Annotated in this window: 45 protein-coding genes and 5 riboswitches (1 of these 50 only partly in view); of the genes, 6 read left to right on the top strand and 39 right to left on the bottom strand. The window is 30.9% G+C overall.

The genetic code is table 11. The annotated features are described in order from the left end of the window. A protein-coding gene (gene cls, locus IMX26_RS01350; RefSeq protein WP_195159931.1) for a cardiolipin synthase crosses the window boundary here: on the bottom strand, positions 1–1,360 show its 5' portion. Its footprint begins 194 nt before the window's first position; 1,360 of the gene's 1,554 nt are visible here — the first part of the coding sequence; it begins with the start codon at positions 1,358–1,360; its stop codon lies off the left edge, out of view. A 349-nt stretch (positions 1,361–1,709) separates the two neighbouring features. On the opposite strand from cls, the gene IMX26_RS18245 reads away from it, so the two are divergent. After that, a complete protein-coding gene (locus IMX26_RS18245) occupies positions 1,710–2,051 on the top strand; it encodes a transposase (protein ID WP_347707883.1) in 342 nt (113 codons plus the stop codon). Then, positions 2,048–3,457, top strand: coding sequence for a transposase (locus IMX26_RS01345; RefSeq protein WP_347707882.1), 1,410 nt, complete (start codon positions 2,048–2,050; stop codon positions 3,455–3,457). The genes IMX26_RS18245 and IMX26_RS01345 overlap by 4 nt, the downstream gene beginning before the upstream one ends. Positions 3,458–3,802: 345 nt before the next feature. Here IMX26_RS01345 and IMX26_RS01340 read toward each other — a convergent pair whose 3' ends face one another. Further along, positions 3,803–4,099, bottom strand: coding sequence for a DUF2325 domain-containing protein (locus IMX26_RS01340; protein ID WP_195159930.1), 297 nt, complete (start codon positions 4,097–4,099; stop codon positions 3,803–3,805). A 55-nt stretch (positions 4,100–4,154) separates the two neighbouring features. Then, a complete protein-coding gene (locus tag IMX26_RS01335; RefSeq protein WP_195159929.1) occupies positions 4,155–4,535 on the bottom strand; it encodes a metal-dependent transcriptional regulator in 381 nt (126 codons plus the stop codon). 225 nt (positions 4,536–4,760) lie between these two features. Between IMX26_RS01335 and typA the strand changes: the two genes are divergently transcribed. Beyond that, the gene (gene typA, locus IMX26_RS01330; RefSeq protein WP_195159928.1) at positions 4,761–6,578 is read left to right on the top strand and encodes a translational GTPase TypA; all 1,818 of its coding nucleotides are present in this window, start codon (positions 4,761–4,763) and stop codon (positions 6,576–6,578) included. Positions 6,579–7,260: 682 nt separating this feature from the next. On the opposite strand, the gene IMX26_RS01325 is transcribed toward typA, so the two are convergent. The 11 genes from IMX26_RS01325 to IMX26_RS01275 form a co-directional block, all read right to left on the bottom strand. Then, positions 7,261–7,404 carry a FeoB-associated Cys-rich membrane protein gene (locus IMX26_RS01325; RefSeq protein WP_195159927.1) on the bottom strand — a complete coding sequence of 48 codons (144 nt, stop codon included), beginning with the start codon at positions 7,402–7,404 and terminating at the stop codon, positions 7,261–7,263. Further along, entirely contained in the window at positions 7,404–9,353 is a 1,950-nt protein-coding gene (locus IMX26_RS01320) for a ferrous iron transporter B (RefSeq protein ID WP_195159926.1), read from the bottom strand. Before IMX26_RS01320 ends, IMX26_RS01325 begins: the two co-directional genes overlap by 1 nt. 175 nt (positions 9,354–9,528) lie before the next feature. Further along, positions 9,529–9,744: a FeoA family protein gene (locus IMX26_RS01315; protein ID WP_195159925.1), complete on the bottom strand. Its 216-nt coding sequence runs from the start codon at positions 9,742–9,744 to the stop codon at positions 9,529–9,531. Positions 9,745–10,227: 483 nt separating this feature from the next. Next, the gene (locus IMX26_RS01310) at positions 10,228–10,725 is read right to left on the bottom strand and encodes a nitroreductase family protein (protein ID WP_243259336.1); all 498 of its coding nucleotides are present in this window, start codon (positions 10,723–10,725) and stop codon (positions 10,228–10,230) included. 90 nt (positions 10,726–10,815) lie between these two features. Next, complete coding sequence (locus tag IMX26_RS01305; protein ID WP_195159924.1) at positions 10,816–11,664, bottom strand: class I SAM-dependent methyltransferase; 849 nt, start codon at positions 11,662–11,664, stop codon at positions 10,816–10,818. Positions 11,665–11,960: 296 nt separating this feature from the next. Beyond that, the gene (locus IMX26_RS01300) at positions 11,961–12,683 is read right to left on the bottom strand and encodes a DUF5131 family protein (protein WP_195159923.1); all 723 of its coding nucleotides are present in this window, start codon (positions 12,681–12,683) and stop codon (positions 11,961–11,963) included. 82 nt (positions 12,684–12,765) lie between these two features. Continuing rightward, positions 12,766–13,680: a MerR family transcriptional regulator gene (locus IMX26_RS01295; RefSeq protein ID WP_195159922.1), complete on the bottom strand. Its 915-nt coding sequence runs from the start codon at positions 13,678–13,680 to the stop codon at positions 12,766–12,768. 67 nt (positions 13,681–13,747) lie between these two features. Further along, the gene (locus IMX26_RS01290) at positions 13,748–14,308 is read right to left on the bottom strand and encodes a histidine phosphatase family protein (protein ID WP_195159921.1); all 561 of its coding nucleotides are present in this window, start codon (positions 14,306–14,308) and stop codon (positions 13,748–13,750) included. Between the two features lie 369 nt (positions 14,309–14,677). Beyond that, positions 14,678–17,218 (bottom strand): excinuclease ABC subunit UvrA, encoded by a 2,541-nt coding sequence (uvrA, locus tag IMX26_RS01285; protein ID WP_195159920.1) that lies wholly within the window; start codon positions 17,216–17,218, stop codon positions 14,678–14,680. 285 nt (positions 17,219–17,503) lie between these two features. Continuing rightward, on the bottom strand, positions 17,504–18,367 hold the full coding sequence (locus tag IMX26_RS01280) for a TrmO family methyltransferase (RefSeq protein ID WP_195159919.1): 864 nt from the start codon (positions 18,365–18,367) through the stop codon (positions 17,504–17,506). An 11-nt stretch (positions 18,368–18,378) separates the two neighbouring features. Next, positions 18,379–19,254: an AraC family transcriptional regulator gene (locus IMX26_RS01275; protein WP_195159918.1), complete on the bottom strand. Its 876-nt coding sequence runs from the start codon at positions 19,252–19,254 to the stop codon at positions 18,379–18,381. Positions 19,255–19,422: 168 nt separating this feature from the next. Then, positions 19,423–19,481, top strand: a riboswitch (Fluoride riboswitch). 108 nt (positions 19,482–19,589) lie between these two features. On the opposite strand from IMX26_RS01275, the gene IMX26_RS01270 reads away from it, so the two are divergent. Continuing rightward, complete coding sequence (locus IMX26_RS01270) at positions 19,590–20,804, top strand: cation:proton antiporter (RefSeq protein WP_195159917.1); 1,215 nt, start codon at positions 19,590–19,592, stop codon at positions 20,802–20,804. Between the two features lie 30 nt (positions 20,805–20,834). On the opposite strand, the gene IMX26_RS01265 is transcribed toward IMX26_RS01270, so the two are convergent. From IMX26_RS01265 to IMX26_RS01225, 9 genes are all read right to left on the bottom strand, one after another. Beyond that, the gene (locus IMX26_RS01265; protein WP_195159916.1) at positions 20,835–21,095 is read right to left on the bottom strand and encodes a hypothetical protein; all 261 of its coding nucleotides are present in this window, start codon (positions 21,093–21,095) and stop codon (positions 20,835–20,837) included. A 231-nt stretch (positions 21,096–21,326) separates the two neighbouring features. Then, positions 21,327–31,454, bottom strand: a complete 10,128-nt coding sequence (locus tag IMX26_RS01260) for an immunoglobulin-like domain-containing protein (protein WP_195159915.1) — start codon at positions 31,452–31,454, stop codon at positions 21,327–21,329. Positions 31,455–31,806: 352 nt separating this feature from the next. After that, entirely contained in the window at positions 31,807–32,592 is a 786-nt protein-coding gene (locus tag IMX26_RS01255; RefSeq protein WP_195159914.1) for a transglutaminase-like domain-containing protein, read from the bottom strand. Between the two features lie 12 nt (positions 32,593–32,604). Then, positions 32,605–32,682, bottom strand: a riboswitch (cyclic di-GMP riboswitch). 22 nt (positions 32,683–32,704) lie between these two features. Continuing rightward, a riboswitch (cyclic di-GMP riboswitch) is annotated at positions 32,705–32,789 on the bottom strand. A gap of 36 nt (positions 32,790–32,825) precedes the next feature. Continuing rightward, a riboswitch (cyclic di-GMP riboswitch) is annotated at positions 32,826–32,911 on the bottom strand. A 265-nt stretch (positions 32,912–33,176) separates the two neighbouring features. Further along, on the bottom strand, positions 33,177–34,886 hold the full coding sequence (locus tag IMX26_RS01250; RefSeq protein ID WP_195159913.1) for a HAMP domain-containing sensor histidine kinase: 1,710 nt from the start codon (positions 34,884–34,886) through the stop codon (positions 33,177–33,179). Between the two features lie 111 nt (positions 34,887–34,997). Next, a complete protein-coding gene (locus IMX26_RS01245) occupies positions 34,998–36,011 on the bottom strand; it encodes a hypothetical protein (protein ID WP_195159912.1) in 1,014 nt (337 codons plus the stop codon). A 261-nt stretch (positions 36,012–36,272) separates the two neighbouring features. Beyond that, a complete protein-coding gene (locus IMX26_RS01240) occupies positions 36,273–36,953 on the bottom strand; it encodes a response regulator transcription factor (protein WP_195159911.1) in 681 nt (226 codons plus the stop codon). A 360-nt stretch (positions 36,954–37,313) separates the two neighbouring features. Beyond that, positions 37,314–38,051: a hypothetical protein gene (locus IMX26_RS01235; protein WP_195159910.1), complete on the bottom strand. Its 738-nt coding sequence runs from the start codon at positions 38,049–38,051 to the stop codon at positions 37,314–37,316. A 36-nt stretch (positions 38,052–38,087) separates the two neighbouring features. Next, the gene (locus IMX26_RS17735; RefSeq protein ID WP_243259273.1) at positions 38,088–38,927 is read right to left on the bottom strand and encodes an NUDIX hydrolase; all 840 of its coding nucleotides are present in this window, start codon (positions 38,925–38,927) and stop codon (positions 38,088–38,090) included. A gap of 116 nt (positions 38,928–39,043) precedes the next feature. Then, the gene (locus tag IMX26_RS01225) at positions 39,044–39,958 is read right to left on the bottom strand and encodes a YafY family protein (protein ID WP_195159909.1); all 915 of its coding nucleotides are present in this window, start codon (positions 39,956–39,958) and stop codon (positions 39,044–39,046) included. A gap of 304 nt (positions 39,959–40,262) precedes the next feature. Here IMX26_RS01225 and IMX26_RS01220 point away from each other — a divergent pair, with 304 nt between their 5' ends. Further along, complete coding sequence (locus IMX26_RS01220) at positions 40,263–40,670, top strand: YjdF family protein (RefSeq protein WP_195159908.1); 408 nt, start codon at positions 40,263–40,265, stop codon at positions 40,668–40,670. 136 nt (positions 40,671–40,806) lie between these two features. Further along, complete coding sequence (gene fosB / locus IMX26_RS01215) at positions 40,807–41,226, top strand: metallothiol transferase FosB (RefSeq protein WP_195159907.1); 420 nt, start codon at positions 40,807–40,809, stop codon at positions 41,224–41,226. A gap of 168 nt (positions 41,227–41,394) precedes the next feature. On the opposite strand, the gene IMX26_RS01210 is transcribed toward fosB, so the two are convergent. The 16 genes from IMX26_RS01210 to thiC all read right to left on the bottom strand — a co-directional run bounded on the left by IMX26_RS01210 (position 41,395) and on the right by thiC (position 57,432). Beyond that, on the bottom strand, positions 41,395–42,354 hold the full coding sequence (locus IMX26_RS01210; RefSeq protein WP_195159906.1) for an oligopeptide/dipeptide ABC transporter ATP-binding protein: 960 nt from the start codon (positions 42,352–42,354) through the stop codon (positions 41,395–41,397). A 2-nt stretch (positions 42,355–42,356) separates the two neighbouring features. After that, positions 42,357–43,316 carry an ABC transporter ATP-binding protein gene (locus IMX26_RS01205; RefSeq protein WP_195159905.1) on the bottom strand — a complete coding sequence of 320 codons (960 nt, stop codon included), beginning with the start codon at positions 43,314–43,316 and terminating at the stop codon, positions 42,357–42,359. A 4-nt stretch (positions 43,317–43,320) separates the two neighbouring features. Continuing rightward, complete coding sequence (locus tag IMX26_RS01200; protein WP_195159904.1) at positions 43,321–44,133, bottom strand: ABC transporter permease; 813 nt, start codon at positions 44,131–44,133, stop codon at positions 43,321–43,323. A 12-nt stretch (positions 44,134–44,145) separates the two neighbouring features. Next, positions 44,146–45,102 carry an ABC transporter permease gene (locus IMX26_RS01195; RefSeq protein ID WP_207729302.1) on the bottom strand — a complete coding sequence of 319 codons (957 nt, stop codon included), beginning with the start codon at positions 45,100–45,102 and terminating at the stop codon, positions 44,146–44,148. 69 nt (positions 45,103–45,171) lie between these two features. After that, positions 45,172–46,668 carry an ABC transporter substrate-binding protein gene (locus tag IMX26_RS01190; RefSeq protein ID WP_207729301.1) on the bottom strand — a complete coding sequence of 499 codons (1,497 nt, stop codon included), beginning with the start codon at positions 46,666–46,668 and terminating at the stop codon, positions 45,172–45,174. 43 nt (positions 46,669–46,711) lie between these two features. Beyond that, the gene (locus tag IMX26_RS01185) at positions 46,712–47,443 is read right to left on the bottom strand and encodes an MBL fold metallo-hydrolase (protein WP_195159903.1); all 732 of its coding nucleotides are present in this window, start codon (positions 47,441–47,443) and stop codon (positions 46,712–46,714) included. An 8-nt stretch (positions 47,444–47,451) separates the two neighbouring features. After that, positions 47,452–48,297 carry a MurR/RpiR family transcriptional regulator gene (locus IMX26_RS01180; RefSeq protein ID WP_195159902.1) on the bottom strand — a complete coding sequence of 282 codons (846 nt, stop codon included), beginning with the start codon at positions 48,295–48,297 and terminating at the stop codon, positions 47,452–47,454. A 496-nt stretch (positions 48,298–48,793) separates the two neighbouring features. Beyond that, the gene (locus IMX26_RS01175) at positions 48,794–49,387 is read right to left on the bottom strand and encodes a 4Fe-4S binding protein (protein WP_195159901.1); all 594 of its coding nucleotides are present in this window, start codon (positions 49,385–49,387) and stop codon (positions 48,794–48,796) included. Positions 49,388–49,496: 109 nt separating this feature from the next. Continuing rightward, on the bottom strand, positions 49,497–50,447 hold the full coding sequence (locus tag IMX26_RS01170; protein WP_195159900.1) for a phosphotransferase: 951 nt from the start codon (positions 50,445–50,447) through the stop codon (positions 49,497–49,499). A 26-nt stretch (positions 50,448–50,473) separates the two neighbouring features. Continuing rightward, a complete protein-coding gene (locus tag IMX26_RS01165; protein ID WP_195159899.1) occupies positions 50,474–51,352 on the bottom strand; it encodes an EFR1 family ferrodoxin in 879 nt (292 codons plus the stop codon). Positions 51,353–51,451: 99 nt separating this feature from the next. Next, complete coding sequence (locus IMX26_RS01160) at positions 51,452–51,823, bottom strand: hypothetical protein (protein ID WP_195159898.1); 372 nt, start codon at positions 51,821–51,823, stop codon at positions 51,452–51,454. Between the two features lie 120 nt (positions 51,824–51,943). Further along, a complete protein-coding gene (locus tag IMX26_RS01155) occupies positions 51,944–52,831 on the bottom strand; it encodes a hypothetical protein (protein ID WP_195159897.1) in 888 nt (295 codons plus the stop codon). Positions 52,832–52,902: 71 nt separating this feature from the next. Then, entirely contained in the window at positions 52,903–53,322 is a 420-nt protein-coding gene (locus IMX26_RS01150) for a hypothetical protein (protein WP_195159896.1), read from the bottom strand. 73 nt (positions 53,323–53,395) lie between these two features. Continuing rightward, the gene (locus IMX26_RS01145; RefSeq protein WP_195159895.1) at positions 53,396–53,968 is read right to left on the bottom strand and encodes a suppressor of fused domain protein; all 573 of its coding nucleotides are present in this window, start codon (positions 53,966–53,968) and stop codon (positions 53,396–53,398) included. Positions 53,969–54,075: 107 nt separating this feature from the next. Beyond that, positions 54,076–55,740, bottom strand: a complete 1,665-nt coding sequence (locus IMX26_RS01140; RefSeq protein ID WP_195159894.1) for a glutamine--tRNA ligase/YqeY domain fusion protein — start codon at positions 55,738–55,740, stop codon at positions 54,076–54,078. A gap of 378 nt (positions 55,741–56,118) precedes the next feature. Beyond that, the gene (gene thiC, locus IMX26_RS01135) at positions 56,119–57,432 is read right to left on the bottom strand and encodes a phosphomethylpyrimidine synthase ThiC (protein WP_243259271.1); all 1,314 of its coding nucleotides are present in this window, start codon (positions 57,430–57,432) and stop codon (positions 56,119–56,121) included. A 70-nt stretch (positions 57,433–57,502) separates the two neighbouring features. Continuing rightward, positions 57,503–57,609, bottom strand: a riboswitch (TPP riboswitch). Positions 57,610–57,671: the final 62 nt, after the last annotated feature.

Genomic DNA, 57,671 nt, shown 5'->3' with positions numbered 1-57,671 from the left:
CAAAATTAGCTGTACCTACAGAAGCACAATTACCATCTACTATAATAAGTTTTGAATGAACAAAACCATTGTGATATTGATAAACCTTCACTCCAGCCTCTAATAACTCTTCTATATTATCTTGGGTAGCCCAGTAAACAAAAAAGTGATCTGGTTTATTTGGGATAATAATTCGCACATCAATACCACTTAGCGCTGCTGTTTTTAAACCCATCATTATACCATCATCTGGAACAAAATAAGGGGTTGTTATCCATATACTTTTTTTTGCACAATTAATCATAGTGAAATATGCCTGATGAATAGCAAACCAATCAGAATCAGGTCCTGAAGATGTTATTTGAATCATACTACTGCCATACTCTTTATTTATAGGCAAATACTGCTTTGTTTCACTAATGTTTTCTTTAGAAACAAAGGCCCAATCATTTAAAAATATGCGCTGTAGACCTTGAACAGCTTCTCCTTGTATTTTAAGATGGGTATCTCTCCAAAATCCTAGGCGCTTTTTTCCAAGGTACTCATCTCCAATGTTTAGACCACCTACGTATCCTATGCTACCGTCAATTACCAATATTTTTCGATGATTACGGTAATTAAGCTCTTCTGAAAGGATAGGAAGCAATACTGGAAAAAAAGCATAGGTTTCTACACCAGCATCCTCTAAATCTCTTACATACTTCTTACCAAGATGCCAGCATCCTACTGAGTCATACATTAACCTCACTTCAAGCCCTTCCTGAGCTTTTTTTATTAAAATATCTTTTATTTTATTGCCAATATTGTCATTTTTAATGATAAAATACTCTAAATGAATATGGTGTTTGGCATTTTCAAGGTCTTTTATCATTTCAGGAAATTTTTCTTTACCATTTGTTAATACTTTTACGGAATTATTTACTGTAAAGAGTGCCTCTGAATTTTTTAGCAACAAGTTAATTAACTTATTATTTAATAGCTTGTCACTAGGAAATATATCTACTTCACTAAAAATATCTGATTGATATTGCACAAAATAATTCATTCTTTCTTTATCACTCTTCTGCTTTTGTTTTACTCTACGTCTTTTAAATGTATTTCTTCCTAAAAGTATGTATAATATAAAACCTAACCATGGTACAGCAAATAGTACTAATAACCAGGCCCAAGTTCTAGATGGATTGCGGTTTTCAAAGAAAATGAATAAAGCGATGAGTATTATATTAAACCAAAAAATAAAACTAAACGACTTAGCAATAGACCTATATAAATCTGTTTCTAAAAAGTTTACATTATATAATGAAAATAATATTGCTACCAGCAATACTATCGCAATTGCTGTACCTAATATTATTAATATCTTTCTAGTTACCTTTTTCATTTTGCAACTCCTTATACTAATAATTCTATATTTATCTTTTTTTTATCTAAAATTATTGGTAACTTTATTTATATCATAACACATCTATAAGTTTCAATATAAAACACCTTAAAATACTATTATATTTTACTAAGCAGAGATTTCTACTACATATATTTCCCTATGGCAAGATAAATATAATATCTGTTATTTAGTAAATAAAACATATAAACTAAGGGGTTGTCGGGAAATACAATCCTAAAAAGCAACAATACTCGAAAGAGTAGAGTTGCTTATTTTAATATGAAAAGAAAAAAGATGGTCAAAAAAGACCATCTCGTTCCCGCTACATTGTATAATGTAACTACACATGAAACAAGAATATTATAATCAATTTTTCAAAAAAGGACAACTAAAAATAAACTTCAAACTATCAGAAATAGGATTGCCAGCCAATGACCCAGTCTATACCTTAATAAAAATATTGGAGGAATTAAACTATACTAGCCTGTTAGCTAGATATAAAAATAGAGGAAGAAAAGGCTATAATCCAATAATGATGTATGCAGTTATGGTGTATGCGAACATGCAAGGAGTAAGTTCGGTAGATAAAATAGTAGAATTATGTGAACGAGATATAGTATATATATCGCTAACTAAGGGGAGACTCCAAAGCGAGATGCTTTTTATCAGTTCTTCAATAATAAATTGACAGTTGAAATATTAGAAGACTTACATTATCAATTTATAAGAACATTGCAAAAAGAAAACTATGTTACTCTAAAGCAATTGTATATAGATGGAACTAAAATAGAGGCAAATGCTAATCGTTATACATTTGTTTGGCGAGGTAGTATTAACTATCACTTAGCAGGGCTATTAGATAACATAGATAACTTATATACAAGATATAACATCTTTATTAAAAATGGTGGCTATGACCAAAAATACAAATTGGCAGATACCATTATGTTTAGTATTCAGGGAATAGACAAAGTAAAAAAAATAATTGCCCAAAATCGTAAACGCAAGAATAAAGGGCAAAAGAAAAGATCAAATAACACTATCATAGAAATTGACAATACCTCACCGATCAAGCTATTAAAATTACAAGCTAATCTTATAAAAATAGCTAAGGGAGAAGGAATTACCTTCACAAGTGGTAAAGGTAAACCAAAAAATGAGCTTCAAAAGCTATATGAGCAACTAGAAACCTATAGTAAGCAATTACTAAAATACAAAACACATTTTAAGATTATGGGAACTGACCGTAATAGCTACTCTAAAACAGATATTGAAGCAACCTTTATGAGAATGAAAGATGACCACATGAAAAATGGGCAATTAAAACCAGCATATAATGTTCAGATAGCTGTAGAAAATTACTTTATTATTCATAGTTACATCAGTAATGACCGAACAGACTATAATACCCTTATCCCATTACTTAATAAACATAAAACACATTTTGGATATTATCCAGATGGGACAACTACAGATAGTGGCTATTGTAGTGAAAAAAACCTAATTTACTTACATGAACGTAAAATACAAAGTTTTATAAAACTACAAGAACATGAGAAGATGAAAACAAGAGCCTATTTTCAAAATATCGGAAAACACTATAACATGAAAAAAGTAGATTGTGAAAAACCTTATTATATTTGTCATAATAACCGCAAGCTTTTACATAGTCATAGTGAAAAACATAAAGAAAATGGATACACAAAAACCTTTGAGGTTTATGCCTGTGATGATTGTAATGGCTGTCATCTCAAACCACAGTGTTTATATAAATATAATGAAGAAAAACATGCTCATAAAAATAAAATTATGAAAGTTAATGAACTATGGGAGACCTTAAAAAAGAACTCATATACTAATATACAAAGTGAGAAAGGTATCTTAAATAGACAAATACGCTCAATCCAAACGGAAGGTCACTTTGGAGATATAAAAGGCAATCAGAAATTTAGACGCTTTAATTACCGCTCTTCAGAAAAAGTGTATAAACAGTTTCTATTATATGTTTTCTCTAGAAATATTAATAAATACCATCGTTTTCAAAATGGTAAATTACATAAATATGAAGGTAAAACAGTAGGTAATGTTGCTTAATTGAAAAAGCTTCTCTTTAGCCACTGTACCTTTATTTGTTATACCCAAAATTCAATATTAGACCATAAAATAAGAAACCTACTAGGTCATGTACACTGTTCTTTAGTGTTATACCTAGCAGGTTTTTATTACTTCTTGTTTTTAGGGGCTAAAATTCCTATTTCACGACAACCCCCGATTATTAAAATATAAACAATTAGTTATCACTGCTATAATTTTAATTGAAATTTATAGTACTTAAAAACTTGTCAGTAATTATTTTAAACCCATTGTTCGTTATCAAATCTTTAATACTATAGTCCTTAATAGTGGGTTATAATTTAGGTAATGACTAAATAAATTAATTTAATCTGCCGCCATTAAACTGTTAAGTTGTAATAGAGCATTTTCTAATGAAGTACCGCTACTACTATGGCTACGAATAATGGGTATATTTTTCCTCTTAGCTTCTTTAGTAGCTATAGCTACCATTTTGTGTGATACTGTGCTAGTAAATAAAACCATTACATCTGGTTTCCCAATTACTTTTTCAAACCGTGCTGGCATTTTGGTAAAGACTTTTATTTTGTGTCCTAATTTGTTACCTATATCCTTGTACTCCATGTGCATACGTTCATGACCACCAACTAAAACAATACTCACTATCACAACCCCTCTCATTGTTAGCTAAGCCTAACTTATTGGGTAAAAAAACTGCTTATTTTTCAGTCTTTATTAAAAACTCAGTTAACCTAATCATAGTTTGCTCACTTACTACATGTTCCATTAAACAGGCATCTTTTTCGGCAGTTTGGGAATCTACACCTAATATATTTACTAAAAAATTATAAAGCTTATTATGCCTCATTCTTACATCTTCAGCCACTTTTCTTCCTTTTTCAGTAAGTTCTACAGGGCCATATACCTCATGTTTTACCAAACCTAGCTTTTTAAGTTTATTAATAGATTGATTTACACTGGCTTTGGCAATATCTAATTTTTTAGCTATATCAGTCACTCTTACAGCCTCTTCATAATCATTTAAATTTAAAATAACCTCTAGGTAATCTTGCATAGAAGCTGTGATAACTTTGTTCATTACTTAACCCACTTTCACAAAAACAATTATAAGTTAGTACTAACTAACATTTTACCTTTAATAGATATATAAGTCAATTGTATTTTAAACATTTATAGGTGTTAAACTACTAAAAAACAACTCAAACATTATGGTAATAACTTTTTTTGTTCAATACTAATTGTTTATTGCACAATTGTATGGTAAAATAGTGCGTTGTCAAAATGGCATGGAGGAAGATAGATTATGATTCAAAAGCATTTAAGAAATATAGCAATTATTGCCCACGTTGATCATGGCAAAACTACATTAGTAGATGAAATGCTCAAACAGAGCGGAACATTTAGAGATAACGAAACTACTAATGAGCGTATGATGGATTCTAATGACTTAGAGAGAGAACGTGGAATTACAATACTGTCTAAAAATACGTCAGTTACTTATAATGACATTAAAATAAACATTATTGACACCCCAGGTCATGCTGACTTTGGTGGCGAAGTTGAACGAATTATGAGAATGGTTGAGGGTGTTTTACTGTTAGTTGATGCCTTTGAGGGACCGATGCCCCAAACTAGATTTGTACTAAAAAAAGCTTTAGAATCAGGAATTAAACCTGTTGTAGTAATAAACAAAATCGACAGGCCAGAGGCAAGATGTGAAGAGGTTGTTGACCAAGTTTTTGAGTTGTTTTTAGACTTAGGTGCTGATGATCATCAATTAGATTTTCCCGTGATTTATGCCTCAGCCAAAAATGGATTCGCTAAATTTGAGTTAACCCATAAAAATCAAGATCTTATGCCTCTATTTGATATGATAATTAATCAAGTACCAGCCCCCGAAGGAGTAGAAGATGATGGCTTACAGCTTTTACTTTCTTCTATAGACTATGACAAATATGTAGGTAAAATGGGTATTGGTAAAATTAGTAGAGGTATAATAAAGAAAAATCAAGATGTTATTTTATGCTCAACAGAAAGAGAACCTTTTACATTTAGAATTACCAAACTTTATAGTTTTGAAGGACTAAAAAAGGTTGAGGTTGATGAAGCAAAAATAGGAGATATAGTTGCAATTGCTGGAACTGATGAGTTAAATATTGGTGAAACAATTTGTTCACTAGATAAAATTGATCCATTACCGTTCATTAAGATTGATGAACCTACTATCTCTATGAACTTTAATGTTAATGATAGCCCATTTGCCAATAGAGATGGCGAATATGTAACCAGTAGGCATCTTAAAGACAGATTAAATCGTGAGTTATTATCTAATGTAGCGCTACGTGTAAATCAAGGAGCCACTTCAGATACATTCAAGGTATCTGGTAGAGGGGAATTACATTTATCTATTTTAATTGAAACTATGCGCCGTGAGGGTTTTGAGTTTTCAGTTTCTCGCCCAGAGGTAATTTTGAAAACTATTAATGGCAAGGTCTGTGAGCCTATGGAACATGTAACCATAGAAGTTCCAAACCAATTCTCTGGTATTGTAATAGAGGCATTAGGAAAACGTAAAGGTGAAATGATTAATTTAGAAAATAACCTTAACAGTACCGTGAAGCTTGAGTTTAAAATACCTGCTCGAGGCCTAATTGGTTACAGATCTCAGTTTTTAACTGATACCCGTGGTAATGGAATTATGAATCATATTTTTGACGGTTATGCTCCTTATAAAGGAGATATTCCATCACGCCAACGTGGCTCATTAATAGCTTTTCACCCAGGTACTGCTGTAGGATATGGTCTATATAACGCCCAAGATCGTGGCAGACTATTTATTACCCCAGGCACAGACGTTTATGAAGGCATGATAGTTGGCGAGAATGCCCGCTCAGAAGACATGGATGTAAACGTGTGTAAAAAGAAGCAGTTAACAAATACACGTTCCTCAGGGGCAGATGATGCTGTAAGACTAGTCCCTGTAGCAGATATGTCACTTGAACAGGCTCTTGAGTTTATTGCCGAAGATGAACTAGTAGAAGTGACACCTAGAAATATTAGATTACGTAAAAGAATACTAGATAAAAATAAAAGGGTTAAAGCGAAGAAAAGTAAGAACTAGAGAGTAGCTTACGTATCCTTTAAAAGGATTTGCCAAAGGATACGTATTTTTGCTAGATAATGCTACATTTTTTATATGTATGTACAAACAAAGAAGGGTATCTATGCCCTTCTTTTTAGTTTATAAATAAAGTCTATTAAATATTACCAACATAAAAGAGGCAATGAGAACCCCTATTTTAAGTAACCTTCTTGATAATGTCCAACATCTTGATAATAGAATATCATTTTTTACGTAAAATTCACAAGGTTAATTTAAATATATTGTTATATATAGGTTTATTTTACATAATGGTGTTATTTATGAAACTACAAATGAATCACACAGAGGTGATTCACTACGGGCGCGATTAATTTTATTATATTTTGAGGTAGAGCAAAAATTATTACGTTCTAACCTTATATTTATTTCTATCGATATAAAAAGTACTATATTACTAAAAACTGTCGCACTTTTGTGCGACAGCCTTGTATAATTATAAATTTCTAAGGTAACGTTTTGCAAGCAAAACGTATTATTTTAACTCTATAGGGTAACGTTTTGCAAGCAAAACGTATTATTTTAACTCTATAGGGTAACGTTTTGCAAGCAAAACGTATTATTTTAACTCTATAGGGTAACGTTTTGCAAGCAAAACGTATTATTTTAACTCTATAGGGTAACGTTTTGCAAGCAAAACGTATTATTGCTGCTTACTGTTACATTTATCTTTCATTGAGCAACTTGAGCATCCTGCACAGCCTGGGGTTTTCATATCATGCCAAACTCTTTTAGCGGCGTAAAATATTATTCCAGCTAATATTACGCCTACAATAAAAGTACCCATTAGGCTGCTAAATTAACCTTTTCTCTTTGGATATTAGATTTTTTAATCTTAAATACTAAGAATATTGCTGTTACAGCTGCAATAATTATAGCTGGAATTAAACCTGCTGCAGCCTTACCATAAAACACTAAAGTACCAACTTGGGTTATTACCATTGCAACTAAATAACCTACTGAAAACTGAAAAGCCAAACCTTTCCATAACCACTTTTTTGAGCCCATTTCTGAGTTCATAGCACCAATTGCTGCAAAACAAGGTGGTGTAAACAAGTTAAAAGCTAAATAGGCAAAGGCAGTAACTGGAGTAAAGAAACTACCTAAAGGACCAGTTGGTAAGTGTAAAGCTTTTTCTGATACAGCTAATAATACTGCAAAAGTACCAACAACGTTTTCCTTGGCCACAAAACCTGTAACAGCGGCTGCTCCTAATTGCCAGCCCATAAACCCTAATGGAACTAAAATAGGGGCAATCAATGATCCTATTGATGCTAAAATACTAACGTTTTGTTCCACAGGCTGTAAGGCCCAATTATAAGTCTGTGCAAACCAGACAAAGGCGTTACACACTAATACAATAGTGGTTGCTTTGTAAATAAAACCTTTTGCCTTATCAAACATTTGACCTACGGCATGTAGTAAGCTAGGCACTTTATACTCTGGTAATTCCATTATAAAATGAGAAGTGTTTTCCCACACAAACAATTTTTTTAGTAACATACCACCAATAGCAATCATAAGAATTGCTAGTAAATACATTAATGGTCCAACCCATAACTTATTTGGAAAGAAAACCGCAGCAAATAATGTTATTATAGGCAACTTTGCACTACAAGGTATAAAAGGTGCAAGCATAACTGTCATTCTTTTTTGATTAATATCCTCAATAGTTCTAGTTGCCATAACTCCTGGTATAGCACAACCAGAGCCAACAATCATAGGAATAATTGATTTACCAGATAAACCAAACTTTTTAAAGAACCTATCCATAATAACAGCAACACGTGACATATAGCCACAATCTTCAAGTAGTGATAAGCAGAAGAATAACATCATAATCTGTGGCAAGAAACCTAACACAGCACCTACCCCTGCAATAACACCATCAACTATTAATCCTTGTAATAATGGGTGAACGGCTAAGCCTTCTAAAAATGAGTTAACAGCATTGGGTACAATTTCACCAAATAAAGTATCATTTAAGTAGCCTGTAAAGTATCCACCTATACCACCAATAGATATTGCATACACTGCCCACATAATTAAAATAAAAATAGGTAAGCCAAGCCATTTATTTGCAACAATTCTATCTAGTTTATCAGATATATTAACCTTAGTAGCATCTCTTTTTTTCACTAAGCATTTTTTAAGAACCTTATCTACATGCTTTTGTCTTGCTATATCAGCATCTGCTGAACCTTTAGTATCAATTATTGGTGCTATTTGTTTTTGGGATCCACTGCCCATTTTTATTGCCTCGTTAATTAACTCAGATAAACCTTTATCAGTTGTAGCTGTAGTTTCTACAATCTTACATTTTAGCTCTTTACTAAGTAAATCAATGGCTACCGTGTCGCCTCTACGAGCAATAATATCACTCTTATTTAAAGCAATTACCACAGGAATTCCAAGTTCTAATAATTGGGTTGTAAAAAACAAACTCCTACTAAAATTTGCTCCATCAACAATATTTATTATTACATCAGGCTTTTCATCTAAAACAAAGTCACGAGTAATTTTTTCTTCACCCGTAAATGGTGAAATAGAATAAGCCCCTGGCAAATCTACTACTCTAATTTTTAAGCCTTTAGAGTTATATTTTCTCTTGAGATCTGCCTCTTTTTTATCAACTGTAACTCCAGACCAGTTACCAACATACTCATTCTTGCCTGTTATTGCATTATACAAAGTTGTTTTCCCTGAGTTAGGGTTTCCTGCTAATGCTATTTTCATTTTGTTACCTCCGCCTAAAGGTTGTTATATTTCAATAATGATAACCATTATCATTATATGTCCAAAAAAAGAGAAAATAAACCCCGTTTAATAATAAAACATTATTTCATCTTTAAGAACATCAAGCGCTGTACAAAGTACACGCTTGTATGCCTAAAGAATAAACCTTTTATTACTAAGCACTAACTAAAATTGATTTTGCCATACCCTCATCAATTGCATATCTACTATCTTTAATATTAACAACATAAGTACCTGCTAATTTAGAGATTAATGTAATCTCTTCACCAGCAAAGCAACCCAGTGAAAATAAAAACTTTTTAGTTTTATCTTTACCTTCAATATCGTTTACAGTAAAGGTTTCACCTATTCTAGCTTTAGATAATTTCATTAAATTCACCCTCTTAAAATAACTATTCTTCATAACCCTTGAAAAATCTTTTAATAAAATATCCAGTATTAGAGCACTGTTTATTGACTAAAATAAACAGCTATTGATAATAATTATCACTCTCTTCTATCTTATCATATCTATATGCAAAGTCAAGTAAAATATTGAATAAAATCATAAATAAATTCTTGTTTTTTTTAGCTAGTTTATATGCAAATATTGGCTTTGCAATAATGTTAAAAATTTGCAATAATAAAAAAATATTTTTTATATATATTTTGTATAAAGTTACTAATACAACTTGTTTATTGCAAGTAATTAAGGGACAGTCGAAAAACAGACATTTTGAACTTGCAGCTATTTTTTTTTATTATAAGGAGACCGAATAGTTGAGCTTTAACAAAATGATCAACACGACGTTGTGAAAGTGACGCAGAGTCACTGATGACGAAATCGGAACGGTCTGTTAGAGTCGAATATCATTTATATACTCTCATAAAACACTATTTCTTTTAGACTCTTTTTAGGCCTCATTATGGGTACTGTTTTGGGGTAACCAAAGGCAATCATCTCTGAAGCAATAAAATCTGCTGGCAAATTTAATAGTTCATTTAGTTCAGCCACCTTAAAATATGAAAGCCAAGTAGAATAAACACCATGTTCTAAAGCACTTAAAACCATATGACTACCTGCTATGTTAGTTTGATGCTCTTCGGCATTTAAGGCAGCGAAAAGTTCATCATTCATATTTTCAATATCTTCTTTTAAGTGAGGAAATCGTTTTATACATATATTTCTACCTCCTTTATTTTTATCGTAAATCTTAGTACATAACACAATAATTAAGGGTGCTGACTTAAGCCAACTTTGATTATAAGCTAGGTTAGCTATTTTATTAATAGTTTGTTTGTTCTTAATCACCCCAAATAGCCAAGGCTGTTCATTACCTCCAGAGGGGGAAAGTCTACCAGCTTCAAGTATCTTATTTAGAACTTCCTCAGGTATCTTTTTATCGTCAAAGGCTCTCGCTTGCTCTATTACTTAATAGGTCAATAATCATTTTCGTTCTCCTTACATTATTTTCTGGGCAATAATTGCCATAGTCTTGCTGTTTTTAGTGTAGGGCTTACCCGTTAAGTCCTCATAACAATGGATAACATTAAAGCCATTTTGTTTTAAGATATTAGTCAATTCCTGTGGCTCGTAGTGTTGCTGATATATTCTAAATACTCGTTCTCTATCTTTTTCTATAACAACATATTGCTTTAAACGTATTTTTTTATTGTTGTAAAAGAACAGGTTTTCTAATACTAGGTGCTCTTTTTCACTCCAAAATCCAGTTTTATAAACACTCCAAGAGCTCCTTTCGGTATTTTCGTTTTCTATATTGGGTGTTGAAACATCAAGCACAAAGTAGCCAAGAGGCTTTAAGGCATTATATATATTTTGTAAAAATATATTTCTTTCATTATTATTAAGTACACAAAAATCCTGCCAAATAATGAGGGCTGCCTCAAATTCTCTTTTATAGCTTAAGCTTAAATAATCGTTACATTCATATTTAATATTTAGGTTTTGCTTATTTGCTGACTGCCGAGCATAGGCAATAGAATTAGGGGAAATATCTACTCCCGTAACATTTAGCAGTTTTTTACTAAATAATTCACAGTATAAACCTGGCCCACAACCACAATCTAGTATTTTATTTTCTGCTTGAAGCCTTATTGTTTTTGTAATAAAGTCAACAATTTCTCTAATTTTACTAAGCTTATAACTAGCAGCATTAGTATCTTGGTTTAAATGCGCCTGTAACATGCCCTTAGCTATATGAGAGTCTTGCCAAAACTGAATCTCACCTTTGGTAAAAAGCTTAGGCTTTACACCATAGCTTAGTAAACTGGTGATATTGATTTCTTTCATTATTTATCTCCTTCTCTGTTTAAAGGTGGTAATTACTTTTACACAATACAAAAAAGCCGTAGAATTTTATTCTACGGCCTTACTACCAAAAGTAAAGTTGAATGTATTTTCGTAAAATAAAATCTTTAAAGCAATTGCTCAATAAACTGAACTTTTTCAGTTATAAACAATTATAAAATTTAAGATTTTATTTTACCTTTCCAAATTCGCTTGCTATAAGCGAAAGCGGATGACATTCCACCTTTTTTAAGTTTCTATTGTGCTATAATATATTATTTTTTATTATATGTCAATCTTTATGCCTTACTATTATAATTAATATTTGCATCTCTAGCTTGGGAACATAAATATCGTTTTTGAATTTTATAGGTAACTGCATCTTTAATAAAAATAGAGCCTACCTGTCTAAAAATAAAACTAACCTTTTTTGTCATACATTGTTCTCTTATATCTAAAACCCATTCATAGTTTAAAGGTCTTACACCTTTACCAGACTCCCCACCTACCACTACATACTCAAGACTATTGTCTATTAAATTAGAAATATCTATTTTTTCTAATAAGGGTTGAAAAGCTATGGCTTTATGTTTTATAGGTAGCTCTTTTAGAATCGGTATTCTTTCATTAGCTCGTAATTGGTTTTCAACGCTTATTGAAATTGTTACATTATCGTATCCATCTTGATAGTCTGGTGGTAAACCCATTTTAAATCTTTCAATTCTCTTCGTAATAAAAAAGAAGTTTAAATCATGCCTTGTTTTCATCATATTCCAAACTTCGCATCGCCAATCATCAGCTTCTTTTACAAAAAAATCACTATTAAAACAGACATAAACAGTTTGTCCACTTTTCATTTTATAGTTACCTTTTGAGTCTTTGGCAATAGGTTTATAGAATTCTTCAGTTTTATATATTATATCTGTATTAATACCTTTTCTGGCATTAGCTCTATGAATGTAACAGTTTTTACATCCCTCACTCTTTTTATGACAGCCTCTCCATGGGTTCCAAACAGTCATAGCTACACCCCTAGTCATATAATTTATTACTAATTAATATGTAAAAGAGAACTACTGAAAAAATACAGTAGTTCCTACAAAATTAATTTCCTACTACAGCATTACCCTCTTCATCGTAGCTTAATAATAGTACTTCACCTAATTTTATAATGTTCTCAGTGTACTGCTTATAATCACTACTGATTATTTTCATATTAACAACAAACTTATCATAATAACCGCTTGCTTTTAAAGTATCTCCTAATTGCTTTTGGACCTTAACAAACATCTTATTGCTTGCATCATTCATGTCGTTTCTAATATCAGCATATTTTTTCATATCTTCTTTTAACTTTAACATAGCTGTTTTATCGTTTAAGTCAATTTTTAACATGTCTTTAATTTTATTCTGAACATTTTCATAGAAATTAAACAGCTTTTTATCATCCATTGATTCATATTCTTGGGCTAATTCTTTGGGTAATGGTATTTCATCTAAATTATCAAAAAACTCGATTATCTCATTAAAAGCCTGCTTTTTTTCAGGGCTATTTAGTGGTTCATTTAAGAATGGTGAAAAATGTGCTACCAGCTGTTTGCCAAATGGATTTGGGAACAATCTAAGCAACTGTTTAATGACATAATTTTTATTACTTTGCTGGCTAATTAGTAATATATCATTTAGTTTTTCATAATCTGTTATTTTATTGTTTAGCATATCGATTATTATTTGTTTTGCAAATTTAAGATCTTCAATCTGCTCTGATATATTTTTAGAAAACTGCTTTAAGATAAGTTCGCGATTATTGGGATTATTTAAGTAGTCTTTTATTACGGATACTGGCATACCTATATTACGTAAAAAAGATATTTGTTTGAGTTTTTCAATATCATTAATACTAAATATTTTGTAGCCATTTTCTTCATTAACAACCGGAAAAATTAGTCCTTTCTCTTCATAATACCTTATTGCTTTTTTTGTTAAGTGAGTAGCCTTTACAGCCTCATTTATTAACATTTTAATCACCTCACAGTTAATGTTAGGCTATTCCCCAAGGACACAGTCAAGGCTAAAAAACAACTTTCTATATTAAAAACTCTTTTATACTTACTAAATTTTTATCATTAAACTCTAAACATATCACATAGGGCATTAGAGGTCTTATTCTATCAAAATCATTATAGCAAAAATCATTATTATAATAATGTAAAATAGTGCATAAGGCTGTTCCATGAGTACCTATTATAATATTCTGATTGTCGTATTCTTTAATAACCTTTGTTAAAGCATTAATATTACGCTTTTGAACCTCTCTTAAACACTCCCCCTGCTCTAATTTATAATTAAAATCAGACCACTGCTTTTGAGCAAAACTAGTAAAATCAGCTATCCAGCCCGTAGCTATCTTGCGCTCCCTAAAGTCTTCGATAAGCTCTATGTTTATGCTGTACTTATCTGTGAAGGGTTTAATGGTATCTATAGACCTTTTATAGGGGCTAGATAAAGCTTTAGTTATATTCTTGTCTTTAAAAAATTCTGTAATCTTTTGAGCTGACTGTTTACCTTGCTCGGTAAGTGGCCTTAATAAATCCTCGTGAATTTTCGAGTTTGACTCAGCATGTCTTACAAAATATATTCTACTCATGTTTTTTCCTCACCATTTTTTATATTTATTTTTAAAATGAGACTCTAACAATACTTAAACAGACCAAAACTAAAACAAAGTTAAAATAAATAGTTTCTTAGATTGCTCAGCAAAACTACTATGCTACAATAACATTATAATCATGTTTTCTAACTAACAGTTTATACTCACCCTCAGTTTGCAACCTACTACTACAAATATTATAACAAACAAAATTAAAAAAAACATACTTGAGTTACTAAGATAGCGAACTTAAGCTACTTAAAAACCATTAATATTGCTTATACTGTTAATATATTCACCATGCTCCTCTAATTATTAAAGGTAGTCAGTAAATTAAAAATTCTTTACCGACTACCCCTCTAGTATTTAGGATAAGTATTCTTTTAACATTTGACCTGTGATGCTTTTTTCACATGCTACAATATCTCTTACTGTGCCGCATGCAACTATTTCTCCACCTTGGTCTCCTCCGTATGGTCCTAAATCAATAATATAATCTGCTTTACTTATTACCTCCAAATTGTGTTCTATTATTACCAGGCTATTGCCTTCTTTAACAATGGTATTAAATAATGTATTTAATTTTTCAATATCCTTAAAATGTAATCCTGCAGTTGGCTCATCTAGTATATAAAGTGTTTTACCAGTGTTATTTTTGCTAAGCTCTTTAGCTAACTTTACTCGCTGAGCCTCTCCTCCTGACAAAGTTAACGAGGACTGCCCAAGCTTTAAATATCCTAATCCTACATCACAAAGCACCTTAAGGATATTATACACTTTACCTTCAGCAGAAAATAATTCTGCAGCTTCGGCAATATCCATATTGAGCACATCAGCAATAGATTTATTATTGTATTTTACTTGAAGAACTTTTTCTTTGTACCTATTACCTCTGCAATTTGTACACTCAATCCAAATATCTGGCATAAAATGAAGCTTAATTTTTTTACGACCTTCCCCTTTACAGTCTTCACATTGACCTTGTTTACTATTAAAACTAAAAAAACTTTTATTATAGCCAAGTTCTGTTGCTGTTTTTGTTTTTGCAAATACTTCTCTTATAAAATCAAAAACCCCAGTATAAGTTGCAGGATTAGACCTTGGTGAACGCCCAATAGCTGCTTGAGATATTCTTATAACGTTATCAATATTTTCATATCCACTTAAACTACTATACCTTCCACACTCTTGTTTTTGATTATTTAGCTTGGTTAATAAAGCCGGATAAAGTGTTTTTAGTAACAGGGTTGATTTACCGGAGCCACTCACACCTGTAATACAAGTTACAACACCTAAAGGTATTTTTACATCTATATTTTTTAAATTATTATCGTTAGCATTTTTAATTGTTAGGTAAAAATCGAATCTGTTGTTATTTAAGTTAACATTATTAATTTTATTTGTCAGATAATTACCCGTAACAGATTTTTCATTGCTCATAACTTCAACTAAACTTCCTTTAGCAACTACATATCCACCATTAACTCCTGCCCCTGGTCCAATATCTATAATATTATCAGCCGCCTCTATAGTGTCACGGTTATGCTCAACTACTACTACAGTATTACCCTTGGTTTTAAGTTGCTGTAGGGTCTTAATAAGTTTTTTATTATCATAAGCATGTAATCCAGCAGAAGGTTCATCTAATACATATAGCATATTACTAAGGCCATTATTTAATTGAGATGCTAATCTTATTCTTTGTAGCTCTCCACCCGATAAGCTAGGAACACTACGGTTTAAATTGAGGTATGATAGTCCAACCTCAGTTAAGCTAACTAACCTATTTTTAATTTCATTAATTATCGGCTTGGCTATAATTCGATGTTGAGTAGTTAGGCTATACTGTAAGTTATTTATCCACTCTAATAAGTCAGTAATATTTTTATTAATTACCTCAGGGTACCTTATACCGTTTATTGAAACTAGCCTTGAGGCTGTATTTAACCTCTCACCATTACATTTTGGACATGGTTGTTTTTTCATAAATTTATTAGCAATAAAATGACTTGAACCATTAGCTTTATTATAGAGACGTTTTATAGCATTATAAGCACCCTCAACTGGCCGAGTTATTTTACCCGATCGTCCGTTTTTATTTTTATATACAAAGCTAACCTCTTTTTTACCTGACCCAAAAATAACCTGATGTTGAAAATCCTTAGGCAAATCAGTCCATGGTAAATTAAGATCAACATGCATTTCTTCTGCTAAAGCTAATACCTCGCCTCGCATCCAATTGGCATTGGGATTTTTACGATGTTTTCTTAAGTTGCCCCACCACTCTGAGGCACCATCTAATATAGATAAGTGAGGGTTTTGGATAATTAGGTTCTTGTCAACCGTTAAAATGCTACCCAATCCATTACATTTACTGCACATGCTCTCAGGATTATTAAAGCTAAAATCTGAGGCAGTAAGCTCAAACATAATTTGCTCACAGTGAAAGCACATTTCTTTTGTTTGTAAAGTTAAACTTAATTGCTGATTAATCGTAAGTTGTAAGGCACCCTTACCTAAGTGTAGTGCCTTTAAAACAATCTCTTTAACTATTTTTTGTTGTTCTTTACTTTGCTCCTTAGTAATTACTGTATTTAACAAACTCTCGTTACCATTATAAGCTTTAATCTCTATTGTTGCTTTCGGTTTTAAACTCATTATTAATTTTATTATTTCATTTTCTGTTTTAACTTCAATAGTTTTTCCACAAATAGGGCATCTTCTTAAACCTATTTTTGCAAACAGTACCCTTAAATAATTATTTATATCTGTAATAGTACCTACCGTAGATCTTGTGTTTTTATTGCTTGATTTTTGCTTAATAGCGATAGCTGGCGGTAAACTTATTATTTGATCTACCTGGGGTTTTGGTAAATTACTTAAGATATTTTTGTTAGCACCACTCATATTACCTAAAAATCTTCTTTGGCTTTCAGCAAAAAGGGTATCAAACGCAATGCTCGATTTTCCACTACCACTTACCCCTGTTAAAACAGTTAGTTTATTTTTAGGTATAGTTAAAGAAATATTTTTTAAATTATTCTGGTTAGCTCCCTTTATAATTATATTTTAATAACCGAGCTAAGATCGTGAGGCAACTTTGTCAGTTTCTATACTGATCCAATTTCAGTATTTGAACTTTGTCTTTATTAATAACCGAGCTATCTTGAACCAAGGTTATTAATAACCGAGCTAAATACTTAGGAACCTTTTTTGAATCTTGAACTCTTTTTTGATATCTTGAAAATACTTAGGCCAATGCGCTAAATAGCTAGGCACAAAAAAGCTCTCTACAAAATCTTTTTGGGGTATATACGGAACTATATCTAATATGGGGGTATTATTAAATGAATCTAAATCACTTACAGCCATTAGTTTATTTAAGATATCTACTTCTTTTATTTTAACTACAGTTATAGCAATAGGGTTTGGTCTAACTGGAGATCTTGTTGCAAATAGGCCTGATTTAGGGGCATTCTCATACGGAGGATTCACTAACAAAACTCTTTTATGTTTATCCTTACTAAATCTACTAAACTGCCAAATAACTCTTAAATGTGAAAACTTACTATACTGTTCTATTATATCTTTTGGGTACTGAGATAAATCTAAAAAATATCCATCTTGATTCTTTTGAATATAACCTTTTATCTTTAGCTCTTTAGATTGCTGAATTAGCTGTTTGTTTATTAATTTTTTTATTAAGCTTTCTTGGTAAATAGTATTCTCAGTAATCTTTGCCTCAAACACTCTATCCTCACAAGGAAAGTATGGCTTAATATCATAAATATTGTATTTACCCTTAAAGTTCACAGTTGCATTTAAACAAATTTTATTATCTGTAATGTTTTCTATTTGCGCAGTTAGAATATAAATAGCGCTGTTATGGAAATGCGTATTCTCTTTATCGTTATTTTTAGGATTATCTATAATTAATAAAAGATGACTAAATAGCTCAAGTTTTTTTAGTGCCGGCTGATATTTTTCATTTACTAAACCAGTTATAACGTTACGTGTTATTTGTAAACTTCCGATAGGCTTGATAGTGCAAGACATATTAAATCCTCCTATTGAAGTGGAACACATATACTTACATAATGCTCCCCATTATTAAGTGAACAAGGTTTATACATTTCAAAGCTTGGTTTACTAGCAGGCTTTACATTAAAGTCATTAAGTAAATATCCAAAAACATATCTCCAAGCGTAGCCATATTGATTTTCGTTTATTTTAAAACTTGCAACAAGATATCTAGCACTTTCAATAACTAGCTTACCAATTTTGTTGTTTACCTCAACATTAGGCATTACCTCTACCCCAACTGTTACTCTAAGCTTATTTACATCGGTTAGCTTTATACTATCGTGATATAGACAAAACGAGGTTGATGTTTGATAGGGTACTTTATTTAGCATACACCATTCAGCAAGCTGATTAAAAAGATTAGTAAAAAGCTCAACATCACCAGCATATTTTCCAATATAACGTACATAAGCAATAGTATAAGATGGTAAGTTTTCAACACTAGCTGATATGAATATATCATGGATATTATTAAATATAGGCATAGCAGGTTTATTTAGCTGTATTTCAACACTTCGCTTTTGCTTAACCCACTCATTGGGTGCTAAGTTAAACCTTCTTTTAAATGCCTTAGTAAAGGCAGCAGAGTCCGCAAAGCCACATTCAAAAGCTATTTCTGTAAAAGATTTATGAGGGTAACAACACAGTATATTAGCAACTTTTTCTGCCCGTAACCTCATTACAAAATTGTTTAAGGTTTCACCCATATAAGCACTAAAGATTCTGTGAAAATGGTATTTTGAAAAGCCAGCTATTTTAGCTAAATGCTCTAGGCTCAATTTCTTTTGAATATTTTTGTCAATATAATCTATTACGTTATTGATGCTTTGAATATAAGTTCCTTGTGAACTAGCTTTCAAAATGTAATCCTCCTTGTAACCACCTGTTTATGATAGTGGAACTATCTACTATAGTCTTGTATTATCTTGCTAATTTAAATAGTGCGTAATTAAAATTATAATACAATAACTTATCTGTGTAAAAATTATACCTACAATATTGTTCAAACTTAGGTTTTATGCTATACTTCAGCTAGTGGCGATGGAGTTCGCCCTTAAATGCTTAAGCTAATGACTCCTACAGTGGCATGTTTGTTTCTGTAGGAGTTTTGTATTTTAAATTACTACTCATAAACAACATGTAGTATTATTTAATGTAAATAAACAGCTTAGTATAATTGAAAGCAGGTTAAATTATGATTTTTAGTTTGGCAGTTATTATCTTGTTGGGATTATTGTTTAACTACCTATTTGAGAAGTTACAACTACCTGGTTTATTAGGAATGTTAATACTCGGTATTATAATTGGACCACATGCTCTTAATTTGTTAGACCCCAAAACTATAAAAATAAGTGGTGAACTAAGAAAAATTGCTTTAATCGTAATTCTGTTGAGAGCTGGCTTAGGTATTAGTAGAGAAAGTTTAAAACGAGTTGGAAAAACAGCTCTAAAACTAAGTTTTTTACCCGGACTTCTTGAGGGCTTTACAATCGCTTTTATTTCAATTTATCTATTAAACTTTAGCTTTGTAGAGGGAGGTATTTTAGGTTTTATTATTGCAGCTGTATCTCCCGCTGTTGTTGTACCTTTAATGTTAAAGTTTATGGATAAGGGCATAGGCACAAATAAGAGTATCCCAACACTAATTTTAGCTTCTGCGTCAATAGATGACGTATTTGCAATAACTATCTTTGGCTCATTTTTAGGCTTATATGGAGGTAATAAAGTTAACTTAGGTATTCAATTACTAGGCATTCCTCTATCTATTGTTTTAGGAGTTGGCATTGGTGCTTTATTAGGTTATTTATTGGCTAAATTTTTTAATAAAAGCAATCTAGTTTCAACTAAAAGTACTTTAGTGTTATTGGGATTTGCTTTTATTACTGTAGTTATTGAAGAGTATTTAAAAAATGAAATTGCCATAGCAGGTCTGTTAGGCGTAATGACCATTGGTTTTATGATTTTAGAAATAACACCTAAAACAGCGAAAAAGCTATCTTTTTCGCTCAATAAAATATGGGTATTTGCTGAGATTATTTTGTTTGTTTTAGTAGGTGCAGAGGTAGATGTTGCTGTAGCACTTAATGCAGGAGTTTCAGGTATTGTAATTATTACCTTAGGCCTATTGGCCCGTAGCATTGGGGTAATGATTTCTACCTTAAATACAAAGCTTACATTTAAAGAGCGTTTATTTTGCGTAGTAGCATATACCCCTAAAGCAACTGTACAGGCAGCCATAGGAGCTATTCCACTAGGTATGGGAATAGCCTCGGGAGAGGTTATGTTAGCATTAGCAGTTATGGCGATTATCATTACTGCTCCATTAGGAGCAATCGCTATTAAAATATTTGGTAATCGCTGGCTAACTAAAGATACTAAAACTAAAAACCTAAAAAAGGTAAGTGATTAGTTATTACTAGATATGATTTTTTAAACAAAATTAGCTAGTATAAATTGTTCTTGTTTTCCATCTACAAGAAAAATAAATTGCTAAGTTAATCGCTGCTGGTATTAAATATATAAAAAGAATAGTATAATCCTGAGTTTTTACTACCTCATCAACGGTCAAATTTAACGCAAATAATATATTAATTATTGGTATTATTAAACCTAAGTATTTATTTTTATGGCTACTAAGTATAACTTGAGCATAGGTGACAGCTACAAATAATAGAGTAAAAATTATTGTTTTAAATGGCATGGTGTATTCTCTCCTTTATGCTAATTTAGCTATTCATTTTTAATAAGTATCTGGTATATTAATCATCAATAATTAGATTATCAGTTACTAAACTGCTAAAATTTGTTTACATTGTTTAATGTAACATTAAGTTTCACTAAAGTAAAGAGGGTTTTATACCATAAGAAATGTAAAAAAAGGCATAATCAGTATAGTTACTGATTATGCCTTTTTATTTAGGTTATTATATTTCTATTCTTGCTTTTCTCTTTCAAAGCTAACAGTTGCAGCCTCTACTTCACCATATGCCCAATGTTCTTTTGGCATATCAGGGAATGAAGGTGACTCTGGCTGTAACACAGGTCTGCCAATAAGTTTATTTATTATAACAACAACCTGCTCTCGCTTTAAGGCAGTATCAGGTCTAAAGGTTTTATCTTTAAATCCGTTTACTACACCAGCATTATACATTTGATTAATATAAGCCTCAGCCCAATGTCCCTTTATATCTGTAAAGTAATCAGCCTGATTATTAACCTCAATGTTAAGGTATTTCCAGTATTGTGAGAATAAATATGATACCTCAGCTCTTGTAGCAGCCTGATTAGGTTTAAATGTTCCATCTTCGTAAACATTAAATAACCCTAACTTAGATACAGCTAAAATACACTTAGTATACCACTTACCCTCTGCTACATCACTAAAGCTAATATCAGTTGGTTCATCTAAATTGAGCTTTAGTATTCTTGAAATCATAGCAGCTAATTCTGCTCTTGTTACATTATTTGCTGGTCTAAATGTCTTATCTTCATAACCATGAATATAAGGATCAAAGTACTCAACAACACCTAATGGAGTTTCATCGTCTTCAATAATTTCTTCATCTCCTGGCTCAGTAGGTGTTTCTGGAGTTGGTGGTTCTGGTTTAGGTTCAGGCTTAGGTTCTGGCGGTGTTGGTGGATAATAATATTCATACACCACATATACCCTTGTACCCTTTACTTCATTACCAGAGGCATCCTTAGCTACATACTCAACAGTTTTTTCACCTAAAGAATCAGTATTAATTGGTCCATTATGTTTTATTGTAACGTTTGTATTATAATTATCGGTTGCTGTTACACCATATAAGTAGTTAGAAACTGTTCTTCCACGTAAAACCCTAATTCTATTTGGGTTTATACTTAGTTGTGGTTTTACATCATCAATTACCTCTACAGTACGCTCTTTTGTATCTGCCAAGTTTCCATTTTTGTCTTTTGCTGAATAGGTTATTAGATATTTACCTAAGCTATCTTTGGCAATTGCGCTAACTTTTTCTTTACTACCATCTGCTTTTACTAACTCTATTACGTAGGTAACTGCTACCTCTCCATCAATTGGGTCACTTGCACTTACGCCACTAAGGATGTCGCTATCACCATACTCAGTTCCTACTGTAATTGTTTTTTCAGCTAAGTTATTTTCTATCACTGGTGCTTCCGTATCTTCAATTGTCATTGTTCTTGAGTTAGTACCTACTAAATCATGTTTATCTTTTGCTGTATAAGTAATGGTATGGTCGCCTACAGCATAAGCCTTAGCTTCAGCATCGGTAGTTATATCAGTTATAACTCCATCTTCATTATCATTAGCTTCTACATTATTAAGTTGCATTTCTTTAGTTACTACAACACCATATTCAAAGGTAATTACTGTTTCATTATTTTTAAATGTTATAACTGGTGCAGTATTCGCTGCAACTGTAACAGTTCTGCTTTTAGTTACTTTTGCTCCTGCTGAATCGGTTGCAGTATAGGTAATTGTTTGGTTACCTGCTGTGGTTGTATCAATTTTTTTATCAAATTTTATATCTACATCAAGACCAAGTTTTTTATCCTCATAGTCTGTTGCAGATACTCCGGTTAAGGTATCAAACTTACTACCAAATTTAATTGGTTCATTTATAGCATTCACTGTTAAAACAGGTTGTTTATTTAGTAACACTGTAAATGTTTTTGTTGCTATTGTTTTAGCACCGTCTTTATCTACAACTTCATATGTTACTTTTTTTGAACCAACTATAGTTGAGTCTATAGTATTAAGATCCACATCAATAACAGCTGTAAGGTCACCATCTTCACTGTCGTTTGCAGTAACACCTGCTAATACATCAATGTTCTGCTCTCCATAGTATACTTCTTGACTTGGATTAGTTATGTGAATTATTGGCTTGGCATTTACTCTATAAGTTCTCTTTATTTTAGCTTCGTTTAATGAGCTATCTGTTGCTGTATAGGTAACAATATACTCACCCGGATTTTTTGTGTTTATATCACCATCATGTTTAATTTGAACTGTACTATCGTAGTTATCATTGGCTTTTATGCCAGCTAAATAATCTATAGTAGCTCCCTGCTGTACTACAATATAATTATTGTAAGCTTCAAAAACAGGTGCTTCTTTATCTTTTACGCTTACTGTTCTAGTAACTTCATTGGATTTATTATTATGTTTATCTACTGCTTTGTAAGTAATGGTATAGTTCATTACTAGGTCAGATTTAATTTCACTTACAATTTGGTTATTTTTGTCTTTAATTGTATAGCTAATGCTACTGCTTGGTAAAACACCATCTACTTTATCTTTGGCCTCTACTCCAGCTAAGATTTTAGCTTTAGGATAAGTATCTCCCAATACTAAGTCAACATTGGCTATTTTATTAGTTAGTACTGGTGCTTCAGTATCTTTAATTCTCATTGTTCTTGAGTTAGTACCTACTAAATCATGTTTATCTTTTGCTGTATAAGTAATGATATGGTCTCCTACAGCATAAGCTTTAGCTTCAGCATCGGTAGTTATATCAGTTATAACTCCATCTTCATTATCATTAGCTTCTACATTATTAAGTTGCATTTCTTTAGTTACTACAACACCATATTCAAAGGTAATTACTGTTTCATTATTTTTAAATGTTATAACTGGTGCAGTATTCTCTGCAACTGTAACAGTTCTGCTTTTAGTTACTTTTGCTCCTGCTGAGTCAGTTGCAGTATAGGTAATTGTTTGGTTACCTGCTGTGGTTGTATCAATTTTTTTATCAAATTTTATATCTACATCAAGACCAAGTTTTTTATCCTCATAGTCTGTTGCAGATACTCCGGTTAAGGTATCAAACTTACTACCAAATTTAATTGGTTCATTTATAGCATTCACTGTTAAAACAGGTTGTTTATTTGGTAACACTGTAAATGTTTTTGTTGCTATTGTTTTAGCACCGTCTTTATCTACAACTTCATATGTTACTTTTTTTGAACCAACTATAGTTGAGTCTATAGTATTAAGATCCACATCAATAACAGCTGTAAGGTCACCATCTTCACTGTCGTTTGCAGTAACACCTGCTAATACATCAATGTTCTGCTCTCCATAGTATACTTCTTGACTTGGATTAGCTATGTGAATTATTGGCTTGGCATTTACTCTATAAGTTCTCTTTATTTTAGCTTCGTTTAATGAGCTATCTGTTGCTGTATAGGTAACAATATACTCACCCGGATTTTTTGTGTTTATATCACCATCATGTTTAATTTGAACTGTACTATCGTAGTTATCATTGGCTTTTATGCCAGCTAAATAATCTATAGTAGCTCCCTGCTGTACTACAATATAATTATTGTAAGCTTCAAAAACAGGTGCTTCTTTATCTTTTACGCTTACTGTTCTAGTAACTTCATTGGATTTATTATTATGTTTATCTACTGCTTCATAAGTAATGGTATAGTTCATTACTAGGTCAGATTTAATTTCACTTACAATTTGGTTATTTTTGTCTTTAATTGTATAGCTAATGCTACTGCTTGGTAAAACACCATCTACTTTATCTTTGGCCTCTACTCCAGCTAAGATTTTAGCTTTAGGATAAGTATCTCCCAATACTAAGTCAACATTGGCTATTTTATTAGTTAGTACTGGTGCTTCGGTATCTTTAATTCTCATTGTTCTTGAGTTAGTACCTACTAAATCATGTTTATCTTTTGCTGTATAAGTAATGATATGGTCTCCTACAGCATAAGCTTTAGCTTCAGCATCGGTAGTTATATCAGTTATAACTCCATCTTCATTATCATTAGCTTCTACATTATTAAGTTGCATTTCTTTAGTTACTACAACACCATATTCAAAGGTAATTACTGTTTCATTATTTTTAAATGTTATAACTGGTGCAGTATTCGCTGCAACTGTAACAGTTCTGCTTTTAGTTACTTTTGCTCCTGCTGAATCGGTTGCAGTATAGGTAATTGTTTGGTTACCTGCTGTGGTTGTATCAATTTTTTTATCAAATTTTATATCTACATCAAGACCAAGTTTTTTATCCTCATAGTCTGTTGCAGATACTCCGGTTAAGGTATCAAACTTACTACCAAATTTAATTGGTTCATTTATAGCATTCACTGTTAAAACAGGTTGTTTATTTGGTAACACTGTAAATGTTTTTGTTGCTATTGTTTTAGCACCGTCTTTATCTACAACTTCATATGTTACTTTTTTTGAACCAACTATAGTTGAGTCTATAGTATTAAGATCCACATCAATAACAGCTGTAAGGTCACCATCTTCACTGTCGTTTGCAGTAACACCTGCTAATACATCAATGTTCTGCTCTCCATAGTATACTTCTTGACTTGGATTAGCTATGTGAATTATTGGCTTGGCATTTACTCTATAAGTTCTCTTTATTTTAGCTTCGTTTAATGAGCTATCTGTTGCTGTATAGGTAACAGTATACTCACCCGGACTGTCTGTGTTTATTTTGCCATCATGTGTAATTTCAACTATACTATCGTAGTTATCATTGGCTTTTATGCCAGCTAAATAATCTATAGTAGCTCCCTGCTGTACTACAATATAATTATTGTAAGCTTCAAAAACAGGTGCTTCTTTATCTTTTACACTTACTGTTCTGGTAACTTCATTGGATTTATTATTATGTTTATCTACTGCTTCATAAGTAATGGTATAGTTCATTACTAGGTCAGATTTAATTTCACTTACAATTTGGTTATTTTTGTCTTTAATTGTATAGCTAATGTTACTGCATGGTAAGACACCATCTACTTTATCTTTGGCCTCTACTCCAGCTAAGATTTTAGCTTTAGGATAAGTATCTCCCAATACTAAGTCAACATTGGCTATTTTATTAGTTAGTACTGGTGCTTCGGTATCTTTAATTCTCATTGTTCTTGAGTTAGTACCTACTAAATCATGTTTATCTTTTGCTGTATAAGTAATGATATGGTCTCCTACAGCATAAGCTTTAGCTTCAGCATCGGTAGTTATATCAGTTATAACTCCATCTTCATTATCATTAGCTTCTACATTATTAAGTTGCATTTCTTTAGTTACTACAACACCATATTCAAAGGTAATTACTGTTTCATTATTTTTAAATGTTATAACTGGTGCAGTATTCGCTGCAACTGTAACAGTTCTGCTTTTAGTTACTTTTGCTCCTGCTGAATCGGTTGCAGTATAGGTAATTGTTTGGTTACCTGCTGTGGTTGTATCAATTTTTTTATCAAATTTTATATCTACATCAAGACCAAGTTTTTTATCCTCATAGTCTGTTGCAGATACTCCGGTTAAGGTATCAAACTTACTACCAAATTTAATTGGTTCATTTATAGCATTCACTGTTAAAACAGGTTGTTTATTTGGTAACACTGTAAATGTTTTTGTTGCTATTGTTTTAGCACCGTCTTTATCTACAACTTCATATGTTACTTTTTTTGAACCAACTATAGTTGAGTCTATAGTATTAAGATCCACATCAATAACAGCTGTAAGGTCACCATCTTCACTGTCGTTTGCAGTAACACCTGCTAATACATCAATGTTCTGCTCTCCATAGTATACTTCTTGACTTGGATTAGTTATGTTAATTATTGGCTTGGCATTTACTCTATAAGTTCGCTTTATTTTAGCTTCGTTTAATGAGCTATCTGTTGCTGTATAGGTAACAGTATACTCACCCGGATTTTTTGTGTTTATATCACCATCATGTTTAATTTGAACTGTACTATCGTAGTTATCATTGGCTTTTATGCCAGCTAAATAATCTATAGTAGCTCCCTGCTGTACTACAATATAATTATTGTAAGCTTCAAAAACAGGTGCTTCTTTATCTTTTACGCTTACTGTTCTGGTAACTTCATTGGATTTATTATTATGTTTATCTACTGCTTCATAAGTAATGGTATAGTTCATTACTAGGTCAGATTTAATTTCACTTACAATTTGGTTATTTTTGTCTTTAATTGTATAGCTAATGTTACTGCTTGGTAAGACACCATCTACTTTATCTTTGGCCTCTACTCCAGCCAAGATATCAGCTTTATTGTAAGTATCTCCCAATAATAAATCCACATTGGCTATTTTATTAGTTATTGTTGGTTTATTAGTGTCTATAACAGCTATTACTCGTATTTTTTTATCAGTAGCAAGCTCTGAATCAGTTGCAGTATACTCTATGGAATGTATTCCTACCTTAGAAGTATCCAGCTCGTTGTCATATGTTATTTCTACCTTAAAACCTAACTTATCATCTTCTTTATCTTTTGCTGAAACACCGTTAAACATCTCAAATGAAGCTCCATATTCAACTGTGTCTACTAGTTGATTAGGGTTAAGTCTTTTTATGGTTAAAACAGGTGGATTATTTTGTTTAACACTAAATGTTTTAAATCCAACAGTTACTGCTTTATCATTATCTGTAACTGTATATTTTACTATTGTTGCACCAACAGTTTTAGAGTCAATAGTGTTTGGCTCAGCAATAACACTTTCAACTGTTCCATCTTGATCATTGGTGGTTATTTCACTATATACATTAATCTTTTCACCAAAATACACATTCCTTACACCGTTTGTAATAATTGTTGGAGCATAATTAACATGGTATATTCGTGTTACCTCTGTTTTGTTTCCAGAGTCATCTGTGGCAATATATGTTACTTTATGGTCTCCCTCTTTATTGGTGTTTGCTGTTCCTCTCTTAGTGATTTTTACATCTGTATCATAATTATCTGTAGCACTAACTCCCATAAAATAGTCATCTATTTTATCACCCTTTAGCACCACTATTCTTAGTGGATTTACTGTAAGAGTAGGATCAGTTTTATCTGCTACATTAACTATACGGGTACAGGTGACTTCATTATTGTTAAAGTCTTTGGCTGAGTATGTTATTTTATACTGAGCTACTATACTAGTATTAACACTACCAGTATAAGTTACATTAAGTGGTCCATCTACTGGATCACTAGCACTAACACCTGCCATAATTTCATTAAGTCCATACTTAGTACCAAGCTTAATGGTTACTGTAGGATATTCGTTATTTATTGTAGGCATTTTTGTATCTACCACTGTAACTATTCTATCTTTAGTAACCTTAGCACCAGCAGAATCCGTAGCTGTATAACTTATAGTGTAGCTATTAGGTTGATAGGTATTTACTTTACCTAAGTATGCTACTTTTACTTTAAGTGCATGCGCATCATCTTCTACATCGCTAACTGAGTAATTGTTGTAATCACTTTCATTAAAGTTAGCTCCATATTCTATGGTAACATTATTTACAATTAATTGAGGTGGATTATTATTAAGTACCTCATAATCCCTACTAGCTTCACTTGTTAAACCATCATTATCACTAACTGTATATATGATCTCAGTAGTTGTAGCTATCTGGGTATCAATTGTTTTGGGATTATAAACAACTTGATCTATTAAATTGCCATCTTCTACATCAGTTGCTGTAATATCCTCAAGTAGATTAATACTTGGAGCACCAAAAAGAATCTTTTTAATACTACTAGGCACTGTTAATTTCGGTTTATGATTAGCTCCAATTTTAACAGTTTTAGTACCATAGCCTACTTTGCCATCATTATCTACAGCAATATAGTTAATAATAAAACTAGTATTTTGCTGATGAGTATCTATTGGTATTGGTATGTTGTAATCTAAACTTTGTACCGAACCATCAACATCTTTAGCTGATACACCTTGCATAATTAAACTATCATTAAATTCACTTTTAAAAGCAATATTAATAATAGGTTCATTTACTTCTACTACTGGCGCCTGATTAGGTAATATTGTAACTTTTCTTGTTGCCTCTGTTTTTTTACCAAAGGCATCTTCAGCAGTATACTTTATGTTATAAACCTTTTCAGTATCTCCTGTATTACCATGTACAAAGTTATCATCATCTGTTTGGTAAGCTAAGTCAGGCTGCTCATTATCATGAACTGTTACTCCGTGGTTAATATTATAACTGGTATTGTTATAAAAAATAGTTTCTTTACTTGGGTTTACTACTATTGTAGGTGGTGTATTTTCGAACGGTATTGCTGTATTCAATTTAATATGCCACCAATTAGCAGGCACTCTAGTCCAATGATTGTCTGATTTGTACTCAAAATATAAAGCACCAGCACCACCCCAGTTAAAGTAGCTAATTTGATAAAGATAAGGTGTGCCTCTGCTTAAATTCACTTTAGTTTCATACGTTGTTTTAGACTGTACAATAAACTTATCAATAAGTAAATCGCTTAAATTAATATTGTTATTTAAATCACTATCAAGATAAAATCTCACACCGTCATCTGTTGTTACTCTAATATCTGTGATATTAGCTTGTGGAATTAAATATCCATATATTTTTTGAGCATTTTTAGATTTTGAATCTGGAAAAACACTAGGTACATGCTTTAAAAACGCAGCCTCAGTACTGTTTTTTGTATAGTTATTTCTACCTGTTAAAGATTTTTTAATTACAGGCAAACCAAGCTTTATGTCATGAGAGTCTAGTCTCCATTTTTGTTCATCACTAACCGTTGGTAATTGATTAATCTTGTAATGCTGTGAATACACATAACCAGGTACATATGTAATTTGAGAATCGTCATTTGCTTGGGCTAAACCATATATATAACCTAAGCCTGGTACCAAAATCGCTTCACCAAGATAATTACCAGTGTTAGGATTAATTGCTTGCACTTTATTGTCATAAGCTACATATAAATTATTTTCACACACTGCTAACCCAAAAGAGTTATTATTAATGTACTTAACAACCTCAACATTTAACTCATGTGTGATTCTAATTAACAAACATCTATGAGAGTTATGTTTTCTTTTTCCTAAAAGGTAGATATCGTTATTGTAAAATGCTAAATCACCTTTACTGTAATATCCTACATCAATAACATCTTGTACTGTATCATTATTTATATCATAAAATGCTAAAATAGTACCCTTCATAAAGTAGAATTTTCCAGCACCATCATAGTGTAAGGCATTACCATATACTTCATCTGTTATTTTTTTATCATTACCTCTTTTTACTTCATATAAGCCACCACATATTCCAGAACTTACTCCATACAGTTTACCTGTACTTGAGGCAATATCGGTATAACCACTATCTACACCAGATACCTGCTCTATATGGTGAATATTCTCCAGAGACTTCAATGGGAATATTTTAACAGTTCTTCCACTAAAATCACTAGCATAAAAATAAGCTGCATTTTGATTAATATTAGGGCTTGGTAATTCTGTAAGGTATTGAGGAACCATCATTAAGGTCATAAGCTGGTCATCTGATGATGGCTCAGTTACTTCGTCATCTTCACCATCTTCGTTTTCTGATGGTGGCTCAGTTACTTCGTCATCTTCATCATCTGTTGATGGCTCAGTTACTTCGTCATCTTCATCATCTGTTGATGGCTCAGTTGCTTCGTCATCTTCATCATCTGTTGATGGCTCAGTTGCTTCGTCATCTTCATCATCTGTTGATGGCTCAGTTACTTCGTCATCTTCATCATCTGTTGATGGCTCAGTTGCTTCGTCATCTTCATCATCTGTTGATGGCTCAGTTGCTTCGTCATCTTCATCATCTGTTGATGGCTCAGTTGCTTCGTCATCTTCATCATCTGTTGATGGCTCAGTTGCTTCGTCATCTTCATCATCTTCATCATCTGTTGATGGCTCAGTTACTTCGTCATCTTCATCATCTTCGTTTTCTGATGGTGGCTCAGTCACTTCGTCATCTTCATCGTTTGGCTCAGTCACTTTATCATCATCACCATCTGTTGTATCTGACGGTGGCTCAGTTACTTCTTGTCTCAGATTTTTTTCAGTGCTCTCTGTTGGCATTTTAATTCCAGCAGTTTGTCTATTGGTATTGTCCTCTTGCTGTTGTGAAGTTATCTTTAAAACTTCTTCTGTCTCAGCAAAACCCTGAATTGAAGTAAAATTAGAAAAAATTAATGCAAAGCATAATAATAAAGCCAAAAATTTTGTGCTCTTTTTGCCTTTTGCTACTTGCATGCTTCCACCTCCGTAAATAGATTCCCTATCGAACTTTTAGAACACATGTATATAAAAAAGCCAGAATATGATACATTTGTTTTTCCAAACATTAAACATCTATTTTATCTACAGTTTAAATAATTCTAGAAACAAAAAGTTCAAAATAATTATAGCAAAACACCCCTACTTTAACAATGAAAAAAAGCTAAATTTAATTGTTAAAATAACATTTTTAAGTTATGTTTCATATATATTTAAGTTATCTTTAAATTCATATTTCTTTTAATCTTTTTTAAAGTTTAAAATAAAAAAACTTCTATAAAAATAGAAGTAATATGTCGATTTATGAGAGGGATTAAATATTCTATATTTAATAAACTTTATCAGCTTTATAATCATCAGTATTTTTTATGTAAGATACATTAATATCCTGTGCATTATAAGCCGCATCAGCAGTTGTGTCTACTACAAGCCAACTACCATCTATTAATACCTCGTTCCATGCATGATAAAAACGTGTATAAGTACTATTTCCCTTAACAAGCTTAGTTTTAATACCAACACTTCTCAGCATAGCTGCAGTTAAAGAGGCATAGTCATAACATATTCCTTTGCTGTCTTTTAGAGTAGCTTCTGCGTTAGGATTATACCTAGTAGTTACACTTAAAGCTTTACTTTTATCATAAGTTATATTATTAATAATATAACTATGTATAGCTTCTAGCTTTTCTTTATCAGTTTTAAGGTTTTCTGTTAATTGATGTGCTAGAGTTGTTGTAGCAGATTCATTATTCCAAGTTACATTTTGCGAGCTGGCTAAATATACTTTATTTTCTTCGGTATTTAATACAAATTCTTTTTTAGTAACAAGCTTGTATCTTTTACCTTCAATTTTTTGGTAAACACCAACAGTATATTTACCATTACCCATTTGTAAAGGAAGAATTTCACTTTGTGAATAGAGATTATAAGTATACTTACCTTTCTCACTTTTCACAATCACTTTAAATTCAGAATAATCATTAACATTTAAATTAATGCTAATAGTGCTTTCTTCAGTATTGACCTTTATAATTTCACTATCAGCAACAGCTGTTAGTGTAAACATTAACGTTAAAATTAATGCCATTACAAAAGTTAATACTATTCTTTTCAATTAAGCCTCTCCCTTAGCATCTGGCTATCTTTTTTCAAAGACCCTATAGTTTTGCGTCCCTGCCTCACAGCAGGTTTGCCCTTATTTGGGAAAGAAAAGTTAAAACTCTTCTTTCGATAACTGGCTGTCATATCAATTAAGACTTAGACCCTCTAGTTTTGCGTCCTAAGCTTTCACTTAGTTTGCCGTTTGTCGTGAAAAGATCTATAGATTACATGGTAATCAAAGACTTTTCTGGTAGCTGGCTATCCTAGCTTTTTAAGCCTTAGACCCTATAGCTTTGCGTCACATACTTTAATATGTTTTGCTATTTACAGAATACTGCGGTCAATACTGTCTGACTGCACTTTAATTACCCTCTCATGATTAGTATATCATATAATTAAGATACTTTTTTCATAATTTAATTATAATATGATAATAATTAAAAACGTTTAAACAAAAAACAATGGTTATCTCAAAATATTTGTAGACAAGCTAAAATAAAAGTATTTTACTAACACAAGTGTAACTTATTGTTTAAATGAAGTATCTTAGTAGTTACGTTGTTGATACTTAGCTAACGTGTAACTATACAACTGTTACTAATCTTTAATACTTAAATCAACTGCAAAATAAAATATAACCCCATCATTACAGTTATTAACACCATAATCAAATTCATGAACCTCAAGTATTGCTTTTACTATTGCTAACCCCAAGCCAGTACCACCATTATCTCTATTGTGTGACTTATCTGTTTTATAAAATCTATGCCAAATATTCACTAACTCTTCATCTGTTAGTGGATTACATTTATTTTTAATATATACATAGTTTTTATTATCTTTAACTTCACCATATACTTTAATCTCACTATTCTCGGTACTGTGTTTTATGGCGTTACCAACTAAATTTATTATAACTTGTTCAATTTTCGATTTATCAGCTATAACATTATTAAACAAACCACTAATACTAATAACTAAACCTTTATCACTTACAGGTAACTTAAATACATCTGCTACCTTATTTACTAATTTATTTAAATCAAACTCTTCAACTTTAAGCTTTAAAGCTCCAGCCTCAAGCTTAGATAACTCTAACATCTCCAAAATTAAGATGTTCATTTTTTCAACTTCATCTAAAATAACATCTATATAATAATCTCTTTTATCTTTTTTTATGCCATCCTTTAGTCCCTCTGCAAAACCCTTTATTATTCCTAGAGGGGTTTTCAGCTCATGTGAAACATTCGCTACAAACTCCTTACGTGATTTTTCTTGTTTAAGCTCTTTTTCATAGTCTAGTTTAAGTTGATAGTTAGCACTTTTTAATTGATTAAGAGCATCATTTAAATTACGTGAAAGAGTATTTAAACTTTTAGATAAAATGCCCAATTCATCCTCACTATTAACACTATAGTTATCAGAAAAATCCATATTTGCCATTCTACTTGCAGAATGTGATAATTTTTTTAATGGATTTGTTACAACTCTTGAGTAAATAAATGTCATAACTAATGAGACACCTAATGCTAGTATATAGAAGTAAACATAATATTCCTTAATCAATTTAATAGTTTGATATACAGGCTGTAATATTACAATAGCTTGCACAGCTAAAACCTTACCACTTGTATTTTCAATTTTTCTTTTATAATATAGATGCCTAGCAAAATTTGGAGATTTGGAAATATAATATTCAAAACCTATAAAATTTCTTTTAGTAAAAATATCACTGATAACTTCGTAGTTAGCTTTATTGTCAAATGATATTGCTCTCACATAAAAAATATCATCTATACTCTTATCTAGTGTTATGTTTTTGTCATATTCTAAGTTAACCCCATTTATTTGAATTGGTATTATACTTTTTGCTTTAATATATCCTTTAATTCTTAACATATCTCCATTAAAAATATTTTTTTTACCAAATGCAATATCATATTTCTTTTTAGATATTCGTATATCATATAAATCATTTCCATTTCTCTCTACAGTAAATAATACCCTTTGAAAGTCATCATATGCTTTGGATGGTCTACCAAAACCCACTTTTGGGTCTACTATTTCACATAATGCCTGACTGTTAATGTTCGTATGAATTAGTTTGATATAAAGTTCTCTTTGAGTCCAATCTTTTTTATTGTTTTGGGTTACAAAATTATTTACACTTTTAATTGCATAAGAAATTTCTTTTTTTTGATGTACACTGTCTATAAACACTGTTGTAAATAGAGTAACTAAACCTAAAATTAAAGTAAAACATAATGAAGTGATTAAAAAAACTTTACATGTTAACGATTTCCTCATTTTATCTCCCATTTACATTCTACATTAGTTAATTTATACACTTAAATACAGAAAACAATTATAAGCTCCCTATTAAAAAACGAGAGCTTATAATTGTTTGAATATTACAATTTATTTGTAAATTGTAGTTAATCTTTGTAACTCGTTCCATAGTCTAGACGCTTCTTTAGCATTATTTCCTTTTTCGGCTTTTACAGCATCATTATACAATCTTTCAGCTTTTAAATACTCTTCTTCAGAGAGTTCTTGCTTAATAAAAGGAGAAATATACTCAAAAGGTCCAAATTTATATTGGTCAGTATATTCTAATAAGCCTAACTCAGACATCTCATTCCATATATGATTTGCTCCACTATAATCACGTCTATTTTGAAGCGACATAGCTTTATTATATAAATCTTTTGCCTTTTCCAACTCTTCGTTAGTAATATTTACAAGAAGTCTGTTTTTATAGTCATCAAAACTATCAAAATCTGGTTCATTGATTTGCAGACAAGATATATATCTTATACCATTACCTTTTAAACATTCATATGTATCCTCAGGTTCAAAAACCTTATTAAACAGCTTCATATCTTGCAATTCAGCCCATAACTTAATTGCTTTTTCTTTATTATTTTCTTTTTCAGCTTTAATTGCATTATTATATAGACTTTTTGCTTTTTCTTCTATTTCTTTAGGCATAAAAGCATTAAAGAGTGCAGTTTCGTAAAAATAATCATAATATTCATATTGTCCTAAATACTCTAATCCTAATTTATTGAACTCAAGCCAAACTTTATTCAATTCTTCTATATTTCCAGCTTTATCTAGCAACATAGCTTTATTATAAATATTTTCAGCTTTACTTAGTACTTCTTCAGTTACATCAACCATTAACCTACTTTTATACTCTTGAAAACTCTTAAAACTTGGAACGTGCATAATTTTACATATTAAGTAACGAATACTCTCATTACCAGTTAGACTAACTAAATTTAACTCTTGATTTTCTAGACTATTAGTTACCTCTACTCTTTCAATATTTTTTGAATTAAACTCATCACCCAAATTAACATTATTAACTCCTAATGTTGTTAAACTCATAACTGTTGCTAATGCTACTCCAACTATTTTTTTATACATATTAAACCTCCTATATTTTGATGTTTTCATTATAGAACTTTAATGTGAAACCTGTATGAACTTGATGTGAAACATTGGCTACAAACTCTCTTCACAATTCACTTATACAATCTTTAAATTCTTGCTCAATTAAGTCTAATAACAACATCTCTATACAGTTTTTGCTAAATAAAATTTTAGTTAAACATTGTTATGAAACTAATTAACAACATAAAGAACATGAACATAAGCAAAAACATTTAAAAGTAGGTGATTTTTTCATTATTTCACCTCGAACTTGTATCCAACACCTATTACAGTTTTTATAAATTTTGAACAAATCCCTAGTTTTTTGCGTAGTGTTTTTATATTTGTATCTATTACTCTACCATCACCAAAATAATCATAGCCCCAAATTGAGTTAATTAATACATCTCTTTTAAATACCTTGCCTTTATTATCTACAAGCTTTAGTAAAAGCTCATATTCTTTAATTGTTAAGTTTAATTCTTTGTTATTAACTAAAACTTTGTAGGCATCTTTATCTATGCAAAGTTCATCTATTATAGTAATATTTCTATTATTATAGGGACAGTTGTTTTCAAATCTTTTTAATAGGGCTTTAACCCTAGCCATTAAAACTTTGGGACTAAACGGCTTGGTAACATATTCATCTGCACCTAGTTCAAAACCAAGTAATTTATCGTCTTCGTCACTACGAGCACTCAATATAATAATTAGAGTATCAGATTTTTTTCTTATTCTTCTACATACTGACCAGCCATCCAGTTTAGGAATCATTATATCTAGGATTACCAAATTAATATCATTATTATCAAATATATCCATAGCCTCTAGTCCATCAGCAGCCTTATAAACGGCATACCCTTCAGATTCTATATAATCACAGATTATTTCTATCATTCTTTTTTCATCTTCCACAACAAGTATTGAATTGCTCATTTTTACACCTTCATATAAAGCTTTGTATATAGTTTATTATAACCTACAACTTAAATTTGCCTACCTTTAGGCAGGCAAATTTATATGAAATACTACTAATCTCAATATACAAGTATATTTTTTAATTTAACATGTTGGTTAGCTATATAATACATCCTTAATGTGAAACTGATGTGAAATACACTGAAATATTTACTTAGATTAGTACCATAGATTCTGGAGCAATTAAAACTACTACGTTCTGGGGTTATGCCCTTCTTATTTTATTTAAAAAAATAGTATGGATGTTTTTCGCCCACACTATTTATTATAGAGCCAAAAAAACTGCTACCAGTTTATAGTAACAGTCATTTATTTTACTTAGTTATTCAATAATACTAAATGCTGATGTGCTTTTTGGGCTACCATTAATCCATTTCCAAGTTCTAATATCTCTTTTAACTTAACTTTAGCACTTTCTTTATCACCATTATATAAATCAATTAAGGCAAGCTTGTATAAGATTTTTAATCTACTCATTAAAGATATTGAATTACTTAATATACTTTGCAATTTTTGTTTGCTATTAGTATAATTCTGCAAGTAAAAATCTCTTTCACCCTCTAAAAGCAGTATTGTTAAAGCTTGTTTTTCATTATTTTCGATTAATTTAACTATGTTTTTCTCGTAAAACTCTTCTGCCTCATCTATTAAGTTTAGTTCATACAAACAAGTAACATAGTAAATATTGTAGTTTAATAGTAATCCGTTTTTTTCTGTAATATAGTTTTTGTCTATAGCTAACAACAATTCTTTTGCTTGCTCAAAATCACCTTGTGCTATTAAAGCTGCTGCTTTATCAATTGTTAAATAGGCAACTGCTTTTTTATTTTTTTTATGAACAACTAATTGCTGCTCAGTAATCTTTATAAACTCAGCGGGATTACATTCTTGAGCTAATACTTTATAACGCAATCTGCTTTTATTAGTAATTAACTTCATATATAAAACCATCACTACGGATACTGTAATTATAGTAGCTAACAAATATGGTACTTTAAGAGCCACTAATGCTGCCATAAGTATGATTGTTATCAAGTATAATACAATTTTATTCATTGTTGTAGTTTCTCCTATCCACTAAACAACACTCACTTAGTGAATGCTCAGCGTTTTTTGCTCTATAAATGTTTTATAATGATAGTATGCCATTACAGTTTTAGAATCACTAATATTACCCTGTTTAATATGTTTCTCAAACTCTTTAAAAGGCATCCAGACTGTCTCTAAAACATCTTCATCATTAATACATGTAGCATATTGCTCAGACTTTGCTACACTTGCATAGTAGATTGTGTTTTGACTATTGGAGTGTCCTAAAGATGTATAATAGGTAATTAATTTTTGTAATCGTGTTCTTCCTATAGTTAAATTAGTCTCTTCTCTTAACTCTCTTACCATTGTATCTAAAGGATCTTCGTTCTCAACATCCAAACAACCTGCTGGCAGCTCATATGTAATAGTCATAACTGCTGGTCTAAATTGCTTAACTAATAAAACCTCACTGTCTTCATTTACAATTAAGGAAGTTACCGCACTATAGTTTTTGAGAATGTTATATTCTCTACTAGATACTTTTCGTTGATAAACTTTTAGCCAACCATCAAATAAAATTTTATCATTAAGAGGCATTTTAACTTTTCCTAACGATTTAAACTCATTTACAAACTCAACTTTAATACTATCATTTTGCTCATTTATTATTTTTTGTTTTAAATCTTGAACAGCAAAACTTGAACCTAAATAGGTTATATTTAACTCATTATTTTCTGGTGAATAACGTCTAATTTCATCTTCATCAAAAAAAACACATTCTATTTTATCTTTTAACTTTGTAATAAACTGTTCAAATACTATTTTAGATGATGTTAGATTATTATTGACTTCAATTTTAATTTTACCGTCCCATTGATCCATAACAATATATTCGTTCAATAGTATTCCTCCTCATCATAGAGCTTAGTTAGTATATTGTAACATTTAAAATTCTAATCCACTAATTTATATGAAATCTATATAAAACTTTAACATTATGTTTTTAACTAAAGTGTTTAGTACAATAAAAGCATTTTTAATAACCTCTTTTTCACTTCTTCTCTAACATGCTGAGGTTCAAGAACTTCAACATCTGCTCCAAATGAAAGTATAAAATTATAAATCCAATCAGTATGGGGAAAGACAAACTGCACTTCTACTGTACCACTACTATTATATACAATATCCTCTTCATTAAAATAATCATATAAGGTATATAAAAGTTTTTCATGAAATCTCATTTTAAGTTTAATAGGTTTTACTTTATAATTTTTACTAATTTCATATTTATACCCTATTTTATTTATATGGTTCTCTCTATTAAATGTTTTTTCTAAAACCTTAAAATCCTTCATTCTGTTTATTTTAAAAATTCTAAAATTATTTTTGTGTTTACAAAAGCTCCATACATACCATGATTGTCCTTTAAATATTAATTTTAGCGGCTCAACCTCTCTTTCTGATTTAAGGCCTTCGCTATTATAGTACTTAAATTTTAGACAATTTTGGCTAATTATTGCTTTTTTAATGCTATTAAATTTTTCTTTGTTATTTGAAGAACTACCCCACTCACTTATATCTACCTCTATCCAGTCTTGAATTTGAATATTCTTAAACAAAGAAGCTAGTTTTTGCACTACATTATCTACATCTGTATAACTAGCAGCTTTTAGGGTTTGCAAAGTCATTAAAATATTCTCAACGTCTTTTTCGGATACCATAGTTTTGTTAAGCACGTAATTATCTAATAGTGATATGCCTCCGCCACTACCTTTATTGGTATATACAGGTACACCAGCAGTTGAAAGAACATCAATATCTCGATATATTGTTCTGGTAGAAACAGCAAAACGGTCAGCTAGCTCTTTAGCCGTTACAACATTTTTATTTAATAAGATAACAACAATTTCAAACAACCTATTGATTTTCATAATTATCACCTAAGTTTATTATACCCCTAAAATAAGACAATGTATTGTCATATTTATACCATAAAACTTCAAGTTACTGTTTATGCTTATCTGGAAATACATAAGTTGTTACTAAGCTAACCATTTCCATTAATATTTTTAAACAAAGCTAATAAAGATTTTAATAACATGATATAATGATTAATAGCTAAGAGATTAAAACACTATTCGGTTGGTAGTCCGAATACAGCTTAAAAACTGTCAGTAACCTGCCCCTGGGTTGTCCATTCTCGATATCAGCATTTTTAGTTCAGGGGGTATTGATATGATTTCGTTTACAGTGTTCTTTGAAGGACCATTTTGGGTTGGAGTTTTTGAGCGTACTGTAAAAAATAAGTTATTTACTGCCAAGGTCACTTTTGGAGCTGAACCAAATGATGACACAGTTTATAACTATATTTTAACAGAATCAAATAAACTAAGATTTAGTACTGCATTAAATATTGAGCAAAAAAATCTAAAAAAACCGAGCTTTAAACGACAGCAAAGGGAGGCTAAAAAAGCTACCCAAGAAAAAGGTATTGGCACTAAAGCTCAGCAAGCTCTTAAACTTGATCGAGATTTTAGAAAACAAGAACATAAACAAAACCTAAAAGCCAAACAAGAATTGCTTAAAGAAAAAAAGTTTTTACAGAAACAACAAAAAAAGAAACAAAAGAAAAAAGGACACTAAAAAACACCTCTCAGGTGTTTTTTTTATGATTATATTATTTAACAATTACCTATTTTATTAGTATTTTCAACCTCTTAACAATACCATATTATGTTATATTATAATATAGAGTGTAAAATGTTAAGGAGAAATAATTATGGAACTTAGTATTAATCACCTTACCTTTTCCGTTAGTAATCTACAGCTGGCTGTTAACTTTTATCAAAATGTTTTTAACGCAAAACTTTTAGTTTTAGGAGATAAACTTGCTTATTTTGACCTAAATGGTATTTGGCTAGCTTTAAACCTTGAACAAGATATACCACGTAATGAAATATATCAATCATATACTCATATTAGCTTTTCTATTACTGAGCAAGAATACCCTATTATGTTAAAGAAATTGCAAGATTTAAGAATTAACATAATTGAAAGTAGAGTCCGCCATGATAATGAAGGCAAGTCTATTTACTTTAGAGATCCCGATGGACACTTATTTGAGCTTCACACCAAAACAAAAGAAGATAGAATAAATTTTTACAAACAGCACCGACTTGAGTTAAGGTTTTTTGAGTAATAAGCAGATTAACCTAACTTGATAATAAAGTTTTCTACCACTTAATAAATAATACTAATCTCATATTCGTAATTTTAACTAGACTTGTTAAGTTTAAAACTTCTTTTACTTGAGGAATAATGGTGTTTTAAAATATTTCAGAAGGCTCAACCCCTGCTCTACAGGTTTTTACTTAACTATTAAGTGACATGCTACATGGTGACCTTTTTCTACCTCAATAAACTCCGGTGAATCTCCCCTACAGCATTTATCCATACACTGCTTACACCTCGTATGAAAGCTACAGCCCTGTGGAACATTTGCTGGGTTTGGCACATCACCTTTTAGCATAATTCTTTTATTATTTTCCTCAAACACAGTGGGAATTGCCGATAATAAAGCCTTGGTATAGGGATGAATTGGATTATTATATATTTGATTTGCAGTCGCTATTTCCACAATTTTACCAAGGTACATGACCCCAACTCTATCACTAAAGTGTTGTACTACATTAAGATCATGAGAAATAAATAAATAAGTCAAGCCATACTGTTGCTGTAGACTTTCCATAAAGTTAAGTAATGACGCTTGTATAGAAACATCTAGTGCAGATACTGGCTCATCTGCAATTACTAATTGTGGATTTAACATCAAGGCACACATAATTCCAACACGTTGCCGTTGACCACCCGACAATTCATGGGGATACCTACCATAATCACTCTCATTAAAACCAGCCTCTAACAGCATTTCTATTACTCTTTTTTTTATTTGCTGTTTGTTGCCTTTTTTATGAACCCTTAGTGGCTCACCTAAAATCCAACCTATTTTTTTACGTGGATTTAAAGAGCTATAGGGATCTTGAAATACAATTTGCACATTTTGTTGTACCTGTTTATTGCTATTATCTAAATTAACTCCATTAAGCAATATTTCACCTGAATCAGGTGATAATAAACCACCTACTAAATAGGCAATGGTAGATTTACCACAGCCTGATTCTCCAACTAAACCAAAGGTTTCACCTTTATTAATATAAAAAGACACGCCATTAACTGCTTTTACATATTTAGGTTTAGCAAAAGGACTACTTTTTGGCAAAGCAAAGTATTTTTTTATGTTTTTTACTTCTAATATTTGTTTACTCATTTTCATTTCACCTGCTTGTAATTAAAACAACTTATGCCATGGTCATTTTCGTAAAACATTAAAGGATTCTGTTTTTTACACTCTTTGGTAACATAACTACACCTAGCTGCAAAAGCACAACCAGTTGGTCTATTAGTTATACTAGGCACTCTGCCTGGTATTGTATATAATTTACTTCTCTTAACTTTAGGGTTAGGTATAGCAGCCAATAAACCTTTAGTATACGGGTGTTTTGCATTATTAAAAAGCTCTGTTACTCTTGCCTCTTCTACAATATTACCCATATACATCACTAAAACTCTATCACACATTCTTTTAATAACTCCCAAGTCATGAGATATTAAAATTATTGTTGTACCAAATTTACTGTTTAAGTATTTCATTAAATCAAGTATTTGGGCCTGTATGGTTACATCTAAAGCAGTTGTAGGCTCATCAGCAATTAATAAAAGGGGCTTCATTACCATTGCCATGGCAATCATAATGCGTTGTCTCATGCCGCCAGATAACTCGTGAGGATATTGATTATACATAACCTCTGCATTTGGTAACCCTACTTGTTTCATTATTTGCAAAGCCTGTTGTTTTGAGTCTTTAGCATTAGTATGAAGATTTACAGTTTCAGCAATTTGTTTGCCAACTTTTAATAAAGGATTAAGTGAGGTCATAGGTTCTTGAAATATCATAGATATGTCATCACCTCTTAAATCTCTCATCTCTTTTTCGGTTGCATGTAATATATCTATATCATTAAATTGCATTTCAGTAGCACTTAATATTGCTTTTTTAGGCAATAATTTAATAATAGATAAAGCAGTTAAACTTTTTCCACAGCCAGACTCACCAACAATACCTAATATTTCGCCTTTAACAAGAGAAAAAGAGATATTATCTACCGCTTTATATTGCTGTTTATTAATTAAAAAAGAGATATTTAAGTTTTGAATGTTTAATAAAGTCATAATTTTACCTCTTTCTCGGATCATTTAAATCACGCAAACCATCACCCAATAAATTAAAGCCAAAAACTAGTAAGGTAATCATTATTCCTGGCGCCAAAGAAAACATTGGCACTTTATAAAAATAACTCTGAGATTCATGCAACATTGTTCCCCAACTTGGGTCAGGTGGTTGTACTCCTAAACCTAAATAACTTAAGCCAGCCTCTGCTAAAACTGCACTTGCAAAGCCAAGTGAAGCTGCCACAATTAATGGTGAAATAATATTAGGCAGTATATGAACAAACATTATTCTAAAATGAGATACCCCTATAGATTTAGCCATTTTTACATACATTAACTCTTTAGCTTGTAAAAAACCACTGTATGCAATTCGAGCAAAATTAGGTATTGCCATTATACCCAACGCAATCATAGTGTTAATTATTCCATAACCCCAAATAGCCACAAACATTAAGGCGATAATTATGCCAGGAAAAGCAATCATAGCATCCATTATTCGCATTAATACATTATCTATCCATCCACCGAAATAACCCGCAATCGCCCCAATTAAAGTTCCAAAAATGAGCCCAATTGATACCGCAACTATACCAACTAAAAAGGCAATTTGCGAACCCTTCATAACCCTGCTTAAAATATCTCTACCAAAATTATCTGTACCTAACCAGTGTTTAAAGCTAGGATTTTGCAGCTTATTATCACCATTAATATCTTCTGAATTATAAGGTGTATAAATAAAGCTTAAAAGCATTATAACTAACATAAAAACAATAATAACAACACCACATTTAAAATATATGGAATATTCTCTTTTCATATTGATACCAGCCTAACTAAGCTTAATTCTTGGGTCAATAACTCTATATAATAAATCAACTACAAAGTTTAATAACACTACAATTGCCGCAATATATAACACTATACCTTCTACTAAAGGTAAATCTCTATTAGCAACTGCTAAAATTAACAGTCGACCAATTCCGGGTATATTAAATACCTTTTCAACAATTAAACTGCCACCTAAAACACTAGCCGTTAACATGCCTAATACAGTTATAACAGGCAATAGCGCATTTCTTAAAACATGAATATACATAATATAGTTATTATTTGCACCCTTTGATCGCGCTGTTCTAATATAATCTTGGTTTTTTTGCTCTAAAATTGAGTCTCTTAAATACCTTATAATTACTGATATTTTAGGTATAGCAATGGCTAATACCGCAAAAAACAAGTAAGTAAAAGCAGCAGTAGGGTCTTCTGCAAATGAAACATATTGACCTGGTATAAATAACTTAAGTACTAATCCAAAAATATACGTTATTATGATACCTAACCAAAATGAGGGTATTGCCATTCCTATCTGTGATAATAAAGACATAGCGAATCCAAATTTATTTTCATTTTTAGTTATTAATATACCTAAAGGAAAGCCAATAATAATAATAAAAAATAAAGACATAGCAGTAATTAAAGCAGTTAAACCTAATCTATTTTTAATTAGCTCCATCACTGGTCTTTCAAACCTTATTGAAGTACCTAAATCTCCTTTAATTGCTTTTGTAATCCATTCTACATACCTTATAGTTAATGGCCTATCTAAGCCTAACTCTTTTCTTAACGCCTCCACTTGAGCTTCATCGGCATCTATGCCTAACTTAGATAAAACAGGATCGCCTGGAATAACCTCAAAAACTAAAAAGGTTATTATTGATACAAATAACAAAATAAAAACTATGGACAAACTGCGTTTTAAGATATAGTTCATTTTTTTTACCCTATCCAAAATTTTTAATATTATACTAACACCAAAAATAAAAGAGAGGTAAGATATCCTCTCTTTTATAAAGCCTAATTACTGCTCATTCTTGAGTTTAAGAATGGACATATCTTGAACATAAATTGGATACATTTCGTAGCCTTCAATATTTTTATTTAGTGCTACAAGGAGATTTGGATCCATAATATACACACATGGTACTTCTTCTGCTAAAATTCTTTGGGCCTCTTTGTAAATCTCTGCTCTCTGTGATTGATCTTTAGTTGTTACAGCTTGCTTCATAAGCTCATCATAGCGGTCATTGGCAAAGTTAATAAAATTCTTTCGATAATCTGATGCATATCTGTTTAAGACAGGATGTGGATCAAGCTTGCCAGTAAAGGCTATAATAGTCATTTCATAGTTTCTGTTACTATAAACCTCTTGTAACCAATTATTCCACTCTACTTTTTTTATTTCTACTTCAATGCCAACTTTACCTAACTGACTAGCAATTACTTGAGCTGTATCAACATGAAATTGATAATTAGAGGGTACTACTAGTGTTGTTTTAAAACCATTTTCATAGCCAGCCTCTTTTAATAGTTGTTTAGCTTTTTCTATATTAATATTATATTTGTTTTCTAAACCCTGTTGATAATAAAGCTCCATTGCAGGAGACATATTTGAGCCCAGTTTAATACCTTTACCATTGGCCACTGAATTTATAATGGCATCTACATCTACAGCATAGTTGATTGCTTTGCGAACCTTTACACTATTAAATGGTTTTACCTTATTATTCATTGCCATAATCTGTACTAAATTTTGAGCACCCTCAACATAGGTATAGTTATCAGGAATTAAATCAAGATTTTCACTATTTATTCTAGGATATATATCTACTGCACCAGATTGCAAACTCATTAAGGCAGTTTGGTCATCAGCAAATATTCTAAACTCTACAGTTTTTATTGCAGGTATATTCTTAATCCAGTAGTCATCAAATTTAGCTAAAACTATTTTTTGCGAAGGAACATACTCTACAAATTTATACGGACCTGTACCTACAGGATTAGAGCCATGTTGAGCATCACTCATATTAGCAGGAATAACAGCCTCTGTTAAGCTACCTATAAAAGAAGTATTAACTTCTTTTAAGGTAAATTTAATTGTATTATTATTAACTACTTTAATTTCAGCTTTAGCTAAATTAGAGTTAAGGGGTTTATCTGTAAAATCTCCACGCAATCTCTTATAGCTATACTCAACATCCTCAATAGTAACAGTTTGAGCATTGTGAAATTTCACATTATCTTTGATAGTAAAAGTATATACTAAACCATCTTCAGAAATATTGAAACTTTCTGCAATAGCTTTTTCTAATTCACCCTTACTATTAGGCTTTAACAATCCCTCAAACACATTAAACATCATTTCCTCAGTACCTGAAGCTGCTGCTTTATGGGGGTCTAAAGAATCTGGATCTTGTGGTACAGCAACCACAAGTTTATTTGAATCACCCGCATTCTGACATGCTGTTAGGGTGAAAATTACTGATATCAATAACAAAACACTACATAGTTTTTTCACAACTCGTCCTCCTAGCTATAACGCATTTTGCAACTCAGTTAAGCTATATAATAAATTCTAAGCCCTCTCGAGCTAATGAAACTTTTCCACTAAAACCTTGCTTTATATCTTTAATTAATTCATTATTATCATCATAATTTGGCAAATGAGTAACTACTACCTGTTTTACATTACCTTTGCTGGCTAATTCAGCTACGTCTTTGCCACTCATGTGACCCTTAATTAAGCCTTCATACTTTTTATAAATACTACATTCTGATAAAAGTAAATCACAGCCCTGACTTAGTTTTTGCAAATCTTCATTTAACTCGGTGTCTGCTGAATAAACCAAAACTTTATCCCCATGTTTAACTCTCATAGATAGTCCATAAATAGGGTGTACTGTTTTAGCAAACTGAATACTCAAATCACCAATTTGGATTTTAGAGTTCTCATTAATGGCTGTAGCTTTTGTACAGTCCCTAAAATTTAGCTCTTTAAAATATGTTTCATTTAAGGGAGCATAAAAATCTAAAGTTTTTGATCTTTTACCTAACTGGGTATCCATTAAAACTGCATGTTGTAAACAAAAAGCATCAGCAAAATGGTCTCCATGAAAATGAGATATAATTACTGCGTCAATATCTGCTAAACTCAGGTACTTTTGCATTATAGCCAAACTACCTGATCCTAAATCTAAAAGCACATTTGTTGTATCGGTACTTATTAAGTAACATGATGATGCTTGCGAAGCTTTAGGGTAAGCCCCCCAAAATCCTATTATTTTTAGTTTCATTACCTCACCTATTTCCAGTTATATTCTAAATCAAAACTTTTTAAACTTTGTTCCATACTATTAATATTGGTCCTTACGAACTCTGGTTTTTGATAGGCTACTTCATTTATTATTAAATGAGCTATCGACAACGGAGCTACGTATGAGTCTATCATTCCTTTTGTTTTTGTTTTGGCAATAAAAGCTAAATCTGCTATAACATAAAAAGGAGATATCTCGGAGTCTGTTAAACACAATATTTTACTATTTTTTTCTTTTACTTTTTCACATACTTTAAGAGTTGTTTTACAATAACGAGGAAACCCTGCTACTATTAACAAATCATGTTCTGTAAAATAATTACTATACTCTGCTGCCTCCCCCTGCGGTATTAGTTTTGAGTTTCCAAGTAGGTAGTTTAATACGTAACTCATATAACTTGTGACCCCTAAACCTGCACGCCAGCCAGCAAAATAAATTCTCTTACTATTTAAAATCATGTTTACTGCTTCTGCAATTTTAGCTTTATTAAGTAACATCATTGTTTCATTAAGGTTATCTACCTCGCCTGCAAAGTGTTCATTTAGCCATGATTCTTGTCTACTATCATTACTAGTGACTAAATTATTAAAGCGCCTCATAACCCGTTTTTCAAAAGCAACTTCTTTAATGCTTTTACTCATCTCTAGGTAATTTGCATAGCCTAATACCTTAGCTAAGCGATGTATTGTGGGTTCACTACAGCCACATCTCTCGCCAATTTCTTTAGCGGTTAACGATGATGACTCAACTATGTTGTTGCGAATATAATGAGCTGCTTTTTTTTGAGCAGGAGTAAGCCCATCAAAATTCTTTTTAATTCTGTTGTGAATCACTAAGCCACCTCCCATGATAGTTTAAAGACTAGTGTTGAAGCAACACAAGAATATGAAACTTACACAGCTATCATACCATAATAATAGTTATTTTTTTATTATTAGTTTTCACTAGTTTTTCACTTATATGTAGTCTATCTTACGTTAATTATTTTAACATTACACAGTATGTGAAAAACACTATTATAACAACAAAATCTCACTCATAATAAAGGGTATACTAATACAACATGCGCGCTTTAAATAAAATCATGTAGTTAAAACTACAATTAAATTTTACCGTGTTTTTCTCAACAGTATATTAAGCTAGAGTTAAGCTAGAGTAAAATTAAGTTATTATCCAAAATTCAAAGATCATATTTCGTAAGTTAATAGCTTTCATATGTAATTTATTTTAAATAAAGACTTAAACTAACAAAAGCTAAATGCTATAAACAGCATAAAAAAGAGCCAACACTGTTACCATGCTAGCTCTCACTCAAAAAACATTTAATTATTAAGTAACATTGTTGACCCTTACTATCTTTTTTGATTTTGTGGTTAAAGTAGATATAGGACAAACTACACACCAAGTTCTGGGTCTATAGATAAATCCTAAAACTAAACCTAATAATATAGATGAAAAAAACATTGAAAACACTCTATAACTTAAGTGTAATAATGCTGAATGTAATGCCCAATTTGTTAGTTGTGGTAAAGTAAAAGGAGCCTTAAAAAACACAAACATTTTTACAAAATTCGCTGGCTCTATTTTACTAGTTAAAACAGCATAAGTAGACATAAACATAAAAAACATATTTATTCCAAAATAACTCAGTACAATATATTTAGCTCTTTTAGATGTTAGTGATTTAGGCAATTTTTTGCCTAAAGATATTTTACTTAATAATTTGGTAAATAGTTTAGACCTAGGACAATAATATTTGCACCATAGCTTCTCTTTATACCTATAGTATAAAACAAATGGCAATATCATACAGATCATTCCTAAGAAAGAAAACGAAATATTAATTATACTAAGCAAAAAAAATAAGATTGTACCAAAAAATAAAAGCTCTCTAAACTTAGTTTTTAATATTTTTTTTAACATTACTTTGCTCCTCCTCAACAAAAAACATGATGGATTAACAGTATAACATTAAAGATCTATTTTGCATATCTATTTATTTAAATATTTCATTATTTAAATATTAATAATGTTAATTTTTGCTCAAGTTAAAAAAGTTATCAGCTAAAAACTGCATTTCATAAACAAATCTACTAACCTTATCATTGGGCTTAGTGTTAAAATTTTGTTCTTTTATCCACCAATCAGACTCATGAATAAATGTATATCTTAAGCTATTGAGGGCATCTTGGAAACTTAAGCAATTATGTTTGTTATAGCCATTTATAAAACTACTAATAAAAGTATTGTTAAGATGTTTGTCTTTTAGCGTGTACGATAATAAAGCTCTACCAATGTCTTGCCATTTACTTGTGTACCTACATCTATCAAAATCAATAATTGCACTTACTTTTCTTTTATTAAAAATTACATTATCGCTTGCATAGTCTGCATGACTAAAACCTATTGGAACTTTAGCTAAAAAATTTGGTGTTATGTTATTAATAATTTCATGCTGTTGATAAACAATAGTTCTATATTGCTCATTGACTTTTCTGTTATCTAACTCACCTAATAGTGCTTTATTAGCTTCTTTAAGCCTTTGAAAATTAGCAAAAATATCAAACTTCTCTCCAGCTTTGGGGAACCGTTTAAAATAATGGTGCATTAAGCCAGTAAGTTCTCCTAAGTCATAAAGCTCTTGCTCTGTAATACTTTCATAATCTTTATGGGTTCCTTTAATAAAGTCCATTAAGACATAGTTGTAGCTTTTAACATGCTGAATTATCGTGTTATACACATGCAATTTTGGGCATTTTATTCCTAATTTATGTAGTTCATGCTGGCGATATAAACCACTTTCAACAAATAAAATTTTATTTTTGTTATATCTTTTATTACTGTATACTTTTAAAAGAAAACTTCCTTTATTAGTAAGTAAGTTATACTTTTTATTTAAGTAGCCACCTGTTAATTCCTGCACTTTATATACCGCTAAATCAAACTTATCGTTTAAGTCTTTAAATATTTCAACGTCTATCATAGATTCTCCTAATTGTAATTTTTCAATTAACTATCCAAAAGATATTTTTTAAAGTGTTTATAATAACCTTTTGTTTTACTATGAATATAATTAGCCTCTATAACATCATTTTTTTTGATAGCTTTAATGGTATTAATACTGTAGCCATTTTTTAAAACCATAAACTTGTACTTAGTAGTGATAGCTTTTTGATTGCAACTGTATAAACATCTCATACACATTTCGCATTTATCTAAAAAAGCAATTTTATTATTACTTAATACTATGTTTTGGGTTGGACAACTAGAAACACACTTTTGGCAAAGATTGCAGTTACTATTTACTTTAAGGCTTTTACTAAATCTAAGAGCACCTTTTTCTTGTTCTAGCTTATTAACTTTAAGTATTAAACTCTTATACCACTTATTATCTTTACTGTATTGGGTTTTATGTTGTATTAAATTACTCACTAAAACCTTCGCTTTATTTTCTGCTTTAACTATCAACTGCTTTATTAAGCTTGCTTTATACTCTATTATAAAATTACAGGGCATTACAAATAGTTCATCACATGTTATTGTATATCCTTTAAAATTAAGATGATTAATTAAAAACTCTGATGCATAATTGTTTAGCTTACTAGGGTCAGCTGCTGTTTTATAAATAAAAACTTTGTTTAAAGCTTTAGGCATCTTATTAATAAATCTTATCATTATTTTAGGCGTAGCAAATGCTATAACAGGGTGACTAATTCCTATTAAGTCTGTTTCTTTAAATTCTATTTTTAGATCTTTATTAACAATGTCTTCTATATTAATTAGCTCAGTATGTACTTGTTTTTTACTAAACTCGCTAGCTATCATTTCCGTAACATATTTTGTATTTCCAGTACCTGAATAGTAAAAAAGTTTTATATTTTTAAACATAAAAAAACCCCTTAATATTTGTAATACCATTATATCTAAAAATAACAAACTAAAGCTATGTTTTAATAAATAAAAATAGTACAAAGGGATTTAACATTATTATTTAGTTGTCCACTGTTTTATTACTTCTTTAGATTTAAAAACTTTTTCAAATAAAGTTGTTACTGGTTTGACTTTAACATACACTCGCTCTTTTACTTTACCGTCTGTGTAGGTAATTTTATAATTTACATCCTCAGGTTTTGACTTCGAGTCTTCAGGAGACTTATATTTTTCCAAAGTTTCAAAAAGATTAATAGCTTCTTTAAGGTTATCTTTTTCAATTAGAGTACATTTATATTCATCTACACCCTCACCCGAAAAACTTAACTCAATTTTTTCTATACCTTTTATACTAGAATCACTACATGCTGTTATAAGTAAGACCCCTACCATTAAAACTAAAATAGTTAATATTGATTTCTTTTTCATTGCTTTCTCCTTTTTGCTACTTTAATAATTCTACAACAAGTAGCATTAAAATAATATTACTATTCTGTTAAGAATTTAACATCATTTACTGAAGAAAAAGTAAAAACTATGTAATAAAACTTACTCTATATTTAACAGTTTAGCTATTTCAAATGGCAAATGCTCTTTTGTATAACTTCCATACATATGAGTTCTATTGTCGTTTTTAAGTTTTATTGCTACGTCTACCACTGAATCACTTGTTGCTCCCCTAAAATAAGTGTCTAAAATAAGATTAGTTACATCTAAATCAACTACTTCAATCTCTTTATTAGTTTTTCTATTAGTAATAGTTATTTTTAAAATATCCTTGGGCTCAACTTTTAAAATATTTAATATCTTATACTCTTTTAATAAAAGATTAGTAGCTATATCTTCTCTTTTAATATAATATGAACCTAACTCTACACCATTATCATCTATAAATACCATTTCACAAAGTGAGTAAGTATTAGCAAGAACATTAGGTTTTTCCTCAAAAAGCCTTACAGAATTCATAATTTTATTAATATCATCTTTTTCTGTTATAGTTATTTCTGCTTTCTTTTGGCAAGAATTAAGCTTAAGTGATTTAACATCACTATTGTTAACAGTAAAAACACTCTGCCACTGTTTACGTACCTCAAGAGAACTAAATACTTTCTCAAAAATATCTGTTACTGGTCTAATTTTATTATACGTTGTTTGCTTTATCTTACCATTTTTATAGGTAATCTTATAAGTAACCTCTTCATACCAGGTCAACACACTGGGTGATTCGTAGGTTTTAAGCTGTTGAAAGATACTAAGGCTTTCTTTAATATTAGCTGGTGTAGTTAAAACACAGCTATAATTAGCTACCGGATTTCCCTTAAAAAAAAGTTCAATCTTATCAACTTTACTATTATCTATTGGTAGATTTTTAAATCCTACTAAACTTAAGACAACTAATATTGAAACAGTTAAAATAGCTATTTTATTTTTAAACATATAATTAACCTCTCTGTATAGTAATTATTTATTAGACATCAATTATAGTTATATGTTCCTAAATTAAATTATTAGCTAACTATTTCAACAATCTGTTTTACAGTTTCTTGGAGACTATTTGTTGCTGTATTAATGAAGATACTCTCTTGTGCTAACGACCTATTTAATAACAAAAATTTTGGATCATTGTTATTATCTCTCTCTTTAGCACGCTGTTTTAGGGTGTCTTCATTAGCATACAATGTAATAAATATTAGCTCATACTCTTTGTATTTTATTAAGTCTAGTATTCGCTCTCGTATTGTTTTATCACACAGTACTATTGATGAAAAAAACACATATTCAAAGCCACTTTTTAAATAATTTTCTACCACAAAAGCCATGTTTAAATCACTGTTTCTGAGTCGTTTATCGTTTACATCAAAGGGATTAACACGCCAAACATCATCACCATCTAACCAAGCAGCATTATGGAAGTGTTTATATAGCAATTTGGCACAGGTTGATTTACCAGTTCATGCTTCTCCAGCTATCATTATTAGTTTTTGCATTTAATAACTCCTTTTACAGAATTGATTTTCGTTTTAAATTAGCTATGTCAATTTTTTGTTGATCAAATAAGAGCTCTAAACTTTCAACTCCATTTTTTTCAGCATACAAAAATTCATTATGAGAAATGGGGATAATATGTAACCAAGTAACCATTTTTGATTTTAAGGTAAGAGTTTGTATTTTATTATTAAATATAAATGGGGAAACAAATAAAACATGCTTCATATCAGTATTAGAAACAAAGGGTGAAATAACATTTTGAAAAATGTTGTCGGGACTACAAGAATAGCCTGAGTTTATTATGTTAAAGGCACAAGAAGCCAAAATATTTTTAATTACACCATTGTTAGCTACCCCTAGTATTTCTATTCTTAAATCTAAATCATGAACTTTGTAGCCAATATTATAATTAAACAATCCAATTGTTGAGCATGCTACTAAGCCCTTAATAGGTCGATCTTTACAGCTTAGTATATCTATAGTGCTTTCTTTTTTATTATCACTATATCTTGCTATTGTTGGTTTTGCATCAAAAACTTTTAGAATAGCATTGTTTACCTGTTCATGTTCATTACTTAGTACCATAAATTTCTCCAATGTAGTTAATTTTATAAAGCTAATTATACTATAAATAAATTAACATTGAATTAGTTTTTAGTCAAAAAAACCACCAAAATTGGTGGTTTAAATATTTACTTTAGAGTTTTACGGTAGGCGCTTTTAAGGGCAACTATTCTATTAAATGTTATATTTTTATCTTGTGATAATTCTATATCATAAGAAAAAAATCCAAGCCTTATAAACTGAAATTTACTAATACCTTTATTAATAAAAGTGGTAATTGATGGTTCAATATAAGCTGATTCATACTCTTTTAAAGAGTTTTCATTTAACGATTCAAAAATGTTATCGGTATTGACCTCTTGTTTAAATAAATCGTTAAATATCCGCGCCTTTATCTTAACTGCATTACTAACACTTACCCACTGAATAGTTCCTTTAACTTTTCTGCCAGTAAAACCACTACCACTTTTAGTTTGGGGATCATAGGTACAATGTAACTCAATTATTTTGCCAGTTTCATCTTTAATAATTTCATTACATTTAATAAAATAGGCATTTTTTAACCTTACTTCTCCACCCAGTACTAGTCTTTTATATTTTGCTGGTGGATTATCACTAAAATCATCTCTTTCAATATATAATTCTCTAGTAAAGGTAAGCTCTCTGGAGCCCATCTCTTCATTAGCAAAATGATTATTTGCTGTTAATTCTATTTCGTTATTTAAATTAGTAATTACTACTTTTAAGGGTTTTAAAACAGCCATTACACAGGGTGAAACCTGTTTTAACTCTTGACGTGCAAAATGTTCTAACATTTTGTAGTCAACAGTGCTTTGATTTTTAGGAATACCTATCTCGTTTAAAAAATTAAAGATAGCCTCTTTAGGAATACCTCTTCTTCTTAAACCTTTAATTGTTGGTAAACGAGGGTCATCCCAGCCATTTACATATTTATCTGTCACTAGCTTACGTAGATAACGCTTACTGGTTACTACCCCTGTTAAGTTAAGCCTTCCAAACTCTATTTGGCGTGGTAGGTTATTTGGCAAGTCTAAATTAGTTAATACCCATTCATATAGTGGACGATTATTAACAAACTCGTTTGAACATAATGAATGAGTAACACCTTCAATGTAATCCTGTATAGGGTGAGCGTAGTCATACATAGGGTAAATACACCAAGCATCTTTTGTTCTGTAGTGACTTTCATGTATAATTCTGTAGATTATGGGGTCTCTTAGATTAATATTTGCACTACTCATACTGATTTTTGCTCTTAAAACCTTTTCTCCAGTAGCAAACTCACCATTTTTCATAGCCTTAAACAGCCTGATATTTTCTGCTATTGTTCTATCACGATAAGGACTATTTTTACCTACCTCAGTTAGAGTACCTCTATATTCTCTTATTTCATCAGGTGATAAATCACACACAAATGCTTTACCTTTGCTAATTAAATATAAGGCATAATCATAAATTTGCTGAGAATAATCTGAACCAAATAATGGTTTATTACCATAGTCTATGCCAAGCCAATTCATGTCCTCAATAATTGAATTTACATACTGCATATCCTCTTTTAAAGGGTTTGTATCATCAAAACGCAGATTAAACTTACCGCCAAACTTTTGGGCCATAGAGTAGCTAATATTAATAGCAAAGATACTACCAATATGCAAATGTCCATTAGGCTCGGGTGGAAATCGAGTTATTATTTTGTTATGTTTACCAGCTTTAACTTCTTTGCTTATTATTTTTTCAATATAGCTTCTGTTATCAACATTATTATTCATAATAATCCTCCTTGTTTTTAGTATTAAGTTTAATTATTATGATTGTTGATAAATCTGCAGTACTATAGTGACATCTAGAATATAAATATACCCTGCCCCAATTGAATCATCCCCTAAAAATATGTGATTTGAGTAAAATACATTACTCTTATTAATATGCACAAACATATTAGAGAATATATTATCACTTGAATAATATATTATCAATACCGAACGCTGGGGACGGGTGATTTTGTTCGGAAAACGAACAAAATCACCCGTCCCCAGCGTTCTAAATAGTACCTATACTCTTAGAATCACCTATTGAACATACTATTTTCCCATCTAAAGTCAATATTTAATAAAAAACAGATATCTCTATCTGTTTTTTATGTGTTACTATTCTTTTCTTAATATATTTACATCTTCACCTTTTTGCAGTTTATTCATGGTTCTTACTGCACACATTTTTCCACACATACTGCAAGAGTTTTCTACCTCTGTTTTAACAGACTCGCGATAGCTACGAGCCTTTTCAGGATCAATTGCTTCTTTAAACATGGTGTCCCAGTCTAAATCTCGACGAGCTTCGCTCATACGATAATCCCACTCTTTAGCTCCTTTAATGCCTTTAGCAATGTCAGCAGCATGGGCAGCTATTTTTGTAGCAATTATGCCCTCTTTCATATCATCTATAGTAGGTAACCTTAAATGTTCAGCTGGTGTTACATAACATAAAAAGTCTGCGCCATTAGCGGCTGCAATAGCACCACCAATAGCACCTGTTATATGATCATAACCGGGAGCTATATCAGTTACTAACGGTCCAAGTACATAAAATGGAGCATTATGACACAGCTTTTTCTCAATCATTACGTTTGCTGCAATATCACTAATGCTCATGTGTCCTGGTCCTTCAATCATAACCTGAACATCTTTTTGCCATGCTCTTTTGGTTAACTCACCTAAAATTAAAAGTTCTTGAATTTGGCTAGCATCAGTAGAGTCATGTAATCCACCTGGTCGCATAGCATCTCCTAAGCTTAAAGTTATATCATATTTACGACAAATTTCTAGTAATTCATCAAAGTGTTCGTAAAATGGATTTTCTTTATTATTAAGTTTCATCCAAGCATACATTAATGATCCACCACGTGATACTATGTTCATTAAGCGTGGGTTTCTATCAAAAACTTTGGCTGTATACTGATTAATTCCAGCATGAATAGTAACAAAATCTACTCCATCCTTACCGTGTTCTTCTACTACTTTTAAAAACTCTTCGGCTTTAATCTCAGATAATTCTTTTTCATAAAACCCTAAGGCATCATAAACTGGTACAGTTCCTATCATGGCTGTACTATTATTAATAAGTTCTTTTCTAAAATCATGGGTTTTACCATAATTAGATAAATCCATTATTGCTTCTGCACCCATATTAATAGCAGTTAAGGCCTTATCCATTTCGCCATCATAACAAAAAGCGTCTTTACTTACACCGAGGTTTACATTAATCTTAGTTTTTAATCCCTCGCCAACACCCTCTGCTCTTAGACTTGTATGATTTATATTTGCTGGTATTACAATTGAACCCTCTGCTACTTTTTTACGTAAAACATTAACATCCATTTGTTCTTTTTTAGCAACCTCTAACATTTGAGCAGTATTAATTCCTAATTTGGCTGCCTGCATTTGTGTAGAATATTTTTTCATATCTTTCCCTTTCTCTATTAAACATTTAAAAACAAAAAAAGCATAACCTAGGTTTATGCTTTAAGTAATACAATAATAATACATACTTCCCTACGCTAGCATGACCTAGATCAGGTAAAGGGTCGAAACTCAAGGTTTCCTCTCAGCAATCACACAATTACTCCCCTAGTTACATATTTAGTTTTCAAACACAATATAACACAGTAGTTAGTTAATGTAAATGTTTATTTGTAATATAT

Source organism: Clostridium sp. 'deep sea', assembly GCF_014931565.1.
Lineage (GTDB): Bacteria > Bacillota > UBA994 > PWPR01 > PWPR01.
The sequence above is the reverse complement of the archived record's forward strand: the minus strand, read 5'-3'. Positions and strand labels throughout refer to the sequence as shown.

Excerpts from the sequence above, each read along its gene's own strand:
- IMX26_RS18245 (WP_347707883.1), top strand. The coding sequence starts at position 1,710 with ATGAAACAAGAATATTATAATCAATTTTTCAAAAAAGGACAACTAAAA.
- IMX26_RS01335 (WP_195159929.1), bottom strand. The coding sequence starts at position 4,535 with ATGAACAAAGTTATCACAGCTTCTATGCAAGATTACCTAGAGGTTATT.
- typA (WP_195159928.1), top strand. The coding sequence starts at position 4,761 with ATGATTCAAAAGCATTTAAGAAATATAGCAATTATTGCCCACGTTGAT.
- IMX26_RS01325 (WP_195159927.1), bottom strand. The coding sequence starts at position 7,404 with ATGGGTACTTTTATTGTAGGCGTAATATTAGCTGGAATAATATTTTAC.
- IMX26_RS01320 (WP_195159926.1), bottom strand. The coding sequence starts at position 9,353 with ATGAAAATAGCATTAGCAGGAAACCCTAACTCAGGGAAAACAACTTTG.
- IMX26_RS01315 (WP_195159925.1), bottom strand. The coding sequence starts at position 9,744 with ATGAAATTATCTAAAGCTAGAATAGGTGAAACCTTTACTGTAAACGAT.
- IMX26_RS01305 (WP_195159924.1), bottom strand. The coding sequence starts at position 11,664 with ATGAAAGAAATCAATATCACCAGTTTACTAAGCTATGGTGTAAAGCCT.
- IMX26_RS01300 (WP_195159923.1), bottom strand. The coding sequence starts at position 12,683 with ATGACTGTTTGGAACCCATGGAGAGGCTGTCATAAAAAGAGTGAGGGA.
- IMX26_RS01295 (WP_195159922.1), bottom strand. The coding sequence starts at position 13,680 with ATGTTAATAAATGAGGCTGTAAAGGCTACTCACTTAACAAAAAAAGCA.
- IMX26_RS01290 (WP_195159921.1), bottom strand. The coding sequence starts at position 14,308 with ATGAGTAGAATATATTTTGTAAGACATGCTGAGTCAAACTCGAAAATT.
- uvrA (WP_195159920.1), bottom strand. The coding sequence starts at position 17,218 with ATGAGTGGTGCTAACAAAAATATCTTAAGTAATTTACCAAAACCCCAG.
- IMX26_RS01280 (WP_195159919.1), bottom strand. The coding sequence starts at position 18,367 with ATGTCTTGCACTATCAAGCCTATCGGAAGTTTACAAATAACACGTAAC.
- IMX26_RS01270 (WP_195159917.1), top strand. The coding sequence starts at position 19,590 with ATGATTTTTAGTTTGGCAGTTATTATCTTGTTGGGATTATTGTTTAAC.
- IMX26_RS01265 (WP_195159916.1), bottom strand. The coding sequence starts at position 21,095 with ATGCCATTTAAAACAATAATTTTTACTCTATTATTTGTAGCTGTCACC.
- IMX26_RS01260 (WP_195159915.1), bottom strand. The coding sequence starts at position 31,454 with ATGCAAGTAGCAAAAGGCAAAAAGAGCACAAAATTTTTGGCTTTATTA.
- IMX26_RS01250 (WP_195159913.1), bottom strand. The coding sequence starts at position 34,886 with ATGAGGAAATCGTTAACATGTAAAGTTTTTTTAATCACTTCATTATGT.
- IMX26_RS01245 (WP_195159912.1), bottom strand. The coding sequence starts at position 36,011 with ATGTATAAAAAAATAGTTGGAGTAGCATTAGCAACAGTTATGAGTTTA.
- IMX26_RS01240 (WP_195159911.1), bottom strand. The coding sequence starts at position 36,953 with ATGAGCAATTCAATACTTGTTGTGGAAGATGAAAAAAGAATGATAGAA.
- IMX26_RS01235 (WP_195159910.1), bottom strand. The coding sequence starts at position 38,051 with ATGAATAAAATTGTATTATACTTGATAACAATCATACTTATGGCAGCA.
- IMX26_RS01225 (WP_195159909.1), bottom strand. The coding sequence starts at position 39,958 with ATGAAAATCAATAGGTTGTTTGAAATTGTTGTTATCTTATTAAATAAA.
- IMX26_RS01220 (WP_195159908.1), top strand. The coding sequence starts at position 40,263 with ATGATTTCGTTTACAGTGTTCTTTGAAGGACCATTTTGGGTTGGAGTT.
- fosB (WP_195159907.1), top strand. The coding sequence starts at position 40,807 with ATGGAACTTAGTATTAATCACCTTACCTTTTCCGTTAGTAATCTACAG.
- IMX26_RS01210 (WP_195159906.1), bottom strand. The coding sequence starts at position 42,354 with ATGAGTAAACAAATATTAGAAGTAAAAAACATAAAAAAATACTTTGCT.
- IMX26_RS01205 (WP_195159905.1), bottom strand. The coding sequence starts at position 43,316 with ATGACTTTATTAAACATTCAAAACTTAAATATCTCTTTTTTAATTAAT.
- IMX26_RS01200 (WP_195159904.1), bottom strand. The coding sequence starts at position 44,133 with ATGAAAAGAGAATATTCCATATATTTTAAATGTGGTGTTGTTATTATT.
- IMX26_RS01185 (WP_195159903.1), bottom strand. The coding sequence starts at position 47,443 with ATGAAACTAAAAATAATAGGATTTTGGGGGGCTTACCCTAAAGCTTCG.
- IMX26_RS01175 (WP_195159901.1), bottom strand. The coding sequence starts at position 49,387 with ATGTTAAAAAAAATATTAAAAACTAAGTTTAGAGAGCTTTTATTTTTT.
- IMX26_RS01170 (WP_195159900.1), bottom strand. The coding sequence starts at position 50,447 with ATGATAGACGTTGAAATATTTAAAGACTTAAACGATAAGTTTGATTTA.
- IMX26_RS01165 (WP_195159899.1), bottom strand. The coding sequence starts at position 51,352 with ATGTTTAAAAATATAAAACTTTTTTACTATTCAGGTACTGGAAATACA.
- IMX26_RS01160 (WP_195159898.1), bottom strand. The coding sequence starts at position 51,823 with ATGAAAAAGAAATCAATATTAACTATTTTAGTTTTAATGGTAGGGGTC.
- IMX26_RS01155 (WP_195159897.1), bottom strand. The coding sequence starts at position 52,831 with ATGTTTAAAAATAAAATAGCTATTTTAACTGTTTCAATATTAGTTGTC.
- IMX26_RS01145 (WP_195159895.1), bottom strand. The coding sequence starts at position 53,968 with ATGGTACTAAGTAATGAACATGAACAGGTAAACAATGCTATTCTAAAA.
- IMX26_RS01140 (WP_195159894.1), bottom strand. The coding sequence starts at position 55,740 with ATGAATAATAATGTTGATAACAGAAGCTATATTGAAAAAATAATAAGC.
- thiC (WP_243259271.1), bottom strand. The coding sequence starts at position 57,432 with ATGAAAAAATATTCTACACAAATGCAGGCAGCCAAATTAGGAATTAAT.